The following is a 57671-nucleotide window of genomic DNA, read 5'->3' as shown; positions in this document are numbered from 1 at the left end:
TCTAACGGAAATATCAATGAGATCAGTGATTTTACCGAGAAATATATTGAACCCGTCGTACAATATAGTTTTGATGACGCAGGCACGCTCTATGTAAGAGCTCGTCTCGGTGACAATGAAACCAATAATGCCAGCAACAGCGGTGGTGGGAACGCTAATGTTGACTACTTCAAAGATATTCGTAAAGCCACTTTAGGCTATGAACAAGCTGTAGGTGACAGCTGGTTAGTTAAAGGAGAATACGAATTTGCTAATGAAGTAGAAGAAAAAAGTAAACTGGCGGGTTGGGAAGCAAAAAATGAAAGCGAGCTAACACAGCACACTATTTATCTTCAAGCTCTATATCGTTTCTAATCCATTCAAAGAGGCTAAAATGATCCATGTTTCAGAAATTGCGCAGTTGATCTCCGGTAAAATTGAAGGTGATGCGTCTATATCGATTGATACAATTCGACCAGTAAATGCGCCACAGATAGCTGGCGGATTAGCGATTGTTTTTTCTAAAAAAGACATACATTCAATTTCTGAAACTACAGCAGATGTTTTAATTGGTCCGGCCGCGATTTGTAGCAGCACTGTCAAAACCAAAATTATTATTGAACATTTAGATGCAAATACTCTCAACAAACTGCTGCGTTATTATAAAGTACAGATGTATCAATTATTTGATCAAGGGAACACCGCAACCATCGACGATGTCTATATTGGAAAACATTGTCAAATTGGTGAAAACTGCCATTTCATGCCTGGTGTGAAGATTATGAATGGTGTGACTATCGGTAATAACGTCGCTATTCATGCTAATACAGTGATCAAAGAAGGCACAATTATTGGAAATAATGTCACTATCGATTCTAATAACTCTATTGGCAATTTCAGTTTTGAATATATGGCAGTGAAAGATGGAGCCTACCAACGCGTTGAAAGCATCGGCAGAGTAGTTATTCACGACGACGTAGAAATTGGTTGCAATAATACCATTGATAGAGGAACACTCGGCGATACCGTTATTGGCCAAGGAACCAAGATCGATAACCAAATCCAAATTGGGCATGACTGCCAAATAGGTAAACATTGTCTGCTCATCTCACAATCTGGATTTGCAGGGCATACCACTCTTGGTGATCACGTCGTGGTTCACGGCCAAGCGGGTACTGCTGGGCACGTCACCATTGGCAGCTACTCAGTAATTAAAGCAAAATCTGGCGTAAGTCATTCTTTTCCAGAGAAAAGTGACTTATTTGGTTATCCCGCGAAGGAGGCAAAAGCCTATTACAAGAACCTTGCGGTTCTCAATAAAATAACCCAGCACTTTGAAATTCATAAATCTAAATCAACACACCGAGGTTGGCTTTCTAAATTACTGCAAAAAAAAATCTTATGATCATCTGTCACTCAAATATTTTACATTACCAATGAAGGAATTTACGATGAAAAGCTCTCTACTTATCGCAGCAACACTGGCTGTATTGCTCGCTGGTTGTGCCAGCACCACTACCCAACAAAACGACTCAGTACAAAATGTAGACCCTAGATTCTCTCAATGTGACTTACCTACATTAGAAGAACGAGGCCCTATCCGCCCATCCATATTTGTTGTTGGAACCTTTGCTGATGGGCAATGGCTTCATATGGATAACCGCCAGATGGGTTACAAAGGTGACGGCATTTATCAAGTAGTAAGTAACGAAAAGGCAGGAAACGTGAGCTTGCAATTCGCCACAATGAGCTGGAACCCTCAATATACAGCCGCAGGATTAACGCTAACGGTAGGGCAAGTCAAAGAACTCAAGCGTGCTGGCTTTGCCAAAAATACAGTCGTCATGCTACCGAAAGATGGACAATACGTATGGACGGTACAAATAGCCGACGATAAAACACCACGTTTAGTCATGATTTCTGAATGTAAATAACTGCTTGCACAACACAATACACGGAGAAATTCATGGCTACTGTTAGCTTACGAAAAATAGAAAAAGAGTATGAGAACGGTTTTAAAGCCGTTCACGGAATTGATCTAGATATCCATGATGGCGAATTCATGGTGTTTGTTGGACCATCAGGCTGCGCAAAGTCAACTACACTCAGAATGATTGCTGGGTTAGAAGGGATTAGCGGTGGGGAAATTCGTATCGGCAACCAAATTGTTAACGACTTACCTCCTAAAGAACGTGGTATCGCTATGGTGTTTCAAAATTACGCCCTATACCCTCATAAAACAGTTTTTGACAATATGGCCTTTGGATTAAAAATGCAAAAAAGGCCTAAAGATGAAATTAAACAAAGAGTAGAAGAAGCGGCAGAAAAATTAGAAATTACCGAATTGCTCTATCGTAAACCCAAAGAAATGTCGGGTGGACAACGCCAACGAGTAGCAGTAGGGAGGGCAATCGTTCGCAAGCCTGATGTTTTTCTTTTTGACGAACCACTATCCAATTTGGACGCAAAGCTTCGGGTTTCAATGCGTGTGAAAATTGCGCAATTACATCAAGCACTCAAAGAAGAAGGCACACCAGCGACCATGATCTATGTCACTCACGATCAAACTGAAGCCTTGACGTTAGGTGATAGAATTTGCGTATTGAACCAGGGCCGGATTATGCAAGTTGATACGCCAGCCAATCTTTATAATTATCCAGCCAACAAGTTTGTGGCCAGTTTCATTGGATCACCTGCCATGAATTTAGTCGACACTGTCATTCGCTCAGAAAACGAACAGCTTTATATAGACATTGCCGCCAATGTTCGCATGTTTATTCCACATGAGAAGCAAATCGCCTTACAACAATATATCAATAAACCTGTCTGTTTTGGCATTCGCCCTGAGCATATTCATTTAGCAGCAGAACACGACACTATCAATACCGTTGAAGGCACATTGACGGTTGTTGAAAATATGGGGAACGAAAAATATCTCTATTTTACTGTGGCAGGTAAGGAGTTGATAGCAAGAGTCAACGATCAAACCATTACAACTGCTCATATTGGCAAAACCATGCGTTTTAACCTCAACACCACCTTTTGCCATATTTTCGATTTCTACAATGAACAGAATTTGACCAATATTTAAAACCCCTAATTTTAAAACATCATGGTACTTAACAATCTTTTCTCCATAGCTAACACCAGCTATTTGGCTCCTTTTAAAACAGGAGCCTTTTTTCTTAGATATGCCTAATCACAATCAAGCCACATTCCACCACTTTAACCAAACATCAACACATCACCATGTTGAAGCACTTCTAATTTAGGACCGAGTAAATGGATGGTACCCGGCAATTCTGGGATTCGCTGACCGTCAAATTTAAGTGTTACATGCCCAAGCTCCGCAAGATTTTGGTTCGCCACACTGCCGACTGCCGTCACAACAAAACCGAGATCCCCAATTAATAAAGTGGTGTTGTGGTCAATCAATCCATACAACGAAGATCCAGAGTGTATGAAGCAATATTCCTTCACCGCATCAGGGGCGCTCGGGCCGAATAAAATCACCATATCATCATGCAGTGAGTCTTTAGCATAATCGCCAGCGGACAAAATCGTCGTTTGATACTGAAGCATATGCCCTCACTGATAAATGAAGAATGAGATAAGCCAAGCAATCAGCACCGTTGGCGCACCTGTAAGAAAACGAGAGTAAAGTACCGAAGGCACACCGACCTGTACCGTTTCGGGCTTAGCGTCTGCAAGGCCAAGCCCTACAGGGATGAAATCACAAGCAGCTTGAGCATTTATGGCAAACAAAGCGGGTAATGCTAAGTGCGGTGGGATATTTCCCATACCGATCTGAGTCCCGATAAGTACACCGATCACTTGCGCAATCACCGCACCTGGTCCAAGAAAGGGTGACAGAAACGGAAATGAACAGATCAAGGCAATCGTCAGTAAACCGATCGGGTTCCCTGCTAATGGCTCCAAAGTATGAGCAATTAAATCACCTAACCCAGACGCGAGAATAACCCCAATCAACATTGAAACAAACGCCATAAAAGGCAGAATGGTTTTAAGTACGGTATCAATGGTTTCACGCCCAGCCTGATTAAAGGTCGCCATCACCGAGCCCATACCGATCCCCACTTTAGCCAGTAAGCTATCTGTTTGTTGGCTAAGCTTCTTGGTCGTGTCAATGGATTGGGGCTGAGATAGGCTTGGTTCACAAAACGTGGTTTTGTGATCGTCTACCAAGGAAAAACAACCACTGTGTATGCCAGATGCATAAATATCTTCCTGAATATATTGTGCCAAAGGGCCACTTTGACCTGTAGCATGGATATTTAATGTCGGAATACCTTTTTTGGGATAAAGCCCACAACGCAATGTGCCACCACAGTCAATCACTACACAAGCGACTCGTTCATCGGGAACGAAATGTTCAAAGCCGTTAACCGCTTGCATGCCCGTCAACGCCACCATCTCATCAATAAAATGGGGACGAGTCCCTGCTGTGATATAGATGATCTTCTTGTCAACCTCAACCGGAATGAATAGCGGGCCACCCCATCCACCCTGCCCTCGGTTTACTTTCAATACCGTCATCATTTTTCCTCAACCACGTTAAGATCGACTTTATCGCTGAATACTACACCTTGTTGTCTAGCCACAAACATAGTCGTCATATCGGTTACCCAACCGCGTAAAAAGTTGGTCACTAAGCCAACCAGCAAATAGGAAATAGCGAGAGGACCGAGCGATAAGCCCTGTTGAGTGATCCCAGCGGCAATGCCTAGATAAATAAACAATTCACTAGGATTTACATGAGGGAACATACCATTCATGGTGTGGCAACTGTAGGAGGCAGAGGCATAATAAGAAGGTTTGTACTTTTCAGGTAAGAAACGCCCTAGGCTGAGCACCATGGGATTACAAAAAACAAAGGTTCCTACTGTCGGCAAGAGCAAATAGCGAGATATAGGATTAGACGCACTTTTCTGAGCTAACACTTCTATGCGCTGTTGGCCAATAAAACGGATCAGCGCATTCATGGCAACTAATAAACAGATCAGCACTGGGAGTACTTGTGCCACCATTTCGCTAAACACTTCACCGCCTTTCTCAAAAAGACCAATAAACCATTCCGCTCCCTCGATTATCCAATCCATACCTTCGGCTCTTAAATTATGTGGGGATAGTTGGAGTGTTTCCGTTATTGATATATTGAAAAAGAGGCAAAAGAGAAAAGCGTGAATTCAATCACCGATAACTTTTATTTTAAAAGTAAAAAATTGAAATCGACGACAAAATAAAAAAGAAAGCCAACTGGCCTCCTTTCATAAATGGGGTTTATGGAGTGACTTAGGAGCCAACGGTGATCACTTGGATACCTTTCTCTTCCAAATACGTCCGATCCTCTGCTGCGATAAGGTTATCTGTGACAACTATATCGATTTTATCTAGCGGAACCACCACGTTAGGGCTACGACGGCCAAACTTACTTGAATCGGTCACGACAATGATCTGATTGGCTGCTTGGCACATCGCCTGGCTGACTTGATACGCTTCGTTGTAGGTTGTTGTTCCCTTCGCAAGGTCAAAACCATCAGCACCAATAAAGAGTTTATCGAAAGAAAACTGTTTAAATGCTTGCTCTGCCAGCGTGCCATGGAAAGACGCTGATTTTCGACGATACGTTCCGCCCGGAACCAATACAGTATGTTCCGCATCCAAATTCGCTACCGCGTTGACGATGTGAATACTGTTCGTCATCAATGTCAGTGACATCACCTGTTCAAAATGCGGCACCATCTGCAGTGTGGTACTGCCACAGTCCAGAATGATCGAATCCCCGTCCTTGACCAGTTGTGAAGCGGCTTTAGCGATTAAGCATTTACGTTCAAGGTTCACCGTCTGCTTTTCATCCATCGAACGGTCTTCCAAAATGACGCTATTAGCGATACAAGCTTCAGCTGCTCCGTAACGGCGAATAACAAGCCCTTCTTCCTCTAACGAACGTAAATCACTGCGTATTGTCGCTCCTGATGTTTCAAAGGTATCCGCCAGATCGTTCACTGACGTTTTCCCATTAACACGCAGATAATCCAGCAACTGCGCTCTTCTGTTATCTAAATTCATAGCATCAACTTCATTATTAAACTGATAGCAGTTTATAACAGTTCCCTTTCAACTTAAAAGGAAAAGGGGGAACATTCTTTCATTACTGCCTAGAAATTGCGACGTTTAACGCTTCTTGAACATTAGAATCCAGTTGAAATATGAGTGATTCAGGGATAGGTAGTGATTGACCAATGAGTTGATCTAGTGTCTTTGGTCTAGCAAATACAGAAATACCCTTCATCACTTGGGCATCTACAACATGCTGATCTTCATCTTCAACCAACACCAGTACGGTACGCGGTTTCCATCGGCTTTGGGTGCGGCCTATCTTGACTTTCCCTTTATGAGTCATAGATTGAAGCATCCGATTAAAAGATCGAATCTGCAAATAACCTAAGACGATCTGTATCATCCAAGCTCCTGCAGCAAAATAAATAAGTACCGTTGTTGAGTCCATCTCATACCTCTTGTCAAAAAGGGGCAAGCATAACGCCTGCCCAATATAAGCTGCCCTTATTCTAGGAGCATAGGGCTTAATCCATGGGGGATGGATTAGAACATTACCTGACCACCCGTGATATTGATCGATTGACCAGTACAATAGGCGGCTTCATCGCTGGCGTAAAACTTCAGTACATTAAGAACATCCTGATATTCACATCCTGCCTTAAGTGGTACTTTATCGATATAAATCTGTTCAACCTCTGATTCCGGTACACCCAATTTTTTCGCATACTGAGGTAGCAGTGATTGGAACATAGGGCTTTTCAACAAGTTACCCAACATCAAAGAATGCACCGTGATTTTGTGTTCCGCTAAATCTAACGCAAGTGACTGAGTCAGGCCAACCCCACCAAATTTGGCCGCTGAGTAACCACTGTTATGCTTTGAACCCACTTTACCCGACTTTGAGTTGATCTGAATAATGCGCCCACCACGTTGTTCACGAATCATTACTTTTGATACTTCTCGTGCACAGAGGAAATACCCCGTTAGGTTTACGTCAATCGATAGCTGCCAAGCAGTCAGTGGAAAAACGTCAATCTTGCCAGCCTGAGCTACGCCAGCGCTGTAAACCAGCAGATCAATCCGTCCAAAAAATTCATCTATTTGCCTAACCATATTCACTACACTTTGCTCTTTGGTGGCATCTACCTCCACACCCTGTGCTGTAGCCTGGCCGTATTCTTGATTAATTCTATTAGCCACCTTTTCAGCACTGCAACCATTTAAATCGGCGACCGCAACTCGGTAACCTTCATTAGCCAAACCTAAGCACAGAAATTCACCTAGAGTCTGACCACCACCAACCACTAACGCAACTTTACTCATAACTTACACCTTACTTAGAGGGTGCCCCATCGTAGGCATAGAGCACCCATACTGACTATTAATTTAAAAAGACAATTTCATCACCGCAGCGCACTTGCTGAGGTCGTTCACCATTGACATGAAGACAACCCGGATATTCAGCTTCAACTAAGGCATCAAACCGTATGGTAATGTGCCCAAGTTCTGCAAGGTTTTGATTGACCACCTCACCAACCGCTGTAATCGGATACTGATACCTTCCCAATTGCATCACACCACCGGGTTTGATATTCCCCTTGAGTGCGTCATGCGAGTGGATGAAGCAATACTCTGCCGCATCTTTTGGGGCAATATTACTGAAGATGATCATCATATCGTCTTCCAACGCACTATTGGCAAACTCACCAATGCTCTCGATCTTGACTTGATATAGTGGCGACATTGCTAACCCCCTATTGATAGATAAATAGAGACACAAACCAAGCCAGTAGAACGGTAGGTGCGCCAGTAAGGAAGCGTGAATACAGTACCGAAGGAACACCTATTTCAACGGTTCTCGGCTTAGCTTCTGCCATACCCAACCCAACCGGGATGAAATCACAAGCCGCTTGAGCATTGATGGCAAATAAAGCGGGCAACGCGAGATGTGGTGGTATATTGCCAAGACCAATTTGGGTGCCGACTAATACACCAATAACTTGAGCGATAACCGCACCGGGGCCAAGGAATGGAGAAAGCAACGGGAACGAGCAGATCAACGCGAGCGTTACTAACCCTAGTGGGTTTTGCGCCAAAGGCGTCAATACATGCGCGATCACATCGCCCAAACCAGAGGCAATGATCACCCCAATCAGCATGGAGACGAATGCCATAAACGGCAAAATCGTTTTCAAAATGGTGTCAATGGCTTCACGCCCAGCTTGGTAGAAAATCGCCATCACCGAACCCATCCCAATGCCGATCCGAGCCAACAAGCTGTCACTTTGCTGAGTTAGTTTTTTACTCGTATCGTATTTGTTTGTCGCCAGATTCTCGTTCGAGAGTTCATCTCTTAGTGGTGGTGGTTGCATTGCTCCCCCCTCGCTGCCTACTAGTTGAATGTCACGCTCACGCACACCCGATACATAAATATCTTCAGTGATGAATTCAGCCAATGGTCCGCTTTTACCCGTAGCGTGAATATTAACTGTCGGTATCCGTTTTTTTGGATACAAACCGCAGCGCAATGTTCCACCACAGTCGATGACCGCAACACCAATTTCTTCATCGGGCACACTAGTTTTGAAACCATCAACCGCTTCATAACCGGTAAGCTCAACAATACGGTCGACAATCGCAGGGCGAGTACCACCCGTAATGTAAAACACCTTTTTATCGGCTTCGATCGGCAACTCCAATGGGCCACCCCAACCGCCACTACCTTTCTGTATACGTAATACTTTCGTCATTTTTATTGCCCCATTAACCTACGTGAACCTGACGCTCTAACTGAACACCCTGTTGACGTTCAACCATAGTTGTAGTGAAGTCAGTGACCCACCCACGGAAGAAATTCGTCACCATACCAACCAACAAATAGCTAACCGCAAGAGGTCCAAGCGGCAGACCGAGCGTTGTCAGGCCACTAGCAATACCTAGATAGACAAACAACTCACCAGGGTTAATGTGCGGAAACAAACCATTCATCGAGTGACAGCTATATGAAGCCGCCGCGTAATAGGAAGGTTTATAACGTTCAGGTAAAAAACGACCGAGACTCAATGTCATCGGGTTACAGAAAATGAAGGTGCCGATAACTGGCAATATCAAATAGCGAGAGATCGGATTGCCAGCACTACTCTGTGCCAGTTTCTCCACTCGTTCTTGACCCACCAATCGGATAAGCGCATTCATCGCCACCAGCAGTGCAATTAGTAAAGGTAAAATACCGGTTACCATCCCCGTAAACACCTCTCCTCCTTTTTGAAATAGTCCGATAAACCATTCCGCTCCGTGAATTATCCATTCCATAATCAAACCTCATTGTTGTTATTGGCTTAGTGTCAAAGTACGTATTTATACTTCCACTTTACATTTCAAATTAAAAGAATTGTCTTTCATTTTAATGACGATGATCACGAAATAACTTTCATAACGAAAACAATAACAACGAAATAACAAGGGATGAAAACGAATTAACAACCAAGAGGCATCACCCATTCCTGAGCTACTTTAAACACTACAAATCAATAACCTCAAAACCCAAGCCAAACATAACTGCATGTATTTAATGTATATTAAATAAAATAAGCTTTTATTAGGCCGCATTCGACAGGTATTGTCTGACCGCAAAAAAGCCACGTTCCATCAGTATCATGATTAAAATAACTACAGACAATCCTTAAAGCAGTTTAATCAAAGCCACACACTAATTTTCAAACCAAAAGAAAACAACGAGAATGTCACAAAAATAATTTCAGTATGAAAACCCATAAAGCAGGCTGTAAGCGCTACAGAATCACGCTTTCCATTTTTTGAGACGCTGGCTCGATATCAAACAGGAAGAACCGGAGGGCAGGACAGAGTTTTGGTAGGGGAATTGATTAAAAATTTAAACTGGCCTTAACCTCTCATTGACACTACCTCAACTCGTTTTTGTCACTCTGCACACCACCAATAAAGGTGATAACAAAAAGAGGATGGACTATGGTGTTTAGCGAAGAGGATCGCCAAGCCTTATACAATGTATGGATGTCACAAAAGGCTAAAATGCATTTGACTCAGATGGAGATGGCTAAGCGACTTAACCTTACTCAACTTGAGTTCTCACATCTTTTACGAGGGGATAGCTCTTTATCGATGACGTTTATCAGTCAATTCTGTCGTCATCTACATATTGAGCCTCACAGGGTACTACCGAGTTTGAAACAGACCGCCACCAGCGAGGTAAAAGCGATCTGTTTAAAAAACCGAATAAGTGTTGATGGTGATATCCAGCATGTTTCTATAGAAGGTAATCAAGTGATCATTGAATACATTCATTATGCCTAATTATTGCTCTACAGCGACTTGTTCTTGCACTAACGGCTCAGAGCGGTAATTCTCACCGGCTAAAATATCGTAATGAATCACGGTGTCATTATTGAATTTCGAGAAATCATAATAAGCGCTGTAGGCGTTGAATTCTTGATCTTGACTTTTTCTCTTACCATCAATGTAGTAATAACAACCAAAACCATTTGTCCATTGATTGAACTTTTCAGAGTAATATGCGCCACAATCCTTTGCGACAATTGATAAATCAGGCTCAATTGCTCGATTATAATATTCTTTTCCTGCCTGTGAAACGCGCAACTGAGCAAAGCCAGCACTGCCAAATGAGTTATAAGCCTGAATAGAAAAATCTCTTAATTCCACTATACAATTTTGTGAATTTTTATACGTTTTAAAAGGGATCCTAAATTCATAGTTTGAATCATCTTTAGCAAAATCATGCGTAATTTTCTGGCTTATCTTTCCTCCTTTATGGGCTTTTTGACCAAATAAATCGTAGGAATAAGCCTCACACTCATCTCCTGTCACCCAAAAATGAGTCCAAACTTCTAAATAAGCATCTATAGGCTTTTTGCCTGATATAGTAATATAGGACTCATCAGATTCATCACCCCAAATATTCGGTTGAGAAGTCTGGTAATAATCATACCCAAGAAAAAACAATGCGATAAATAGTACAACAATTGATATTCGCTTTTTCCTATTGGTATTAGCGATAAATTTCACTATTTCGGCCCTTGCTCTTTATCTAACGGTTCAGAGCGGTAATTCTCGCCGGCTAAAACATTAAATTTTATTATCGTATCATCAGAAAACTGAGAAAAATCGTAATAGAACTCATAAGGTCTAACATCTTTTAGTCTGGATTTATTACCAACAAAATACTCACAGTTAAACCATCCATCCCACATATCGTTTTTCCCTTGGTGGAATTCAGCATTACAATCTCGTGCTTCTATTATCATCGATGTAGAAATAGCCTTTTCATAAGGCAGCTCGCCCTGAGGATAAGCTCTAAATCCTGCGATTCCATCAAAGTTATTTAAGACATTTACCTGAAAATCTCTCAATTCAATATTGCAATTATTATTATCTGCTACAGATTTAAAAGGTAAACGTAATTCATAACGGTTTGGATCGTCTGAAAAATTATAGGTATATTTTTTGTCAATTTTCCCTCCCTGATGAGCTTTACGGCCAAACATATCATAGGAATAGGTTTTACATTCATCGCCCGTTACCCAAAATGCAGCCCATGCAACTATGTGAGCATCGGTTGGTTTTTTACCTGTGATCGTAATATAGGGTTCATCTTGTTTATCGCCCCAAATATTCGGTTGAATGCTTTGGTAATAATCGTATCCAAGAAAAACCAATACAATGAATAATACAAAAATTGATATTCGTTTTTTCCTGTTGGCATTAGCGATAAATATCACTATTGCGGCCCTTTCTCTTTATCTAACGGCTCAGAGCGGTAATTCTCACCCGCTAAAATATTAAATTTTATTATCGTATCATCGGAAAACTGAGAAAAATCGTAATAAAAGTCATAAGGCCTAACATCTTGTGCCCTCGATTTTTCACCTCTAAAATATTCACAGCGAATATCCCCATACCAAAGATTATTTAATGCCTTATAAATTTTAGCGTCACATCCTCGAGCTTCTATCAGAGTCGATGTAGGAATAGCCTTTTCATAGTATAAGTCTCCTTGGGGATGAGACTTTAATGATGCTATAAATGCAAAATCATTAAACGCATTCACTTGGAAATCTCTTAAAACAATAGTGCAATTATTACTATCTACTACTGATTTATAAGGTAAACGCAATTCATAGCGGCTCGGATCGTCTGAAAAATCATAGGTATATTTTTTATCAATTTTCCCTCCCTGATGCGCTTTACGGCCAAACATATCATAAGAATAGGTTTTACATTCATCACCGGTGACCCAATATGCAGCCCAAGCAACTACGTGAGCATCGGTTGGTTTCTTCCCTGTAATAGTGATATAAGGTTCATCTGGTTCATTGCCCCAGATTTCATCATCATTCACGAAGAAAGTTTTAAATAATGGATAAAGGGTAAAGGATAAAGTCATTACCCCCACAACGATCATTATCAATATTAACTTTCTCTTTTTCATATTTGTTCCTTGATAAAGTCAGGTAAAGATTTATTTGCTACCAGTAACTTCTCGGTAGGCATTAATTGAGGATCGTTCATTATTTTCAATAGTTCAAACTTAATCTGACGATATGTTGTAAGCATATTTTCCGTTAGAGTTTGCTTCCTTTTTAAGTAAAGGTTCTTAGCTTTATTTACATCAGAATACTGCCATGTTCCGGACATTTCTGCTTGCTGATTTTTTACATCCATCAGTTCATTTGATAAGGTTTTTTGTTGTTCATCTAGAAAGTTGATCGCTTGTAAGTAATGTTCTTTTAATGGCACATGAAGTAATAAATGTAAAAGTTTAGCTAAATTTGGAATGTACTCAACCATACCATGGTCATTCACCTGCTCTGACAGAGACACATTATTATTAATTTTATCTAGTAGTGGAAAGGAATCATTATCTACTGCACTAATAGCATCCAATATGGGCATATGTGTTTGACGTGGGCTTAGTAGTACTTGCTCAGAAGGTTTTTCATAAGTTAATAGCTGCGTAAGTTCGCCGTGGTGGTGGTAATTATCATCATCGCCATCTGTCGTCTCAAAGATTTTTTCAACCGTTTTTGCACCTCGTACATGAAACATTTTTAATATAGCAACATAAAGGTTGTCTTCTGTATCCGCAGTATTGACCCACTTCCAAGGAACTTGAGGTACCAAATCATGATTATTCACATGTCGATAGTGCGTAATACTTTTATAACGTTCAGAAAAACTTCTAGTACCACTTCTAGGTGCTCCATAAGTAAATAATCGCAACACTGATGGGGAAAACATCTCTTTTAGAATTGCGGAGATCATCAACGCACCCGCACCGCCTAAACTATGTCCACAAATATAAAAATTTTTATTATGATGAATACTTCGCACATCTCTAGATAATGATGAATCCTCATTTCCCATCCATAATGTCATCGCATATCGATAGAATCCTTGGTGAACATAGGCACCCCCAAACTCTTTTATAGAAACTTGCGCTGCATCGATATTAGTTCCAACCATATCTTTGATTAAAGAAGAGTCTGTAATCTTCTGCACCGCAGGGATAGCATTGACAACCGCCCCAAAGCCATCAATATTTTTCACAATTTCCCATGTACTACCAGAATTTGAAGGTTCACCATTAGAAATATAAGGCTCTGTCCCCCTAACTCCAACAATGGCAGTATTGTGATTAAATAAAATATATCCCTCAGCCCCAACCTCCTTTTGTGCATAGTAGGTAAAATCAAGGGCTTGGCTATAGGGAATCTCCTCAACTAACCAGTTAACTGAAGCATCAGCAGCATGTGTTGGCTTAATTTTCTGTTTCAATGCCCAAATGACCGCTTTAATTGATCCTTCATTAGCCGACGTGACTTTATCATCTAAATTAGCCTCATCCGTCGCATAAGCCAATTTCGACAACAACGCAAAGGTATAACTATTCACCAAACTAAATTCATCGGTATCAATAATCACTGGCATATAACTGCGCAGTGCTTTGATTTCAAAAACGTAACTTTGGTTGTGACTAAGGCTGAACCCTGCTTTTTCCGCAGAGGCATTGGTATCTATCCCTTTATGATGCTCTTGCAAAAACTCATCTTGAGGGGCTTCATCCCAAAAATCACCTATGGTAGTGCTGTGATACCGTTTCGGGCTTTGCTCAGCAGCATCACGCTCTGCCGATGCGCGGGTTTTCACTGGCGACTCTTGCCCTTCTTTACGGCTGGCGTACTTTTCGACTTCGCTTAACAAAGAGGCTTGGCTGACGGAAGCGCGCCATTCACCTGCGGCAATATTTGCAAATAATACTTTACCAGCGCTGGTGGTTTGCGTGTGTGTGTTGGAGGTAATTTTGTTCGTAATGGTGACGGCAAGGCCATCAATCGGTTCATCGTTTTCACTCATGAACTCCAGTTCCAACCAGTTTTTCTCGGGGTTGCACTGCACGCAATGGTTAAATGAATCCATGATTATCCCTCATGTTGTAATTGGCGACTTAAGGCATGCAGAGCGTATTTAATCTCTTCATTTTGATTGTCTTTGATCAGTTCTATCATGCTAGGCTGAGCCAAGTATTCGTTGCCCATAATCGCCGCGATGGCCGCGCTCATCACACGATACGTTAAGGTTTGCTCAGCAGCAGAGAGAAACGGTGTGAGCATGGAAGCGATATCACGCCCTTGGGTTAAGTGCTGGTCCATTGCCTTGGGGAAATGCTGCCATAACCAAGATTCAAGGTTAGCTTTTAACAAAGGTAAGTTCTCTTGTTTATCAAGATGATGCGCTTTTATCACCCACCAAGAGCCTTGTTGAGCATTAAATGGCGCGTGCGAGGTGTTGTCAAACGTGACTAAGTGGCCTTGATCTCGATCGTGGCCTTGGTCTCCATTATCTAATGCAGCCAATTGATTGATATTGCCTAAAAACTGGTTCACTTCTGATTGGTCCATTCGCGCTAACATAGCAATAATGACCGACCTATCGTAAAAGCGAAACATCACTTCCTCGCCTTCTAATCCGGCAATTAATAAACTGCGAAGATGCTGCAAAACTTCATCACCCACGGCATGGCTTGACAGCCCAATACCCTGTTCAAGTAACGCTTCAGGGAGCGACAATATCGATTCAGAAACAGGGATTAACCATGGAGAGAGTGGCATCACCTCAGTAAACATTGCACCATAAAACAGAGGCACGGCTTCTTCAAATCCAAAGCCCCCATTTTGCTGTAAGGCCTGCTTGTGAAGCTTGCGATCAACTAACCAATAGCGATGATTTTGCTGCTGTTGAAACCAAGAGAGGATCATGACGGTTTCCCCTGCGTAGAGCATAATCTTACGGCTGGCATATGGGCTTGCTCTGCGTTTAATAACGCTTGGTAAGAAATGGTTCGAAGAGCGGCTGGCATGGTTTGGTCCTTTTTCGTGAATCGCATCGCATAATGTAATGCCTCACTAAGCAAAAGCAATGCCAGTGTTAAATTATTATATTTCAATAGGTTAACTTTGGCTTTTTGACTGATTGAGCAATAAATTGCTCCACTGGGCAAAAACTTGCTTAACCAAGCACGATCTGACCGAATTTTTGCTCGGCTCAGTACTCTCTCACCGACAAGAGATGTAACTGCACGAGCGTCGTCAATCCTAAGCCATCTCATCATTGACAGAACACGTAAAGTTCACCGCACAGCTTAGATTCCAGCCTCGCCAATTAAATGTTAACATCATCACATCTAAAACTGCGGTGGTTATCAGTAAACCTTGTTGATGATTCTCATAAACATCAATAAAAACTCTCTACCTCCACCAGCAGAATTTTTACATTAAAAGGCAGTTTTCAAATGGTTAACAACACAATTCAATGGTTTCCGGGACACATGCATAAAGCACGTAAGGAGATCGAAGAGGTCATTCCGCAAGTTGATGTGATTATCGAAGTGTTGGACGCTCGTATCCCGTTTAGCAGCGAGAATCCACTTATCTCCCATTTGCGTGGTAATAAACCGTGTGTGAAGGTACTCAATAAACGTGACCTAGCAGACCCTGAAATGACGCAATTGTGGATCGACCATTTTGAGAAAGAACAAGGGGTGAAAGCAATGGCGGTAACCACGTCTAACCCTCAAGAAGTGCATAAAATCATGGAGCTTTGCCGTAAGTTGGCACCACATCGTGAAGAAGTGGGAAAAAATATTCGCACCATGATCATGGGCATCCCGAACGTAGGCAAATCAACCATCATCAATACGTTAGCTGGTCGCGCTGTGGCTCAAACAGGTAACCAACCCGCCGTTACTCGCCGCCAACAACGTATCAATTTGCAAAATGGCATTGTGCTGTCCGATACTCCGGGAATTTTATGGCCTAAAGTGGAAAACCCACACAGTGGTTTTCGCCTAGCTGCTACTGGCGCGGTAAAAGATACTGCAATGGAATATGAGGATGTAGCCTTTTATACTGTTGAGTATTTAGCGCAAGCTTATCCTGAGCGTTTGCAAGAGCGTTATCAAATCGATGAGCTACCTCAATCTGACGTGGAATGGATGGAAGAAATTGGCCGCAAACGTGGTGCTCTGCGCCCCGGTGGCCGTATTGATCTGCACAAAGCTTCGGAGATCCTACTGCATGAATTGCGCCAAGGTATTCTCGGCCAAATTACTCTTGAACGCCCTGAAATGATCACCAAAGAGTTAGTGGAAGTGGAAGAACGAGCGGCCAGAGAAGCCGAGGAAAAAGCAGCCAAAAAAGTAGAGCGTCGTAAACGTTATTTGCGTAATAAGCGCTAAATTCCTCTCGGATCCTTTCTACGCTACACCTCATTTCTACTATTACCATCAGGGCGGTCAATGATCGCCCTTTTCATCAGAACAGACAACTGCATGCTGTTTGCTATTTCTAGCTGACATTATCATGACAAATCAATACAGGTTTTTATGCGCTACTTCTATAGCATGAAGGAACCTTCTGATGACACTCAAGTCATACCACCATTGTTTATTTTCTCCTTGATATGGAATTGTTCATGAAAAAGCGTTGGGCCATCGCGGTAATTAGCGCCGCCTTAATCAGCGGGGGCTATTACCTAACTACCAATAGCAATGAATCTCTCTCGGCTTTCCCCACTCTGACGGTCGAACAGGGAAATATTGCCAAACAGGCAATCGCTGTTGGCCAAATCGTGCCAGCTCACTCGGTATCTATAAAATCGCAAATTGAGGGGATTGTCGGTGAAATTTATCATCGGGTCGGTGAGCAAGTCACCTTGGGCACGCCTTTGATCAAAGTGCGTCCAAATCCAACACCGCAAGCGTTAACCGACGCAACCACTGCCTTAATGCAAAGTGAGGCGAGCTTAGATTCCGCCAAACAGACACTGGCAAACTTACAGCAGTTAGTTGAACAAAAGATTGTGCCGGAAAACTACGGTGAGCTAATCCAAGCAAAATCAGAGCTGAAATCAAAACAAGCTGAAGTGCAACAAAAAAGGCAGAACCTTGAGCTGATCCGCAGCGGTGAAGCATCGGTTGGCGATTCGAAACTCACGTCCACACTCGTCGCCCCCATTGATGGCACCATTTTAAACCTAAAAGTGGAAGTGGGAGAGCCGATCATCTCCACTGCTTCAAGCCAAGCGGCGACGGAAATGATGTCGATTGCCGATATGAATGACATGATTTTCAAAGGTAGTGTCAGTGAACATGATGCGGCGCAACTCGCCGCAGGGATGGCCGTCAACTTAACGTTAGCACCGTATCCAGAAGCAGAAATCAGCGGCGTATTAAGCAAAGTTGCGGTTCAATCTGATAAGTTGAATAACCCTAGTGATACTAAAACGACTAGCTTTGATAATGGATTTGAAGTGGAGATTAACCAGATTCGCTTTCCTGACAATATGGTGATTCGCTCGGGCTTTTCTGCTACCGCACAGATCACATTAAAGAGCGTGGAAAACGTCATCACCATTCCAGAGCGCGCATTGCGATTTAGCGGTGAAAAACCTGAAGTCTTAATTCCAGATCAGTCAGAACAAGGTTACCAAGTGCGCGCCGTAACCTTAGGTTTGTCCGATGGCATTAATGTGGAAGTGATTGCGGGTTTATCAGCGGACGATGTGATCATCGACAACAGTTTATTCGGAGGCAAAGATGACCACTAAGCGCCCTTTTCAACGTAATGCGCTAGCAGCCGCGCTAATGACGTTCTGTGGCGCGGTGACTTTTTCAGCTCACGCCATCACTATTGAACAAGCTTGGCAAGCCGCAAAAGCTTTTGACCCTACTTATTCACAAGCACAGATCCAATCTCAAATCAGTGAAACAGAGGTCCGAAGTACCAAAAGTGCCTTGCTGCCTTCTTTTAGCCTCAGCGCGGATACCTCATGGGATGACGATGGCAATAACACTAAAGGCTATGGTGCCACATTAAATCAAACCATTTGGGATAGCGCTAATTGGGCACAGCTCGACCAATCTCAAGCAAGCTATGTGGCATCACAATTAAAAGTGAAGACTGCACATAATGAGCTGGCTGCAACATTACTGTATGCCTATCTCGATCTCGCCAGCGCGCAAGGCGATCTACAACTTGCTGAGCAGAAATTCGAGGAAGGTGTAAAGCTGCTGAAGATTACCGAGCAGCGCTATAAAGCAGGAAAAATTCGATCAACGGCATTGGAAGACATGCGTGCTAACCACGTCGATGAGCAAGCGGATATACTCAGTGCGCAAGCCGCTCTAGAAGAGAAAAAGTCAGCCCTTATCGCGCTCATCAATCAAGACCCACAGCACATTGACCAAATTAAAACGACCGACCTCATTGAACCGCCAATGCAAGTCAGCAGCGAAACTGAATGGTTAAAGCTTGCGCAGAATAACAGCCCTGAGTTATTGGCTGCCCAGCAGGAAGTCGCCGCTTCTGAATTTGGCCGAGATGCAGCCAAAGCCAAATATTATCCCACCTTATCTGGCAGTGTTTCTTACCAAGACAATGATCAGGGTCGAGATGGGGATCTCAGTGCAGGTTTAAGCTTAAAAATTCCGTTGGATTTGAATGGTTCCACGCGCGCCACGGTCGATCAGGCTGCGCTGCAAGTCTTAAGCGCCAAGCAAGTACTGCGCAAGGTAGATATCGAGATTAAACGCAAAATTCAAAGTGGCTTTAGCCAAATCCATCTGGATTGGCGACAAGTGGAGATGGCTCAGTTACAAGTCAGCTCAAGGGAGCAAGCTTTAAAAAGTAAACAAACCGTTTATGAGTCAGGAATGACTGAAGCTTCTGATTTGATTGACGCCCATAACGCTCTGTTTAATAGTAAAAACAGTCTACAACGGCGATTGTACCAATATTGGAAGCAGCGGATTGGCCTGCTGCAAGCTGCTGGGCAGTTAGATGATGACGTGATCGCTTCGCTCTCTCAGGCTCTGCACTCATGATCTCAAGCCTACAGCAAGTCGTGCAAACGCTGCTTGCCCATCGGCTACGCAGCGCCCTCGCGGTCATTGCTATCGTTTGGGGTATTGTTTCTGTTTTAGTGCTCGTTGCCTTAGGTGAAGGATTTTATCGCGTCAATACACAATCTTTCGCGCTGTTAATGAGCGATACACAAATGGCTTTCCCCAGTCAAACCACCAAACCTTGGCAAGGGCTTGCAGCAAGACGAGCGATTACCCTTTCAGAGCCGGAAATGCGCGCTTTGGCACAGCACCCAAACATCAGCGCATTATCAGTTATCTACGGAAAATGGGATGCTAAAGTGACGAATGTAAAAGGCCGAATGCTTCCCGGTTACGTCAGCGGGATCGACTCTCAATTTTTAGTATTGCGCAACTTGCAACTGACCGCGGGGTCACGCGGCATTCACGCCAGCGATCAGCAAAACCATTACCGAATTGCGGTGGTTGGTTGGCAGTTGGCACAAGTTGGTCAGCTATCCATTGGTGATACGATCAAAGTCAATACCATTCCCTTCTCGGTTGTCGGCATTACTCAGCAGCAAGAAGGGGGCATTTCTATAAACAATGAAAACAGCCAAGTGATGATCCCAAGCAGCGCTTTTACTGATCTTTGGCAAAGTGAGCCTGAATTTTTCCTTGTGCAGCCCGCCGCAGGGATACCAGCAGCGGTATTGCGCATGAACATCCTCTCTTTCTTCGCCAAACAGAAACATTTTGATCCGAGCGATACTGAGGCCATAAACCTACCTGACTTCAGCAGCGGCGCTCAATTTTTCAATGCCTTGTTTCGAGGTATACAACTATTTTTAGGGGCAAGTGGAGCGATGACGCTTGCGGTCGGCGCTTTGGGCGTCGCCAATATCATGTTCCTTTCTGTCACGGAAAGAACGCGGGAAATTGGTGTGCGCTTAGCCATTGGCGCAACACCGAAGATCATTTTGCGCCAGTTTATTTTAGAAGGTGGGTTGCTAGTGGCATTAGGTGCAGTGATTGGAATGCTCCTCTCCTATCTGGTGGTGCTATTACTGAATTACATCGGCTTACCTGATTGGCTCGGCGAACCAGTCATCACTGTGCCGGCTCTAGGCTGGTCACTGCTCGTCACTACGTTGTTTGCACTGCTGGCCGCTTATTTCCCAGCAAAGCGTGCCGCCAATCTCACCCCCGTCATCGCCTTAAGTGCGAGGGCTTAATCATGATGTTACCTATCAGGCAAATTTATCAAGAGATGGCGGCCGAAAAACTGCGCTTACTACTCACTATTTTAGCGGTGGCTTGGGGCACACTTTGCATCGCCACCATGCTCGCAACAGGCGAAGGATTACGCCAAGGGCTGACACGCTCATCACAAAGTGGCAATGGCAATTTACTGTATGTGACTGGGGGTTATGCCAGCCAGACCGCCGGGCGCTTTTTTGAAGGGAAAGCCCTCTCTTTGCAAGCGGATGATGTCGATCTTGTTCGCGTACTGCCCTTTATCCAACGCGCTGAAGTCAGCGCACAGTGGGATAAACGCGTCAGCAATCAAGACAATGGCACCTGGCAGCGTCCACTAGCGGTTAACCCAGAATATCAGTCCTTAACTGGTATTGAGATAGCCAAAGGAGGGCGATGGATCAACCCGCTCGATAATCAACAGCAGCGTAAAGTGGTTGTACTCGGTTATAACGCCGCAGTGCAATTGTTCAATTCTGAGGATGGTTGGAGTTGGCTGGAACCCCAGACGCTGAGCATAAACCCTGTAGGTCAATTGATAAAAATAGGTGATGAAAACTTTACCGTTATCGGCGTGATAACGCAGACAAGTGCAGAGGTAGAACAAGGAACCCCTATTGACTACGCGGTATTTGTGCCTTTTCGCACTTGGCAACGTTTTAACCCCAACGCAGCGATTGCAGCGATCAATGTGCAGCTCAATGCCACGGTTGATCGCGAAAAAGCCGCGCAAGTGATTAAACAAGTGATCGCCAGAAAGTACGGTGCCAGTGCTTCAGACGCGCAGATCTTGCAAGTCGAAGACATGCTACTGAGGCAAAAAAGCATGCGCCGTTTCTTATTCGGTCTACAAGGCTTTTTGGGCATTATTGGGCTCATTACCCTCGGCGTAGCAGGCATTGGTATTGCCAATGTCATGTACGCCACGGTAAAACGATCCACGCGAGACATCGGTGTACGAATGGCCGTCGGAGCTACGCCAACCACCATCAAACTCCATTATTTAGTGCAAGCCTTGCTCACGATGTCGCTTGGCGGTTTAGCTGGCTTAGGATCCACTTACGGGCTGATCACCTTATTAAGATACGCTCCCTTAGAAGGCAACATGCTGTTTGAGCAATTAGGGAAACCCTTACCTGAACTGTCGTTTTCGATTGTCTTTCTTGTGATCGCGGCGCTGGCGATTGTCGGTGTGATTGCCGCGTGGTTTCCCGCCAATCGCGCGGCTAGCATTACGCCATTAGAGGCATTACAAAGTGAATAAACAAAACTTACCGAACCTTGTTCAATTGACCAATATCAGCAAGCACTATCGCAGTGGTGAAGAGTTGGTCAAAGCGTTAGACGGTATTTCGCTATCGATTCAAAAAGGCGAATTTCTCTCTATTCTAGGGCCATCAGGCTCGGGTAAATCAACCTTAATGAATATCCTCGGTTGCCTAGATGTTCCTACATCGGGTGAATATCAGTTGGACGATAAGGCGGTCGCCTCGCTCAGCAGCCATCAATTGGCTCATATTCGTAATCAAAAAATTGGCTTTGTTTTTCAAAGTTTCAACCTGCTCGAATACGCTAATGCTCTCGATAACGTCGCCCTACCCTTGGTCTATCGCGGAGTAAAATTAAAAGAGCGCCGAGCACGTGCAGCAACACTATTAGAAAAAGTGGGGCTTGGCGATCGCATGCAGCATAAACCCAACCAGCTCTCGGGGGGGCAAAAACAGCGGGTGGCGATTGCACGCGCGTTGGTCAATGATCCGCAAATTATCTTAGCCGACGAACCGACAGGTGCGTTAGATTCAAAATCAGGCGCTGAAATTGAAGCCCTGTTCAATGAGCTTCATCAAGAAGGACGAACGCTTATTGTCGTCACTCACGACCTAGCGTTAGCGAAGCGAACTCACAGAATAGTGAATATCAAAGATGGGCAGATTTTATCTGATGAACGCGTTGATCACGCAACAAGGCAGCCATAGATAGCTCAACGCATTGTAAGAAGTTATAAAGTGAACGAGAAAGACGAAGCCGTTCCAGTTCGCCTTTCTTAGTTCATTTTTTCTTTGTTCTTTCTTTGTTGGTTTTTCTTTGGATCCTATTGAGAGATACCCGCCAATTTCAGCAATACCGCTTCGAGTTGATCCCATGGCATGAGCTGTGAGTCAATCACTTCTAAGCGTGATTCAAACCCTTCTAAGCTCATCTCATTCACTGAAACGACTCCTTGGTTGATGTTGAAGGCGTAGCATCCTTTATCGGTATTGACGACCGCCTTAACACGCTCAGCGGTCAGGGCACTCAGCATAGAAAAGAGCTCATCAAAATCAAAATGGTATTCAGCGCCGATTAACCAACCACAACTGAAATAACCTTGGCCCCGATTTTCTTTGCGCACAAACGCTTTACCCGGCTGTAAGGCAAACTGTGGTTCTAACGAAGCATGATGATGGTGATGCGCTTCAATATGAGTAGAAGCTGCGCCGTGAAGACGTTCAATATCTAATAATTCTAAAGGCAACTCACCTTGCTTAACTAACTTGCTAAAAATCTTCGCGGGTGATTGATCAGTCACCCAGTCATTAAATGCATCCACATCAGCACTAGTGCATTGATCCACTTTGTTGCCAATCACTACATCACCACTGGCCAATTGGTCATTAAAATTTTGGTTGGATGTGTATTTTTCATTACGCAAGTTGCGCGGATCCACTAAAGTGATCGTGGCTTTTAAATCGACATACGGTGCATATTGATCAGAGGTTAAAGTCGCCACCACTTGCTTAGGGTGTCCAAGCCCTGTTGGCTCAATTAATAGACGATCGGGCTTTTGCCTAAGTAAGGCGTTAATTCCAACAGACATAGGAACACCCGCAGTGCAGCACATACAGCCGCCCGGTACTTCTTTGATCAGCGCGCCTTGGTCAGACATCATCGCCCCATCAATACCAATTTCTCCAAACTCATTGACCAACACCGCCCACTTTTCATCAGCAGGTTTATTCTTCAATAAATTCAAAATGGCCGTCGTTTTTCCTACACCAAGAAAACCGGTAATAATGTTAGTTGGTACTTTTTTTGTCATGTCAGCACTCCTTTTGCGGCAGTATATACCGAAATAAGAAGCCAGTGCATGGTTTGCCAGTTAGACAGGCAACAATGAGCCGAGGTACATAAACGACAAAAGGCGCACTACGGTGAGCGCGCCTTTCCCCTCGTAACTCAATCGTGAGTTCGCGAATCGGGAGGACTATAGATGCAACCCGATCATAAACGAGGACATAGAATTGAAATATTGCTGATTCCATCCAAATTGTAGGTAAGGCTTGAATTCCTCCCTGTACGATATCTGAATCTGCCTTACGCTTTAACTATGGTTCATTTGGCTGGCTTAGCAAGGTTCAATCTCTGTTTTTTTAACTCATTTTAAACTCAGATCTCGTTTTTAGTAGAGAATCTCTCCATCTTCCAGATATGGAAATCAACATTGCAGCTTTGACGCTATAGTTAATCACTTTGGCGCGTATAATTCTGTAACAAAATATGTTCACATTTTACCAATCGAGGCCCTTTTTTACATGACCAAAAGAGAGAGATTGAAACAGTCACTGCTTGCAAAAGTTCCAAAAGATACGATTAACCAATTTCTCTCTAAGGACAAAACACCACTCTCAATACTTTTTCTTTCACTCATTGTCGGTATTCTTGCTGGGATTGTTGGTACTTACTTTGAGGCCGCTGTGCACCTGGTTTCGGAAACACGCACCGAGTGGTTAAAAAGTGAGATTGGTAATATCTTACCCTTGTGGTTGGCCGCTTTTCTTATCAGTGCAGCGTTGGCGTTTATCGGTTATTTCCTTGTGCACCGGTTTGCGCCCGAAGCCGCCGGTTCTGGCATTCCTGAAATTGAAGGCGCGATGGATGGTATGCGTCCCGTTCGTTGGTGGCGAGTACTGCCAGTGAAGTTTTTTGGCGGTATGGGTGCCTTAGGTTCTGGTATGGTTTTGGGACGTGAAGGGCCCACGGTTCAAATGGGGGGAGCCATTGGCCGAATGGTGTCGGATATTTTCCGCATCAAAAATGACGATACCCGCCACTCACTCTTAGCGTCTGGCGCAGCTGGAGGCCTAGCTGCCGCATTTAATGCGCCGCTGGCGGGCATCATGTTTGTGATAGAGGAGATGCGCCCGCAGTTTCGCTATACCCTCATATCAGTACGTGCCGTCATTGTCTCGGCGGTGGCGGCAAATATCGTCTTTCGCGTGATTAATGGCCAACATGCTGTGATCCAAATGCCGCAATATCAAGCACCAGAGCTGGCTTCACTGTGGCTGTTTCTGCTGCTTGGGGGACTGTTTGGTATTTTCGGTGTGCTATTCAACCGTTTAATCACACTATCACAAGATATTTTTGCCAAAATTCATCGCAATGATCGTAAGCGATATTTACTCACGGGTTCATTATTGGGAGGCTGTTTTGGCTTAACTTTATTGTATATTCCTGAATTGACTGGGGGTGGCATCTCACTAATCCCTAATATCACCAATGGTGACTACGGTGCCGCTATCTTGCTGCTTTTGTTCATTGGTCGTATTTTTACCACCTTGATCTGCTTTGGTTCTGGTGCTCCGGGCGGGATTTTTGCACCAATGCTGGCATTAGGCACGCTGTTTGGCTACGCCTTTGGCCTGATTGCGCAAGAACTGTTACCACAATTAGCGATTGACCCAGGAATGTTCGCCATTGCAGGCATGGGTGCACTGTTTTCCGCAACGGTTCGCGCACCCATTACAGGTATTTTATTAGTTATTGAAATGACCAATAATTATTATTTAATTTTACCGCTGATTATTACTAGCCTTGGCGCGGTTATTTTCGCTCAATTACTTGGCGGCCAACCCATTTATAGCCAGTTGCTTCATCGCACCTTGAAAAATGCCAAGCTGCAACAACAAGATCTTCCACCAAAAGAGTAATTGTGAGACTCATGAATATTGACTCCGCTGCGAATTGTTATGTCTAAGTAACAAATTAGAAGGTGAGATGTTGCACCACAACTCGATAAACTTGATAATGCGCTCGTTTGCTGGCTGCTAGAAATACATTATTCATTTTCTAGAGCAAATGATGACATGGAGTTTATCGTTGAACTGGAAAAGGTTAATTCAAGTACAAAGCACACCGCCCTCTCAAGCGGCGCTAGCATTAGGTGTGATCAGCCTCGGGCATGCGTGGGCGCTTTATATTCCCTCGGTCGGTCTCATTATTCGCCCCTATTTGGCACTGCTCGGTGCATTATTACTGCTGCCTGTCTTGCTAAAATACCTCACCAGCTTCAAGACATTCATGGAGGACATTCGCCACCCTCTTTCCGGTAGCTTGATGGCTCCAATGAGCATGACTTTACTGATCTTAAGTGATTATCTCGCTTTAATTTCACCGCTCATTGCTTATCCTATTTGGTTTACCGCGCTCTTGCTGCACTTCACCATGATGCTGCTTTTCTTCAGTTTTCAGGCCATGAACTTTAAAATCAGCCATATTGTACCAAGCTGGTTTCTTTATCCGGTTGGGTTAATCAGTAGCTCGCTCGCTGGCACGCAATTTGGCCACACTGTCTTTTCAGAAACACTCGTCTCTGTCTGTATCGCTATCTATTTTTTTATGCTGCCGTTAGTGTTATATCGTTTGGTGTTTGCTGGAATGTTACCTAAACGCGCACGCCCAACACTCGCGATTATGGCTGCACCTATTAACCTCACCCTCGCGACGTATTTGGTCAACTTCCCTCATCCTGATCCAATATTAACAGGCGCACTGGCTGGCATTGCCATCACCATGACACTGCTTATTTACCTTTGCTATATCCGTCTGCTCAGGCTCAAGTTTCAACCGTCTATTGCTGCTGTGACCTTCCCTTCTGTCATCAGTGCTATCGCCATGCATCGTTTAACCACCTTCTTTGAAGGACAGTACCCGCAATGGCACTGGTTACATCAATTTGGGTTATTTGAATTGACTATTGCTACTTTCTTAGTCGTTTGGGTTTCTATTGGTTATATAAAAATGTATTGGCCTGAATTATTTGCTAATAAATAAAAACCTAATATTTATCTTTAATTAAAAATTAATTAGGGCTGGATAAGCCTAGGCAATGACGAACAATATAAAAGACACTATACCTTAATTTGCAATAGCAGCCAAAATAATAAAAACTCACTCGTGACAATTTTAAATTAATATTCAATATATCCTTTGTCAGCTGGCATTTAATTAAAAACACATAAAGGATATAACCATGAATTCACGTAAGTGGAAACACGAACTACCGGCTTCTATACAATCTAGAATTGACTATTTTATCAATGATTTGATTAATGCAAATGCTAACGGAAAACACCTAGTCCTGGGGAAAAGGCCAACAAAAAACGATATAGTGTTACAAAGTAATGATTATTTAAGCTTGGCTGATCATCCATTAATTAAAGCACGGTTGAAAAACGCCATCGATAAAACACATGATAGTGTTTTTATGTCCGCTATTTTTCTACAAGATGAAGAGTCTAAACCTTCATTAGAAACGAAATTTGCAGAATTTGTAGGCTTTGATAGTTGCCTTCTTTCTCAATCAGGATGGAATGCTAATACTGCCTTGTTGCAAGCCGTGTGCGGGCCACAAAGTAACGTCTACATTGATTTTTTTGCTCACATGTCAATGTGGGAAGGTGCTCGTTACGCTAATGCCAATATTCACCCATTCATGCACAATAATTGTGATCATTTGCAAAAACTAATCGCTCGACACGGCCCAGGGCTCATTGTGGTTGATTCGATTTACAGCACTATAGGTACGATTGCACCACTCACCGATTTGGTCACTATCGCCAAAGAGTATGGATGCGCCATTTTAGTTGATGAGTCGCATTCACTTGGCACACATGGCGAAAAAGGTGCAGGACTTGTCAGTGAATTAGGGTTAACAGCAGAGGTTGACTTTATTACAGCTAGCCTTGCGAAAACGTTCGCGTATCGCGCTGGCGCTATTTGGGCGAATAATAATGTGAATCACTGTATCCCTTTTGTGGGTTATCCCGCTATTTTTAGTTCAACTATTTTGCCTTATGAAGTCGAAGCGTTAGAAGCGACATTGGACATTATCAAATCAGCCGATTCTAAAAGAACTCAGTTGCACCGCAATGCACACACACTGCGTCGTGGACTAAATAGTATAGGGCTAAGCGTACGAAGTGAGTCCCAAATCATAGCGCTAGAAACCGGAGATGAACGAAATACAGAAAAAGTTCGCGATTATTTAGAAGAGAATCAAATATTTGGTGCTGTTTTTTGCAGGCCTGCCACTTCAAAGAATAAAAACATTATTCGGCTTTCGTTAAATAGTAATGTCACTGACTCACAAATTGACACCATATTAACCGTGTGTGAAAGGGCCCAAAATGATAGCAGTCTCTACTTCAAGTAAGTCACGCATCGACATACTAAACCAATGGTGCAATCTCAAATAAGAAGGATAAGGTAAGGAATAACCCTAGGGTTTACCTAGGGTTATTAAATCCAGTGACTTAATTTTTTTAACAATAGCGTTTTATCCGCTGGTTTTAAAACGTAATCATTCATTCCTGATGTACGGATTTTTTCTATCGTTGAAGGGCTATTGTCACCCGTGTGCCCAATAATAGGCACTTTACTGTAAGAAGCGGTGGATGAACGGATAGATAAAGTGGCCGAAATACCATCCATAATCGGCATTTCAATATCCATTAACACCAAGTCAATTGAATTATTGGCCAACATTTGTAATGCTAATTCCCCATCGCTCGCTTGCAGTACTTCATACCCTTGCTTTTCTAGCAACAGAGCGGTGAAGCTACGTAAGGAGTGGTTATCATCGACCAACAAAATTCGTTTTTCATAATCATATTGTTTTAACGGGATAACATTTTTATCGGCAATAAGCTCTTCCGTTTCAAAGAGTAGTTCATCAATAATCGCTGATCCATCCAATAACAATTTGTGCTTTTCAATTGGGTAAATGGTTAAATGACGCTCCATCGTCAGCGCGTAACGCTGATTTTGGTCATATAAATAGCAAACTTTTGCTTGTGTAAAATGCAGTTTAGGTTCCAGTTTGGTTAAGTAATCCGGCGTTTCATCCAACGTTTGCAGATCCACAAAGATCAGATCAAACTCAAATTCAAACTCTTCTCGACGCAAAGTACTCTCAGGCTCTAAGACATTAAGCTGGAAACCAAGATAGAACGATTTCTCACTGAGATAACGATTCACTATGCTCGTTTTGCCAATATAAAGCAGAGATTTCGCCTTCATTAGATCAAGTTTAATATTAGCAACGGCTTGCGAATCATACTCGGGAAACGTTAAGGTAAACTCCGTCCACTCTCCAAGTTCAGAACGGCAGATAATATCCCCTCCAAAAGCATGCATTACTTTACGGCAAAAGGGTAACCCCAGACCATAGCTGCCATTTTTACCGAAGGTATAAAAGTCTTTAAAAATATCGTCTAGCAAATGAGGTTCAATACCAACACCATTGTCTTTCACTGTAATTTGGTGGCAATTCTCACTTGATTTCAAGGTGATTTGGATATTAAACATATCGTTATTTTGATAGTAGAACGCATTCTTGAGTAGATTGTAGAGCACGTATTTTAACAGTGTACTGCTGCCTAAAAAATCAAAGTCATCCACCACCTTAAGAGTCACTGCCTGCCTGTCTTCTGGTCTTTTATAAGAAAAACTGCGCAGTGCCTCTTCTATAACAGGCTTTACAGCATGCTTTTTAAAGGTCGATGTTGAGACCCTATTTTGATCAATCGAGGTTAACAGCAAATCAATGGTCTCATTACCGGAGCGAATGACTTCATCAGCATCTCTTAATAGCCCAGCAATCAGCTCTAAATCTTTAGACGGTAGCATATAAGATTTTGATTTGGATGCCGTAGGATTGGGCAATACTGAACCCATTACTTCAATTGACGCTTTTAACGCACTTAATGGATTTCTCATTTCATGCGCAATCCCTGCGCCAAAAGACTTGGCAATCGACACCTTCGCTTCATGTTCAATTTGGTTACGAAAATAGAACAGGTTACCAAAAATGTAAGTAAATAGAAAAATCGGTACGTACGGCCATTCCACCATCACTCGCAGTTCCGCGTCCATTACGCCATAAGTCACAAAGTAAGCACATGCTAATGCAATGGCGGCTTGAATCAGCATAACTTTTGTTTCGTGGACTAAGAGGATATGGAGGAAAATAGACGCCATGAACGACATCGCCCAGATCGTTGACCAATCGTTCATCAGCATCATGTAGCCAAAAAAGAATGGCAAACAAAATCCTATTGAAAACAAGTAATAGTAAGGTAAGTAGTGCTGTAAATGTTTCGGCGTTGAATTGCGAAAAATAATCCCCGCAAATAAAATGGCGCAAATCGCCCGTAACTCCATACTTTCATAAGGTTGTGGAAAGAGATAAGTCCACACGTAATAATAGAGGGGAAAACCAATGAACCCCATCCATCCCACAAGGGTGAGGTTCGGCTCAGCGTACTGGTATATTTTTTTTACTACGTCCATGCAACCTTACCAAACTGATATATTCATTTTTATAATCATCATTATGCATAACCTGGTCTTTTTAAACGTCGAAGTGAGTCACACTCGCCACGCTATGCTTATTAATAACTAGCACAAGATAACCTACATTCCCATTCATTATGCAACAAGTCTTATTGAACTGCCGTTGTTTCTCGCCACATCGACATCAATGCGTAAGGCTATTTGCTCTTTCAGCTCGCTCACGTGAGAAATGATGCCGATCGTTCGGCCTCCTTGTTGTAAGTCGACAAGGGTTTGAATCGCCAAGTCCAATGACTCAGGATCTAAACTGCCAAAACCTTCATCGATGAACAGTGTATCCAGTTTAATACCGCCGCTGTATGATTGCACCACATCCGATAACCCCAGCGCTAATGACAACGCCGCCATAAAAGATTCACCACCTGACAAGGTCGCCACATCTCGCCATTTTCCGGTGTAGCCATCTTCGACCATCAGATCAAGCCCTGAACCCACATTACCTTTGGCGCGATCTTCTTTACGCTTGAGCAGGTAACGCCCCTTACTCATGATCTGCAGCCTCATTGAGGCTTGGATCAGCACATCATCTAACAGCACGCCAAGAACAAAGCGGTGTAAACTCACTTTAGCGCCTGTTTTGCCGTTGGCGATATCGCTCAAAGTCCCAAATACTTGGTACTCTTGCTCTAAGGCTTCATTTTTTATATGTAAAATAGCGATTTTTTCTTTCACACTGGTTAAGGCATCCATTTTAGACCGTAACGTGCTCCATTGATCCAATGCGCTTTGCTGTAACATGGCTACAGCCTCGACCGCGCTTGCATACTCAGCAAGATTGGGCTCACTTTTTTCACTCAGCTCACTGGCTAATGTTTGAAGCTGAGCGTTTAACGTCGTACTTCTTTCGTCAAATTGTTTGATCTGCTTTTCAAGCTGCTCGATCTGCTGTGAAGATAAACGTGCCTGTAAATAGTGCTCAGTATCGTCGAACTGGCTCTCAATCAGCGCACTGTGCCACTGCTGCTGTGACTGCGTAAACGCATTTTGCCAATGAATCTGGTGTTCGACCGCCGCCGCCAACGCCGCTTTCGCACCAGAAAAATCAGCGTTCGCTTGATTGAAGCGCGCTTTAGTTTCCGCATCTAAATGGTTGAGATTGGCCAATTGCAGCTCTAACTGGGTTAAAGATTGGTGCAAATGCAAACTGTCTTGATACAACTCCGGGATCCCTTGGCTTAAGGCAGAAACTTCAGTCTGCTCTTTGGCAACCGTCAGGGTGGCTTGTTCGACTTTATGCTGCTGCGTTTCAGCATTTTGCTTAGCTTGTGCTAACTGCAATTCTAATTTTGCCAATTGTTGAGCTAATTGCTCTGGATTGAGCGATTCAAGATGAGCAATGGAATGTTCAAGATCGCTTTGAGCTTGCTGCAGTTGCACTACACTTTGCGTATTTCCAGATAATGACTCCCTCAAACTTGCCATCTCTTGCTCAAGCCGTGCGTATTGGGTCTCTCGCAGTTGTTGCTGCTTCAGCGCTTCTTGCTCAGTGGTTAGTTTATTTTGCTGTATCGCTCTCGCCTGCTGCACTTGCGCCTTAGTCACCGTTTCTCCGGCATAACGCGCTAATTTAGGATGATCGCAACTGCCACACACCGGGCACTCGTCGCCTTGCTCCAAGGTTCGAGCCAGCTCGGCGGCTTGGTTGGTGTGCCAAATCAGCTCTAATTTATCGGCTTGCTGTTTCGCGTCCAATGTTGCGCGCTGCGCCAACTCAAACTGCTGCCGACTATGGCGCAGTGCAGCTTGTTCTGTGGCTAAACGCTGTTCAAGCTGCTGCAGCTTTGATAAGCGATCAATCTGCTGTTTGATGGTTTCAAGCTCTAAGCGCTGTCCTTTTAACTCAGCCAACTGTTGGTTGACTCTTTCGCACTCTTGACGCTTAAGCATAATTTGCTGCTCAAACTGCTCAACAGCGGCGTGCAAGTTGTGGCGATTTTGCGTCGCGAGCTCCACTTCACGTAAGGCTTGTTGCAGCGCTTTTTGATGATGTTCTCGCTCAACAAGCTTAGTTTTGATTAGGTTTAAGTCATAAATTTGTTGCATCAGATTCGGCACTATTTTGACTTTTTCTGCCGCGTCTTCTTGAGCCGCTTTAGCTTGTTGCCACTGCTGTTGTGACTGTGTAAGCGCTTGTTCTTTTTCGACTTTTGCTTGGTTGGCCGCTTCTAACTGACGTTGTGACGATTGTAATTCGTAATAGGGTGAATCTAAGCGCGTAGCTTGCAAGGCTTGATGCCTTTGAGCTTTTACCGCATCGATGACTGACGATTGTGCATCGTGATCGGCTTTAAGTTGCACGAGTTGACGCTGCTCTTGAAATTGTTTAGCAAGGGTTTGCGCCGCCTTTTGCTCGCTGCTCGCTGCATCAAACCTTTGCTGGGCATCTAGGTACGCTGCGTGAGCGGCCGTCAATTGCGGTGACAGCTCAGCAATGCACGCTTCAAGGTGTGACTCGCTAGTTGCGTTCACGACGTCCAATGCGCCTTTAATTTGGTGATCAAATTCTTCTTTCGCTTTGCGGATCCCCGCCGCTTTCTCAAACAGCGCTCGTTCAATTTGGCTATAAATGTGAGTTTGAAACAACTGACCAAAGATTTGCTCCCGCTCTTTGGAGTTGGCAGTCAGTAATTCACGAAATTTCCCTTGGGGGATGACCATCACTTGGCGAAACTGTTTTACATCTAAACCGACCAATTCCACCACTGCTTTACCGACGGGATTGGGTTTGTTAGCAAGCAATTTCATTTCGCCATCGACCCATTCAAACAAGCTCGCGGCATGGGATTTTTTTGTTGAGCCTTCACCGCGTTTTTTCGGCACTTCTTGGTCGGGCGAGCGATCAACTTGGTAGATTCGCCCGCCAAGCTCAAACTGGTAGCTGATTTCGGTGAGCGTGTGCGGGTCCGCGTAGTCGCAGCGCATTTGATCACCAGTACGCTCACTGCCTGTCGTTTCACCATACAAAGCGTAGCAAATGGCATCGAGCAGTGAACTTTTGCCCGCTCCGGTTGGACCATTAATCAAAAATAGCGGCGAGGCACCCAAGGCGGTAAAATCCACCACTTCTTTATGAGCAAAGGGGCCAAATGCTTGCAGAGTCAATTGTATTGGACGCATTAGACTTGGGCTCCCGGTTTTAGGGCTTGAATGACGTCGATCACCGCTTGCTCTTGCGCTGCGGTTAACGCTTCTTGCTTAGCTTCTAAGAAAAAATCGCGGAACATATCCACCTCACCGCGTGCCAAACGTGCACGCCCCATTGCTTGATCCACTCCCACCAACATGCCCGGTTTTTCTAAATGCAGTACGTTGGGGTAGGATTGACGCAGTTTTTCCATCGGGTCCAGTATCGCGTGTTTGTCGGTAAGACGAACTAACAGATAATCGTGGTTGTGTGGGTCTGTTTTGCCTTGCTCGATGATCTCCAGCAACTCACCTTCAATAATACGCATGCTATGAGGAGCAGTCAGTGGCACATGTGTGGCGCTGGCAAAACCTTGTTCATCAAATTCAACCAAGGTCGCTCCTTTCTTGTGGTGCTGCTCTGAAAAGCTGTATTTCATTAGAGAGCCAGAGTAACGGATATACTCTTCCCCTTTTTTCTGCGGTTGGTGCAGATGGCCGAGTGCAACATAATCAAAAGCTACAAAGTGTTGATGACTGACACGATCAGAGCCGCCAATGGACAAAGGACGTTCAGAGTCAGATTCGATAGCGCCATCAACAAAGCAGTGGCTAATCATAACGTGACGTTGTGACGAATCCCGCTGCGATGTAATCTGCTTAATGAGGTATTGATGGGCTTCATCATGGCTGGTTACGGCCTCTCCAAAGTGGTGGCGAACGACTTCAGGGTCGTTATAAGGCATACCATAAAATGCCACTTCACCAGCAATGGCTGATTTTAGTACCACAGGCTGCATCATCTGTTCAAAATTGCTAATAATGTGCAAGCCCGAGTGTTGCATCTGCTTGGCCGCAAAGCCTAAACGCTTCGCCCCGTCGTGGTTACCAGGGATCATAATTAAGGGGATGGAAAGCTCGTTGCACACGCGGTTGACTATATCATCCATCAATTCAATGGCTGCAGTCGGTGGAACTGAACGATCGTAGATATCTCCGGCGATGATTAAAGCATCCACCCGATTGCACTGCAGATACTCAATCAATTGATTGAGTACTGCGCGCTGATCATCCAATAAAGAAACGTTATGAAATTGTCGACCGAGATGCCAGTCAGAGGTGTGCAGAAACTTCATTCCAACCCTAAAGATAGCGAAAATCAAAGTGCTTCATAATACGCGATTAACCAAGAAAAGCGACGTAAGATCGAGCAAAACAGAGCTTAGGTTACGTGAATTTTCTTGATGACTTTATAAAAATCAAGCTAAAAAGTGACCATCAATGAATCCGAACTTTCAGTTTACGAGGCACCAATTCGATCCCAGCTTGATAACGTTTTGCCGAAGCGTTGAGTGCCAACGCGAGTGCGCTGTCGGCAATCAATTCAAACTGCTGCGGCAACGAGTTGATTTTAATCGGCAAGAAATCAAGTAAACGATTATCACCAAATGTCGATAACTTCACACGATTCATCAAGCTTGGGTTTTCAAACAATACATCTAAAATCCCTTCAAGCAGGGTGTAGGAAGTCGCGACGATCGCATCTGGCATACTGTTATTGGCGATCCATTCATTCACCACTCGTTTGCCCTCTTCTCGATTAAAGTGCGCGCCATAACCGATAACACTGTGCACAGTTTTCGCTCTTAACGCGGCTTCAAAACCCAACTGGCGCTCTTGCGAAATATTAAGCTCTGGTAATGCACCGACCAAACCAACGGTTTTAATCTCCGGCGTTAATAGAGAGTGAGTCAATTCAAACGCGGCGTTGAAATCTTCACTGATCACACAGGCGAAAAATTCATCATCTAACGGGCGGTCAATCGCAATAACCGGAGTGCCTGAATGTTGCAACTTGAGATAAAACTCACTGGCGTGAGGAATCGCGCTGGCGACAAATAGCGCATCGATGCGGCGTGAGACTAAGGCATCCACCACCGACATCTCGGTATGCGGGTCATCGTCCGAACAGGCGATGAGAATTTGGTAACCCGCTTGGCGAGAGTTCTGTTCTAACAATTTAGCAAGACGCGCGTAACTGGTGTTCTCAAGATCAGGGATGATCAGCCCAAAAGAGCGGCTATTTCCTGCTCGCAAAGCAGAAGCGGCGTGATCGGGACGGTAATTATGAGCATCCACCACGGCCATCACTTTCTGCTGGGTTTTTTCACTAATGCGGTACTTCTGCGCTTTGCCATTGATTACATAACTGGCGGTGGTTTTAGAGACTCCCGCTAACTTCGCTATCTCATCTAGTGTCATATCAACCACTCTTGTTCTGTGCGTCGGATCATAGAACTCATTTTTTGATCCTTGATGAAGTTGAATTATACGCTGAATCGATTCAGTATAAAAGCTGAAAGGATTCAGCAAAATTACAAAATGATAACTAAGGCTACATTTGACCATCACTTCATCGATGTAAAGATCACCAAATGTGAGTGTTATAAAAAATGAGCAGTGCGAGTAATAAGTTGAACAGCGCTATTTTTCGTCAAAAATAGGTTTGCTGAATTTTTTTGGGAAAGAAGCTGAAACGATTCAGCTTGAATAAGTCATATTAATAAACTATCACTTAGGTGAAATCTATACTTCAAAGTGATAACGAATTAAGCCGTAAGGCAAAGAGGCCAAAATGCTGCAACTCAATTCCAACAATATTACTTTGGGCCAATCACCCACGAACAAGCAAGAGGCGATTCGAGCTATCGCAGCGGATCTAACCAACAAAGGGTTCGTCGAAGCAGGTTATGTCGATGGCATGCTTAACCGTGAAGCTCAGAATTCGACCTTTCTTGGTAATGGTATCGCGATCCCACACGGTACAACCGATACACGTAAACTGGTTAAGCAAACGGGTGTTGCTGTTCACCACTTCCCCAACGGCGTTGACTGGGGTAACGACGCAACCGTTTATGTCGCGATTGGTATTGCAGCGAAATCCGATGAACATTTGGGCATTCTGAAGCAACTGACGCAAGTGTTGTCCGCCGATGGCGTTGAAGAGAAACTGAAACAAGCGTCCAGTGCCAATGATGTCATTGCACTCCTCAATGGTGAAGTGCAATTTGAGCCTGATTTTGATGCTTCGTTGATCCAACTGCTTTTCCCTGCCAGTGATATGGTACAGATGAGCGCCGTCGCTGGCGGTTTGCTACGCAATACCGGCTGTGCCGACAATGAATTTGTTGCCGAACTGGTCACGAAAGAGCCAACCCACCTAGGCAAGGGATTGTGGTTAATCAGCAGTGACAAAGCGGTCAAACGCACGGGCATTTCGTTTGTGTCAACCGCCAATGCGTGTGAATACAATCAACTCAACGTCAAAGCCTTGATCGCGATTGCCGCTTGTAATAATGCCCACCAAAACATTCTGGATAAGCTCACGCAGCTTGTGCTTCAGCAGCAGCAAGAAACCTTACTCAATGCGAATGCTGCCCAATTATTGGCTTTCTTCAGCAATGACAATGAACAAGCTCCGGCAAAAGATGAGAGCGCAGCAAGCAAGGTTGCGGTATTTAAAATCAAAAACGCACATGGTCTGCACGCTCGTCCAGGAGCGATGTTGGTGGCCGAAGCGAAGAAATTTGAAGCCAATATCAAAGTGTCTAACTTAGATGGCGACGGAAAAACAGCCAACGCGAAAAGCCTGATGAAAGTCATTGCGCTGGGCGTAAAACATGGTCACCAGCTTCAGTTTTCAGCTGAGGGGCCAGACGCCGAGCAAGCATTAGAATCGATCGGTAAAGCGATTGCTTCTGGTCTAGGTGAAGGGTGAGGATTAAGTCATGACAAATAAAGTCGTCACTATCACGCTAAACCCAGCGCTTGATTTAACAGGTAGCTTGGATGTGCTGAATGTTGGCTCAGTGAGCCTAGTCAAACAAGGTTCACTTCACGCCGCAGGTAAAGGGGTTAATGTTGCGAAAGTACTGAGCGATCTCGGTGCAAAGGTGACTGTGACCGGATTTCTTGGCCGTGATAACCAAGAGTTGTTCTGTCAGCTATTTGATCAAATGGCCGCAATTGATGAGTTTGTTCGTGTTGATGGTGCAACCCGTATTAACGTGAAATTGGTGGAGAAATCGGGCGAAGTGAGCGACATCAATTTCCCCGGAGTTGAAGTGACGCCGCTTGCCATTGAGCAGTTCGAACGCACTCTCGAGAGATTAGCCGCTGATCACGACTATTTTGTGCTCGCTGGTAGCTTGCCACAGGGCATCTCCCCAGCATTATGTGCTTCGTGGATCGAAAAACTGCACTTCATGGGTAAAAAAGTGCTGTTTGATAGTAGTCGTGATGCCCTCAAAGCGGGTCTTGACGCAAAGCCTTGGTTGATTAAACCAAACGATGAAGAGCTTTCTCAGTTTGTGGGGCGTGAACTACACACTCCTGAGCAATGCCAAGCTGCCGCCGCGCAACTGGCCGAAAAAGGCATTGAAAATATCGTGGTGTCGATGGGAGCAAATGGCGTGATGTGGTTGAACCAACATCAATGGCTGCATGCAAAACCACCACGTATGCAGGTCGTTAGCACTGTTGGCGCAGGCGATACTTTAGTCGCGGGCCTTTGCTGGGGACACATGCAGCAGATGGAAAAAACAGAACTGCTTACTTTTGCCACCGCCCTCTCTGCGTTAGCTGTTACGCAAGTCGGCGTGGGTATGTCAAACCGAAAACAACTCGAAACCCTACAACAACAAATCCAATTACAACCCGTTAGCTTAAGCGCTAACTCATAAGGACAGAAGGTCGTAACTATGAAGATTGCTATTATTACCGCATGCCCCAGTGGTGTTGCAAACAGCATCATTGCTGCCGGGCTGCTTGAACAAGCGGCAAAATCGCTCAATTGGACCGCTGTGATTGAATGCCATTCCAGCATCATTCAAGGCCATACGCTCTCTAGCAGTGAAATCGACAACGCAGATGTGGTGGTTATTGCTCGTAATACACCAATAGATACCACCCGCTTTATCGGCAAAAAAGTGTACCAAAGTGACATTTCAGCCTGCACGTCTGATCCCGTTGCTTTTTTAAACAGCGCGATAAATGCAGCGACTATCCTAACTGAGCAAGAGGCAAAAACGGTATCTGCGCCAGTCGTAACGCAAGCCGCTAAAAAAATCGTGGCGATTACCGCTTGTCCAACGGGTGTTGCACACACCTTTATGGCGGCAGAAGCGCTAGAAAACCATGCAAAACGCCTTGGCCATCAAATCAAAGTAGAGACACGTGGTTCTGTGGGCGCGAAAAACCAACTCACGGCGCAAGAGATTGCTGATGCGGATTTGGTGATCATTGCGGCCGATATCGAAGTGCCACTTGATCGTTTCAACGGTAAAAAACTGTACAAAACCAGTACAGGTCTTGCACTGAAAAAAACCGAGCAAGAGATCACCAACGCGTTTAACCAAGCGTCTATTTATACGCAATCGTCAGCGTCTAATAACAATCAAACCGAAGAGAAAAAAGGGGTGTACAAGCACCTGATGACTGGGGTATCTCACATGCTTCCTGTCGTAGTCGCGGGTGGTTTGATCATCGCACTCTCTTTTGTGTTTGGTATTGAAGCGTTTAAAGAGCAAGGCACATTGGCGGCAGCGCTGATGACCATTGGTGGCGGTTCAGCCTTTGCATTAATGATCCCTGTCATGGCGGGTTTTATTGCGTTCTCGATTGCTGACCGTCCGGGGCTTGCTCCTGGTTTGATTGGCGGGATGTTGGCAAGCTCTACCGGAGCCGGTTTTCTTGGTGGTATTGTGGCCGGTTTCATTGCAGGTTACGCCGCTAAATTCATTGCAGATAAAGTCTCCTTACCTCAATCGATGGAAGCGCTAAAACCAATCCTCATCATTCCATTTGTGGCGAGTCTCTTTACTGGCTTGGTGATGATCTACATCGTCGGTGGCCCTGTATCGAGCATCATGGCTGCAATGACTGAGTTCTTAAACAACATGGGCTCAGCCAACGCCGTACTTCTGGGTGTAATCCTAGGCGCGATGATGTGCTTTGACTTAGGTGGGCCGATTAATAAAGCAGCGTATACCTTTGGTGTTGGTCTACTTGCTTCGCAAACTTACGCACCAATGGCCGCCATTATGGCGGCGGGTATGGTGCCAGCGTTAGGTATGGGCCTTGCGACTTTCCTTGCCAGAGACAAATTCGAAGCCGGTGAACGTGAAGCGGGTAAAGCCTCATTTGTACTAGGTTTATGCTTTATCTCTGAAGGGGCAATTCCATTTGCAGCGAAAGATCCAATGCGCGTTATCCCAGCTTGTATGGCAGGCGGCGCGTTAACGGGTGCACTGTCTATGCTGTTTGGCGCGAAATTAATGGCTCCGCACGGCGGCTTATTTGTCCTACTGATCCCAAATGCGATTACACCTGTACTGATGTACCTAATCGCAATTGCGGCTGGTACGGCGGTGACTGGCTTTGGTTACGCCTTCCTTAAAAACCGCGCAAAAGCGAGCGAGAGCTCAACCGCGGCAGCAATATAATTTGCATCATTAATATTTAACTATCATGAGTGAGCAGCAACGCTGCTCACTTTTTCACGCTTTTCCAGGGCTAAAATTCCTTTACACGCACCGCTGACACGCCGCATACTCACCCTCAGTTTTAGTAGCCTCGCGATAGTTATGATCCAGTCATTGATGTTTGCCTTCTTGTTTAGCTTATTGAGCCTGTTCTCCTCGCTCAACCTCAATGCTACACAAAGCTTTTCGGCGAGTGAGTCTACGACAATCCAGCATGTTCATTTTTCCAGTCATCCATTTTTTGTTGATCGTGATGCAGCGATATTAACCACAAGGCATGAGTCGCCACGAGTCAGTGGGCTTCGGTTAATCTCAGATGACGACGAAGAGACGAGCGCAGAAACTACCCTACTTTTTTACACTCTCAGTACCACTGCGTTTGTCGTCATTTGTTCTCTGTATATAGGTCAATCAACTCACGTTTTTGTGCGTAAAGCACTGCAATTTTCCAACCTGTATTCACGCTTCGCCCACGCTTAACACCTTTTTCAATCGGACCAATTATTACTATTTACTGATTGAGGAAGCTTGTTATGAATACTTTTTTGTCTATTTTTTCTGCCTTATGGCATCAAGATCTGTTTGCGCTACAACAGGTCGATCTGTCGTTACTTTACCTCTGCATTGGATTACTTATCTTCGTTGAAAGTGCATTTATTCCAGCAGCGCCGCTGCCTTGCGATAGTGTGATTGTACTGTGCGGTAGCCTTGCGGCCGTTGGGGTACTCAACCTTTATGCCATTATTGGCGTGCTGGTTTTTGCTGGTTGGCTGGGCAGTGCGATCGCCTTTTATCAAGGCCACCAACTTAAAGAGTGGCGATTAGTCTCAACTTGGCTCAACAAAGTCTCAGAAAAACAGTGGCGCACTGCCGATAACTTGATCCAAAGGTATGGGCTACTGGCCATGTTCATGGGGCGCTTTCTGCCGGTAGTTCGTTCTTTGCTGCCTATGGTAATGGGGCTGCGTAATGCAGTAACACCAACACGCTTCCTGCTCGTCTCACCACTGAGCGCGCTGGCGTGGATTCTGTTTTTGGTCGGCTCAGGCTTAGGTATTTCTCTTTTGCCCGATAAGCTTGCCAAAATAGCCAATCATGCGTTGATATTAGCACCACTGATGACACTGTTGATCGCTATCTCAACGGTACTGGTGGGTTGGTTAATGCGTAAACGTTCACTGCAAAAAGCCCCTCGTATCAGTGAAGAAAGCCAGTAGATCACCGAACTAATCTCTCAGCAGTGTGAAGCTAATGCTTCCACTGTTGAAGAAATTAGCCAGCCTCTCTGTTTTATGGTGTTAGCTGACGTGTGAGAGATATCCAATACAAAGGTGGGTAAACTATTCAAAACCTAACACTACCGTTACACAATGTAATTAATAACATTCATTGTTACGAAAAAATTGAAACTTCTTTCTCAAAACCTGAGTTGACAGTCACATTCCCCAAAATAATTCAAACCTCATGACGTATATTGCCACCAAATACATGTCGAGGTTGTTATGAAAATATATCGTCTACTATTCGTTAGTTGCTTATTTCTGTTGGGATGTGCTTCAAATCAAGCATTCACTCCGATCAAAGAAGATCCCTATTGGGCGAGCGCCGAGCTGGCCAATGGCATGAAATACCACATTTATCCCAATCAAAAAGAACCCGTTTCCATCCGCTTGATTGTTCACGCAGCGGCATTTCAAGAAAACAATCAGCAACAGGGCTACGCTCATTTTCTTGAGCATATGGCTTTTAATGGCAGCGCTCATTATGCCGGAAATGATGCGATCAAAACCTTTGAGCAATCAGGTGTCAGTTTTGGCCCTGACATCAATGCTTATACTGCTTATCAAGAAACGGTTTACAAACTGGATTTACCCGATAACCAAGCGGTAGAGCCAGCTCTGGTCTGGTTTAGAGATATTGCCGATGGTATAGAGCTTACTCCCACATCGGTTGAAAATGAAAAACGCGTGATCATGGGCGAGTTTCGTTTCTCACGCAAAGAGGAGAAGAGCTACGCTCAAAACGTTTATGAGCACATGATTGCTAATACTTTATATGCGCAACATGATCCCTTGGGCACCAAAGAAAGCGTGAACCAAGCGACAGCCGAAGGGATTGCCGATTTTTACCGCACTTGGTATCAGCCACAGCTCACCGAAATCGTTATCGCTGGCAATATCACATTAGAGCAAGCCACGGCATTGATAGAAAAACATTTCGCGAGCTGGGAAAAAGGCAGCACGCCAATGCCGACTAGAAATCACAGCATTACGGCCAATAATACAGATTTTGTGGGTTACATTGGTACCAATGACTCACCGAACATTAGCCTATTCATCGACCGTGGCGAGCAAAAAATAGCCAGCCGTGAACAACAAGCCCAGTGGTGGCTCGATGATATCGCCCAGCAACTGATACAACAGCGGTTATCCAGCAATTTTAGTGATGCCAACCTTCCGGCACTTTGGATTTATTCCCAAACTATCCCGTTTGAAACCCAGCGCTATTCGTTTGCAGAGGTCGGGTTTCCAGTGGACTCAAGAGAAGCATCGCAAAATCTCTTCTTCTCCACACTTGCTGCACTGCGTGATCATGGTGTGAGTGAGCAAGAGTTTCAGGCGATTTTCCGTCAGTATCAAGAGATGCTAGCGAACTTCGATAACAATTGGCAAAAAGCTACCGCGATAGATTTAGTCGAAGAAAAAACTCTGGCGCGCACGTTGGATCAACCGATCCAGTCACATTTAGACCGACGTTCGACGTTAACCGAATTTATCTCGACCACCAACAATGCCATACTCGATGAACACCTTCGCAAATTATTGTCTAGCGACTACCAGATCAATATTGGGTTGGATAAAAGTGAAGACAAAGAATTCGTCGTCGCGACACTGCCAACACTCAAAACTCGGTTTGCCCAAAAAGGGCAGCCACCGCTACTACAAGAGGTCAATCAAGCTTTTATAACACCTACGCAGATAGGTGCCATTTTGTCAGAATCTCAACCTCAAGAGTCGATGGATATCACCACTTGGACGCTAAGTAACGGTGTTGAAGTGTGGTATCGCAGAGACATTAACGCAGGGGAAAAAGTGTATGCCACTTTGGCTAGCCTTGGTGGTAAAGCAAGCTTAGAGCCTGATTTGCGTAAAGCTTCTGAAGTGCTTATTCCGAGTGCCATACGCGGTGGAATTGGTAACTTTAGCGGCTCTCAGTTGGATAATCACCTGAGAAGACACGGCATCATATTGAATCCCTACATCGACTTTACGTCGCATGGTATCAACCTCGAATCATCCAAAAAAGAGTTAGCCGAAGCCTTTGCGGCCCTTTATACGGCGATGACAACCATCAACATCGACGACAGCCATCTGCAGTTAACAAAACAAGAATTTAAAGAAAATCGTGATACTTTTCTTCGCTCACCCGCCGGCCAGATGGCGCTCGCCATTAATCGCAATAGTTATCTGCCAGACACCACTCATTGGTTATACGAAGGATCGGACATCAATACGGTGAGTGTTGAACAACTGATGCAAACCCATGATGATCTCTTTAAGAAAAATAGAGGCTTTAAACTCTTTATTACCGCAGACATTAAACCAGCCGAACTGAAACCGCTGTTGCGTACCTATGTGGCGTCATTAACCTTCAGCTCTGCACCTGAGGTCGATTATCGCATTGATTATCGCGCAGACTTTCAGCCTCGAATCGACATGGCGATCAATGACGAAAAAAGCAGTGCCTATCTTGCCAGAGTGATCAGTAACGACCCGGAACACAAATCGGCTACTACTATCTTTATGGATGATATGTTGTGGCGTGTGGCAAACCGCCGCATGGTGAGTCAGGTGCGTGAACAGCTAGGGCTGGATTATGCTCCTAATGCCTTTGCGGTTTCAGCCGATAGTGAACCACACAACGATTGGCTATTTAGCGTTGAGATTTCATCCAATGATGTCGACACCGCAGAGCAAGCCATTGATAAGCTGATTGACGGTTTATCCGTCGAAATAACGGAAGAGGAAACGCTCACCGCAGCGAAACAATTGATTGCCGATCTCAAACCACTCACAGACGACCCCAAGCAGATGAATTGGTTTATTCAACGTTATTCACTGCACGGGTACGGCATCGATGCGTTGTTTAACATAGAGCAAACGGCAAACCGAATCACCGCACAAGAGATGACGTTGAGAGCCAAGCAAATTTTTAATCACCACAACAGACGAACCAAAATTATTATGCGCCCGAAAGCGAAATAACAGCAGTAGAGTCAACCCTAGGATACTCAAACTGCCGCCGCTCTCCTCTTGAGGGGTAACCGTTTGAGTATCAATCAGAACACGTACCCCATTTTGAGTGGCAACATAATATTTAGGCGCCTCTGCCCCTGTAAGAACGCGCTGAATCCAGCTCTGATAATCATAAAGCTCCGTAAATACCGAGGTGATCGGTTGGTTAATATCACCACATAGTGAAGGCCCAAAGCTGGTTAAACCAATTTGAATGTATTGCGAGCCATTAAACCAATAGACAGGCCCACCGGAATCGCCAGAACAGGTGGAGTTTTTATAAGCGCCGCTTACCGCACCATCAAAACAGATCTGCTTTGAGGTCAATGTCGGGCCATAGAAAGCGCTACAGACGGCATTACTAACAAAAGTGAGGGTCGTTTCTTGTAACTGAGTATTTGAACTCGCGACATTACCCGCCACGTAGCCATGACCAATCGCTTTGTAATTATTGCCGGCAGGGTAATCATTATTTAACTGAGTATTGAGTAGCGCAGAATAGTCCGCCACATTGAGCGGTGTTTCGAGCTTGATAATCGCAATGTCATCACGCCAGAGAGCACTGGACGAATTGATGTAAGTACTGGGGTAATAAAAAGCCGCCGCGCGCGATATCTGGATATTCCCGTAGGGGAAATCGGCCACATTATCCAACTGAGGCACTACCACTGTGTAAAGCATGGTATCTTTTTTACCGTAGATACAATGAGCTGCCGTCAAAATAAACTGTGAATTGATGATACTCGCCCCACAAAAACTGTTGGTACTATACTGAGCGCTGCTTTGATATAAAAGGCTAGCAAAAGAAGGGTAAGTGGCACTGCTGGTATCCGAACCATTCACAATGTAAGGCTGGAAATCAACCGCATAAGTATTTGCTGATAGCATCGCACTGAACAGTATCCATTTGTACATCCATCACCTCGTCACTCATCTAGAAAGATACGCGTGTATCACTTTCAAGTTTAGCGCCCTAAGTGGAACCTGCTCAAAAAAGGCAATAAAAAAGCGACCTAAACAGGTCGCTCGAAATCAATAAGGGTTCAACGTCTACGGATGAAGGGAATAAACATCAGCAGTAAAGACCACCAGCCGAATGAACCACCACTGTCAGAAGGTGGGTTTAAATAAGCTTGGCGTTTCGCTTCTGTTGCGACAAATTTTGGTGGTTCAATTCCTGCAACTACGCTATCAATCCACGTCCTATATTTGACAACCTCGGTAAAGATGGAAGTTGGAGCAAAACTAGGATCACCGCAAGTTGTTGGCCCAAAACTTGTTATACCAACTTGGATATTTCGATTGCCATCATACCAAAATAAAGGTCCGCCAGAGTCTCCTTGACAGGTAGCATTCGCTAAGCCAGTAATATTATTTATTGGTGGCACCCCTTTCATGCATAAGTTGTTGGCTGTCGAGACGTTATAAGCATTACAATATTCATTAGGGACATAGGTGAGTGTGGTTTTTAAAAGAGAGGTCGAATTATCAACATTAGAAGCGGTATTACCATGTCCCACAGCAATAAAATTGTTGCTAATATCTCGGTAATCAGAACTCACTGGTAAGTTTAAGTAATCAGCAGATGACACCGTTGTTAGTGGAATTTCTAACTTAAGGATCGCAATATCATCAAATAAGGTGGTGCTGTTATAGGTTGATGGATAATAGATTTCTGCCACTCGTACTTTTTCTAATATATTGTACGGAAAATCTGTTTCAACTTGCAGCTTAGGGACAACCGAGGTAAAAAGCTGCGTTGAGCTACTACCATAAATACAGTGTGCAGCGGTCAATACATATTGGTTATTGAGTAGTGACCCTCCACAATAATTACCATACTTCCCTGTATAACCAATTTGATCAAAAAACAGGCTCGCCATAGATGGAAAATTCGTCACGCTTGCGTACGAGCCGTTTACTATGTAGGGCTGAGCATCAACGGCGAACACATTGCCAGAGACGACGAGCGAAGATAAAAGTACTACCCATTTGTTCATCATGTCATTCCTTATCACTTTGAACCCAGATAGTACTTAATCCGTTATCGATATGAAACATCTTTAAATGCACTTTTATTACATTTTATGATGCTTTAGCCGCGATAATAACGCTGAGCCACAAACGGCATTTTCTCAACCACCATTGGCAGCATTTTTCCGCGCACATCAGCAAAAATTTCTGTTCCTATCGCTGATAAATCAGCTCGGATATAGGCCATAGACACGGGCTTTCCGGCCGTCGGTCCTGCTGTACCACTGGTCACTACGCCTATATGCTGGCCATCGGCATCAAATAGCTCCGTTCCTTCACGTACTGGCGCTTTAGTTAACCCCACTAAACCTACACGTTTACGTGCAACATCTTTGCTTTCGATCTGCCCAAGAATGATGTCTGCACCCGGGAAACCACCCGCACGCTCACCTTCAGCACGACGCACTTTGCTTATCGCCCATAACAAGCTCGCTTCAACTGGTGTTGTGGTGGTATCGAGATCATGTCCGTAAAGACATAAACCGCACTCTAAACGCAGTGAATCGCGCGCGCCTAGACCAATCCATTCCACTTCTTCATAAGCGGTCAGTTTACGCGCCAATGCTTCGGCCTGTTCTGCTGGTACAGAAATTTCATAACCATCTTCACCGGTATAACCACTTCGGCTGACAATGCACTGGGCTCCATCGATGTCCATTAGCTGAATATCCATAAAGTGCATCGTCATCACTTGTGGTTGCAGGCGAGCTAACACTTCAGCGGCTTTTGGCCCTTGCAGCGCTAACAGCTCGCGATCATCAATGACTTCGAGCTCAACACCTTGTGGCAAATGTGCTTGTAGATGAGCAATATCTTGTGCTTTACAAGCCGCGTTAACCACAACAAACAGATGATCACCCAGATTAGCGACCATTAAATCATCCATAATGCCGCCTTCTTTATTTGTGAAAAAGGCGTAACGCTGCTTACCTGCTGGTAAATCAATAATATCGACCGGAACCAATGACTCCAATGCTTGCGCGGCATTGGCTCCATGCAAACGAAGTTGGCCCATATGCGAAACATCAAACAAACCAGCCGCCTCGCGAGTATGCAAATGCTCTTTCTTTACCCCTAATGGGTACTGAACGGGCATGTCATAGCCAGCAAATGGCACCATTTTCGCTCCAACTTCGATGTGCAGCGCATGTAAAGGAGTAGTGAGTAATGTTTGATTTGCATGTTCTTGAGTCATTTTTATCTCCATTTCAGCCGACCCAGCAGGGAATTCACCACCAAATGTTGGCTATTATGTCCAAAGAAGAGGAAACCATGTTTCCAATAGTGAACAAGAATGCGCCCGTTCGGGCGGATTAACAAGTTCAAAACAAGATGAATTGTCAAAATTAACAACCAAATCACAATTAAAAGTCGCGAGATGCTTACCATCGCCTGAGCTAAAAGTGATTAAAAGCACACTACAGAGGGCAAAGCCAACAAATAGAAAACGATTGCTGTCACTATAAGAAACTTCGCGTTTTCACACTCATTTTGCCGTAACCCACAAAATCAATGCATCCTCTTCGCTGACAGAGACCAGCATGTGCCCCATGTTAGCGTCGTAATAAACGCTATCACCTTCCGCCAATCGAACCGGTTCATAAAATTCGCTATAGAACAAAACTTCACCCGTGAGGATCAACAAAAACTCCTCACCATCGTGACGAACCCAGTCACTGTACTCTTCAAATGCACGAGCTCGCACTCGGCTTTTAAACGGCATCATTTTCTTATTAGAGAGCTGCGTGGCGAGCAATTCATGCTCGTAAGTTGGGGTGGGATGCGGCTTGCCCTGACCAATACGAGAAATATCCCTACGACCTGTTGCCACAATTTTCTTTGGTGGCTCAAATAGTTGAGGCATATCTATCTGCAATCCATGAGCGAGTTTTTGCATCGCTTGGTAGGTTGGAGAAATCTGTTCGTTTTCGATTTTACTCAATGTAGATCGAGCTAATCCTGTCCGCTGGCTCGCCTCTTCTAGCGTAATCCCAAGCTTAGAGCGGATCTCTTTAATACGTTGCCCAAGCTTAAGCGGTTCGATCGTTTGTTCACCAGTTTCCTTGGCCAAGGTCAACGATGGGTACTCATCATAAATGTCTTCAGACATGCTTTCCCTCGATTGTTATCTTCCTGATTTCGGCCATCATTGTGGCATAAAGCCAACGCAAGGTTAAAGAGGCTGCACGTAAATAAAGCGTGCTCTTGCTTACAAAAAAAGAAACCATGTTTCCTATAGGAAATTTTTGATTGATTGTTTATAAGTCAAAGAGTATGTTACTGACTTGTTAGATAAAGAGATGCAGTTTACCACTTATTGCGGTTAGGGATTTAACAAGGTTTAAGTGGCTTTTCACCCCGTATTGTTGGGGTTGCAATCCAGTTTAAGGATAACTGACACTCTGCTTTGTTGTCGCCTAACGGCTTAACGATAAGGCAGCCACTAAAAAGGAATGACGGAATGTTTAGCCAATCCGTCCGATTATTGGAAGGTCATCTACCATGAATGCCAACGTGAACAAAAGTTACCCCAACCACTGCCTTGAGAGCTTTTTCTCTACCAACCTTGCTGCCACTGATGATGCTGTCTTTGCGGGTATTCAAGCCGAATACGTGCGCCAAAATGAACAAATTGAGCTGATCGCCTCAGAAAACATCGTTTCAAAAGCCGTTATGCAAGCGCAAGGTACTTGTCTCACCAATAAATATGCAGAAGGCTACCCCGGCCGTCGCTATTACGGTGGTTGCGAACACGTTGATACCGTCGAAACCATTGCGATTGAACGTGCAAAATCCCTATTCCATTGTCAATACGCCAACGTGCAGCCGCATTCAGGCGCACAAGCTAATGGCGCGGTGATGCTGGCTTTACTGCAACCGGGTGACACGATTTTAGGTATGTCTCTGGATGCCGGAGGCCACCTCACTCATGGCGCTCGGCCTGCCCTCTCTGGTAAGTGGTTTAATGCTATCCAATATGGTGTCGATAGCACGACCTTAGAAATCAATTATGATGATGTACGCAGCCTCGCGTTAGAGCATCAACCAAAAATGATCATTGCGGGCGGCTCTGCCATTCCTCGCGTGATTGATTTTGCCAAATTCCGAGCCATTGCTGATGAAGTGGGCGCGCTCTTAATGGTCGATATGGCGCATATTGCCGGATTAGTCGCCACTGGTGCTCACCCAAGCCCATTGCCGCATGCCCACGTTGTCACGACCACCACACATAAAACCTTGCGCGGCCCACGAGGCGGTATGGTTTTGACCAACAGCGAAGAGATCAGCAAAAAAATTAACTCGGCAGTTTTTCCCGGCCTACAAGGTGGCCCGTTAATGCACGTAATTGCAGCCAAAGCGGTAGCACTAGGCGAAGCGCTGGGCCCTGAGTTTCATCGTTATATTGATTCGGTGATCGATAACGCAAAAGTTCTCGCCGAAGTATTGCAAACTCGCGGTTGTGACATTGTGACTGGCGGGACTGACACTCATCTCATGCTTGTTGATCTTCGCCCTAAAGGGCTGAAGGGGAATATCGCCGAACAAGCATTAGAGCGTGCAGGAATCACATGTAACAAAAATGGCATCCCATTTGATACCGAGAAGCCTATGATTACTTCGGGTATTCGTTTAGGTACGCCAGCTGGAACCAGCCGTGGTTTTGGTCGTGAAGAATTCAAACTCATCGGTGAGTGGATTGGCGATGTTCTCGATGGCCTTGTTGTGAGCCCAGAAGGAAACAGTGATGTTGAGCAACGTGTGCGCAAACAAGTTAAAGCGCTGTGCCAACGCTTCCCACTCTACCAATAGCCTTTTTAAATTAAACACAAGTTCAAATCAATACGATACTTTTTTGGAGATAAAGCAATGGACAATACACTGAAGTTTGCAGATAGCCACGAGTGGGTGCGCGACAACGGTGACGGCACAGTGACCATCGGTATTTCTGAGCATGCGCAAGAGATGCTTGGTGACGTCGTGTTTGTTGACCTACCTGAAGTAGATACAGAAATTGATGCTGGAGACAGTTTTTCTCTAGTTGAATCTGTCAAAGCCGCTTCAGATATTTACGCACCGATTACAGGTGTCATCGTTGAAATCAACGAAGAGTTAGAAGATAGCCCAGAACTCATCAACGAAGAACCGTATGAAGGTGGCTGGATTGTGAAAGTGAAGATGTCTGATGCTTCTGAACTCGACAATCTAAAAAATGCAGAAGAGTACCAAAACTCTATCGAAGAAGATTAATTAGCCCATCACGGATCAAAGCTGCCCAGCATGGGCGGCTTTTTTTTAAGGTCGCACACGATCTTTGAAAAGGTAAAGGAAATGACTGAATTACTTCACAGCCCACTGCTTAGCCAGTTAAGTACCGAAAATGAGTTTGTTGCACGCCACAACGGACCCAACCCAGCCGATCAACAAAAAATGCTCAACGCGATTAACGCCGAAAGCTTAGCCGCGTTAATCGAACAAACCGTTCCTGCGCAAATTCGTTTAGAAAGCCCAATGTCCCTTGCTGCGCCTAAAAGCGAAGCCGATATGCTCAGCTCGATGAAAGTATTTGCCAATCAAAACCAGATTAAACGCACGTTCATTGGTCAAGGTTACTACAACACCTTCACGCCGAACGTCATTTTGCGTAACGTACTGGAAAATCCGGGCTGGTATACGGCTTACACGCCCTACCAGCCAGAAATCTCTCAAGGTCGTTTAGAGTCGCTGCTTAACTACCAACAAATGGTGATGGATTTAACAGCAATGGATATTGCCAACGCGTCGCTGCTCGATGAAGCAACGGCCGCTGGCGAAGCAATGACACTGTGTAAACGCGCAGGAAAAAGCAAAAGTAACGTCTTTTTTGTGGCGGACGATGTTCATCCACAAACCATTGAAGTAGTAAAAACTCGCGCTGAATTTATCGGTTTTGAGGTACAAATCGGCGCACTCGACTCATTGCCTGAACAAGATGTGTTTGGCGCGCTGCTGCAATACCCAAGCACCACAGGTGAAGTGCGTGATTTAAGCGACCTGATTGCTAAAGCGCAAGCCAATAAAATCTTGGTTACTGTTGCCACGGATTTACTGGCCAGCACCTTGCTGAAACCAGCAGGTGAAATGGGCGCGGATGTCGTGATTGGCTCCGCTCAACGTTTCGGTGTCCCTATGGGTTATGGCGGCCCACACGCCGCCTTTATGGCCACGCGTGAAGCGCACAAACGCACCATGCCCGGCCGCGTGATCGGAGTGTCGATTGACGCGAAAGGTAACCCAGCACTGCGCATGGCAATGCAAACTCGCGAGCAGCACATTCGCCGCGAAAAAGCGACCTCGAACATCTGTACCGCGCAAGCTCTGCTGGCTAATATGGCCTCGTTTTATGCGGTATATCATGGCGCAGAAGGGTTGCGCACCATTGCGCGCCGTACTCATCATATGACAGCAATTCTAGCGGCAGGCTTAACTCAAGCGGGCTACGAATTGGTGCATAACAGCTTCTTTGACACGATTACCTTAAAGAGTGCCACTCAAACTCAAGCGCTCTACGCAAAAGCGCAGCAAGCCGGCATCAACTTACGCCGATTTGATGACCAATTGGGCATCAGTTTAGATGAAACCACCACCACAGCTGATCTTGAAACCCTGTTTGCGGTTTTCGATATTAAGCAATCGGTAAGCGCGCTGTCGGCAGAAATTGCCGCCAACGAATTTGCAGCGATTCCAGAACACTGCCGTCGTCAATCTCGCTTCCTAACGCATCCTGTGTTCAACACCTATCACAGCGAAACACAAATGATGCGTTATTTGAAAAAACTTGAGAATAAAGACTTTTCATTAACTCACGGCATGATCCCGCTTGGCAGTTGCACCATGAAACTGAACGCCGCAGCCGAGATGATCCCTGTCACTTGGCCTGAATTTGGTTCAATCCACCCATTTGCACCGAAAGAGCAAGCCGCAGGTTACGCCGCTCTCGCTAAGGATTTAAAAGAAAAGCTCTGTGAAATCACAGGCTATGATGCCTTCTCGCTACAACCAAATTCCGGTGCTTCTGGCGAATATGCAGGGCTTGTGGCGATTCAGCGCTACCACAAAAGCCGTGGTGAAGGGCACCGTAACGTCTGCTTAATTCCGAGCTCAGCACACGGCACCAACCCTGCAACCGCTTCAATGGTTTCGATGAAAGTAGTGGTCGTGAAATGTGATAATAACGGTAACGTTGATATCGCAGACCTCGCAGACAAAATTGAGAAGCATAAAGAGAACCTCTCTAGCATCATGATCACTTATCCTTCAACGCACGGCGTTTACGAAGAACAAGTTAAAGAAGTGTGTAACATGGTTCACGCCGCGGGCGGCCAAGTTTACCTTGATGGTGCCAACATGAACGCGCAAGTTGGTTTAACCAATCCGGGCTTTATTGGCTCTGATGTTTCTCACCTCAACCTGCACAAAACATTCTGTATTCCACATGGCGGCGGCGGCCCAGGTATGGGGCCGATTGGTGTAAAATCTCACCTAGCGCCTTTCCTACCGGGACATATTGAAGGGGGAGTTGAAGGCAGCGATCACGCCGTATCTGCGGCCGATTTAGGCAGCGCTTCTATTTTACCTATCTCATGGGCTTATATTGCCATGATGGGTGCAGAAGGCTTAACCACGGCGACTCAAGTCGCTATTTTAAATGCTAACTATGTGATGGAAAGACTGCGCCCACACTACCCTATTCTTTACCGTGGTAGTAACGGCCGCGTAGCGCACGAATGCATTATTGACATTCGTCCGCTTAAAGAAGCGACAGGTATCAGCGAAGAAGACATTGCTAAACGTTTGATGGATTATGGCTTCCACGCACCGACGATGTCATTCCCTGTTGCTGGCACCTTGATGATTGAACCAACCGAATCGGAAAATTTAGCCGAATTGGATCGCTTCTGCGAGGCGATGATTGCGATTCGCGCCGAAATGGAGAAAGTTCAATCAGGCGAATGGCCATTAGCCGACAACCCGTTAGTGAATGCGCCGCATACACAATCGGATCTCGCAAGTGAAGTATGGGCTCACCCATATTCTCGTGAAACGGCTTGCTTCCCATCCGCTCATACTCAGGCATCAAAATACTGGCCAACCGTGAGCCGCGTCGATAACGTTTACGGTGACCGTAACCTTGTCTGCTCATGCCCAAGTATCGATAACTACCAAGAGTAGGTGCTGATGTTGATGGCTCGTCGTCACAGTTTATGATCATCATTTTAGGTTGTGACTGACTTTGTAATCAATATTCAATAATAAAGGCGAACTGAGAAGTTCGCCTTTTTGTTAGGCTGTAAAACGATTTTTGGACAAAGGTGAGTTACGAAGTGCCCACAGTGAAGGTTCTGGACAAAACTGTTTTAGCAAACTTCATCCATTATCATAAATGGCATACACCCAACGCTCACGAAACTAATTCCCTCTTATCGTGGAGAGCCACACTTAATACGACTTCAGGTCGTACGGACAGAAATGGGGTTACCGACACGAACTATTTCCACTAAATTCGCATAATTTAAACTATAAAGAATATAGGAAATAGCTTCAACCTCGAGAGTTTCACCTAATGATCTTCTTGAAGTTGGCTATTGAAAACAAATTATTCAGAAAATATTTAGTCCAAAGATATCTTTAACATCAAAAAGTACTTCCGTTGTTTTATCTCTAGAGATTTTGCTTCCCTTCACTAAAATATCAACCAGTTGAGCCTTATCACTTAAAAACTCAGCTCTTCTTTCCCTTATTGGTCTGAGCATATCTTGTAAGCATTCCTCTAATACTTTTTTTGTTGTTCCATCTCCAAGTCCGCCACGTTGATAATGTTCTTTTAGTTGGTTGATATGATTTTGATCAGGGTGAAATGCATCGAGGTAAGTAAATACGATATTGCCTTGAATAGCACCAGGATCTTCGATTCTTAGGTGGTTAGGATCGGTATACATAGACTTTACTGCAGCAGAGATCTCTTTTTCAGTAGCGCCAAGATTAATGGTATTTCCCATCGTCTTAGACATCTTATTTTTACCATCTGTGCTAGGTAAACGTGATGCGTTGCTTAACAAGGGTCTACACTCGTTCAAAACGATTCGTCCTGCTAATAAATTAATCTTTCTAACTATCTCATTAGTTTGTTCAAGCATTGGCAACTGGTCATCCCCAACTGGAACCAATGTTGCGTTAAAGCCAGTAATATCAGCTGCTTGAGATACAGGATAGATTAAAAAACCAGCCGGAATTGATCGTTCAAAGCCTTTGCTTTGTATTTCACTTTTGACCGTTGGGTTTCGCTCTAATCGACTGATTGTCACAAGATTGCTGTAGTACATAGTCAATTCAGCAAGAGCAGGGAGTTGTGATTGAAGACAAATTGTAGTTTTACAGGGATCGATACCAACAGCGAGATAATCCGCGACGACATTAAGAATATTAGATGATACTCTCTTCGGATTGTGAGCATTATCAGTAAGACCTTGCATATCAGCAACAAGAACTGTTTGCTCGTGAATATCTTGTAAAGCGACCCGTTGTTTTAAAGAGCCGACATAATGCCCCAGGTGCAATGGGCCAGTAGCTCTATCGCCAGTTAAAATTACTTCCGATTTTTCAGTGTATTGACTTGTATTCATTCATATATCTCCTAGTAAAAATAGATCGCTACTGGAGATACAAAAGAAATTACAGTCTCAGCTACCTTCCAGCAGCTTAAGAATGTAAAAATTCCGCGCCGCTCTAAATAGAGCGCCACCAGAAAAATAATGACGAAGGCGTTGAAATGTTTTTCATTTTTGCAACTTATCAACAATTCTTTTGAAAATCAACTTTATAGAAAAGCGGTTTCTTATCGATAAACTTAGGTAAACACAGTTATCAGAGAAGGAAATTGAAACGCTTTAATAAAAGTAGTGGGTTGCCTAATGTATAATCAAATGATTCTCTGCGCCCCTTGCCCTTGCTGATTAAGATTGTCTTCTGGATTAATTAGGTGACATTTCTTCATACTCAGGCAGCCACATCCGATACATCCTGAAAGATTGTCTTTTAATAATTGGATTTTTGCTATTTTATGGTCGAGGTCTTGCTGCCATTTATTTGCAACTCTCTCCCAATCTCGCTTTGTGGCCGCTTGATTCATTGGTAAGGTGCTTAACTCTTTTGCTATTTCTTCTAATGTAAACCCTACAGATTGAGCTACTTGAACGAGTGCAATTCTACGTAGCATCGAAGGTAAATAACGGCGTTGATTACCATTGGTTCGAAAGGAAGCAATTAAACCTTTAGCTTCATAAAAGCGTAAAGCCGATGCTGCTACACCACTACGTTCGGCTAGCTGTCCAATAGTTAGATAATCATTTCTGCTCACAGTTATTTCAACTTTTGTCAAATTATCGCTTTACTTCAAGTTAACTTGAACTTTTATACTCCTGCTTACTTTTGAATTCAACGTATAAAAGGTCATTATTATGCTAAAACTAAAGCCAGTCTTCCATAATCCACCAGAGATTTTTAATCCAACACCATTTGGTTTTTGTCATACAGTGAAGGCACCAAGCAAAGGAGAGCTAGTTTACATTTCGGGCCAAAGTGGTGGTGAAGGTATTGAACATAAGCTTAGTAGCGATTTTCTTCATCAGACTTGCATTTTATTATCAAACCTAGAGATTGCACTTAATGCCCATGAGCTTAGTTTTGAGGATGTTCTAAAGATCACTGTCCTTATTGTTGATCATGATAGTGAAAAGCTGAATATTTGGAGTAAAGAAATACAAGAACGTTGGCCGTTAGATACGTTGCCCGCAAGCACCTTAATTCCAGTACCTAAGTTAGCTCTTGACGGCATGCTAATTGAGGTTGATGTTATTGCATTTAAGTCAGCTTGACTATAGCACTATATTTAAGAGCTCTTTTTTGACACCGAAAGCTTATTGATTGTATTGGGATTTTACTATGCTTAAAAACTACTTAACTCTGCTCGCCATTGGGCTGATTTGGGGATCACAATTTATTTTTCAAGAGAATGCACTAGAGGCATTCAATCCAGTATGGATAGGTACATTGCGTGCAATATTCGGTGCAATCACTTTGTTTATTATCTGTCGGGTCATGCGAATTAGTGGTGATAGTAAACAGTGGCTACTTTATGCTGTCATTGGTTTACTTGAAGCAACGATTCCTTTCATTCTTATACCTTTTGCTCAAAAAGAGTTGAGCAGTTCAGTAACAGCGATATTAATGGGTACACTACCTTTTTATGCACTGCTTCTTGCTCCTGTGTTTATAAAGAATGCTAGGATTAGTAAAGGTAATCTGCTAAGTGTCATCGTGGGTTTTAGTGGTTTAGTTGTCCTTTTTTACCCAGATTTAATGTCAACATCTTCGAGAGTTAGTCTCATTAGCATCCTAGCAGTATTATTTGCTGCGATATGCTTTGCTGTTGCTTTGCTCCTGCTCAACCGAGTTAAAGAAGAACATCCCCTGATAGTGGCAAGAAATGTTCTTTTTATGGCGAGTATTCAATTAATTATAATTTCTCTCACCACAACGATGACACTGACACAAAAATCGCCACCTTTGAGCGCCTTTACTGCTGTGATCTATCTTGGTGTGATGTGTGCGGGAGTGGTTTATTATCTCTATATGATGAGTATCAAGAATGCAGGCGCTGTTTTTACTTCGATGACTAATTATCTTGTGCCTGCGATAGGCGTATTAATCTCCGCGCTGGTTACTAATGATAGTATTCAGACTACATCATGGCTGGCTCTTGGGATCATTTTATCTGCTCTTCTAATGAATCAAATGGCTGCAAAGCATGACCAGAAAATGTAGTCAGAGCCTTTGGAATAGATATAGAGCCGTGAATAAAAAATGGACCATAATAATTCACAGTCAATAGAGGGGCAGACTGAGCGCTAGTAATGATCCATTACAATGTGGTTCTTATATAATTGAAAACGTACTTATTATTAATCTAGTGCTACCGTCGTCTTGGTCATCTTTGCAATTAAGCTGCCGACTATTGCCAACAATAATAATTACTTATTTACTATTACATACCATAGCGAAATGCCTTTCCCATTGATACCATCTCACGATGTACTGGATTCAATGCTTGAGCATAACTGGCAAGTAATTTCATTGTATACTGATTACGTTGATGCATGGTTTGGTCAGTACATCTGTGGTCAATAGTGAGCAATTTTTCTACATTGCGAAAGATTAGGTGATCCGGTAAAAAGC

Annotated in this window: 51 protein-coding genes and 1 pseudogene (2 of these 52 running past the window's edge); 25 read left to right on the top strand and 27 right to left on the bottom strand. The window is 44.3% G+C overall.

Annotated elements, in window-relative coordinates; genetic code table 11:
* The 4 genes in view from AACT42_RS18415 to AACT42_RS18400 are tightly spaced (at most 46 nt apart) and all read left to right on the top strand, a layout consistent with a single transcriptional unit that may run on beyond the window.
* Nucleotides 1-354, top strand: partial view of a porin gene (locus tag AACT42_RS18415; protein ID WP_047691245.1) — the 3' portion only. It extends 681 nt beyond the left edge of the window; 354 of the gene's 1035 nt are visible here — the last part of the coding sequence; the start codon falls outside the window, past its left edge; it ends in the stop codon at nucleotides 352-354.
* A gap of 19 nt (nucleotides 355-373) precedes the next feature.
* The gene (locus AACT42_RS18410; RefSeq protein ID WP_013868516.1) at nucleotides 374-1384 is read left to right on the top strand and encodes a UDP-3-O-(3-hydroxymyristoyl)glucosamine N-acyltransferase; all 1011 of its coding nucleotides are present in this window, start codon (nucleotides 374-376) and stop codon (nucleotides 1382-1384) included.
* Nucleotides 1385-1430: 46 nt separating this feature from the next.
* On the top strand, nucleotides 1431-1913 hold the full coding sequence (locus tag AACT42_RS18405) for a glycosidase (RefSeq protein ID WP_047691240.1): 483 nt from the start codon (nucleotides 1431-1433) through the stop codon (nucleotides 1911-1913).
* A 32-nt stretch (nucleotides 1914-1945) separates the two neighbouring features.
* Nucleotides 1946-3070, top strand: a complete 1125-nt coding sequence (locus AACT42_RS18400) for an ABC transporter ATP-binding protein (protein ID WP_019280992.1) — start codon at nucleotides 1946-1948, stop codon at nucleotides 3068-3070.
* 134 nt (nucleotides 3071-3204) lie between these two features.
* Here AACT42_RS18400 and AACT42_RS18395 read toward each other — a convergent pair whose 3' ends face one another.
* The 9 genes from AACT42_RS18395 to srlA (AACT42_RS18355) all read right to left on the bottom strand — a co-directional run bounded on the left by AACT42_RS18395 (nucleotide 3205) and on the right by srlA (AACT42_RS18355) (nucleotide 9372).
* Entirely contained in the window at nucleotides 3205-3561 is a 357-nt protein-coding gene (locus AACT42_RS18395) for a PTS glucitol/sorbitol transporter subunit IIA (RefSeq protein WP_013868513.1), read from the bottom strand.
* A 6-nt stretch (nucleotides 3562-3567) separates the two neighbouring features.
* Nucleotides 3568-4539 carry a PTS glucitol/sorbitol transporter subunit IIB gene (gene srlE, locus AACT42_RS18390; RefSeq protein ID WP_094131810.1) on the bottom strand — a complete coding sequence of 324 codons (972 nt, stop codon included), beginning with the start codon at nucleotides 4537-4539 and terminating at the stop codon, nucleotides 3568-3570.
* Complete coding sequence (srlA, locus tag AACT42_RS18385) at nucleotides 4536-5099, bottom strand: PTS glucitol/sorbitol transporter subunit IIC (RefSeq protein WP_017045367.1); 564 nt, start codon at nucleotides 5097-5099, stop codon at nucleotides 4536-4538. The genes srlE (AACT42_RS18390) and srlA (AACT42_RS18385) overlap by 4 nt, the downstream gene beginning before the upstream one ends.
* A gap of 193 nt (nucleotides 5100-5292) precedes the next feature.
* The gene (srlR, locus tag AACT42_RS18380) at nucleotides 5293-6069 is read right to left on the bottom strand and encodes a glucitol operon DNA-binding transcriptional repressor SrlR (RefSeq protein ID WP_094131811.1); all 777 of its coding nucleotides are present in this window, start codon (nucleotides 6067-6069) and stop codon (nucleotides 5293-5295) included.
* 82 nt (nucleotides 6070-6151) lie between these two features.
* The gene (locus AACT42_RS18375; protein WP_013868509.1) at nucleotides 6152-6508 is read right to left on the bottom strand and encodes a transcriptional regulator GutM; all 357 of its coding nucleotides are present in this window, start codon (nucleotides 6506-6508) and stop codon (nucleotides 6152-6154) included.
* 95 nt (nucleotides 6509-6603) lie between these two features.
* Nucleotides 6604-7383: a sorbitol-6-phosphate dehydrogenase gene (gene srlD, locus AACT42_RS18370; protein WP_094131812.1), complete on the bottom strand. Its 780-nt coding sequence runs from the start codon at nucleotides 7381-7383 to the stop codon at nucleotides 6604-6606.
* Nucleotides 7384-7441: 58 nt separating this feature from the next.
* On the bottom strand, nucleotides 7442-7804 hold the full coding sequence (locus AACT42_RS18365) for a PTS glucitol/sorbitol transporter subunit IIA (protein ID WP_013868507.1): 363 nt from the start codon (nucleotides 7802-7804) through the stop codon (nucleotides 7442-7444).
* A gap of 10 nt (nucleotides 7805-7814) precedes the next feature.
* Nucleotides 7815-8810, bottom strand: coding sequence for a PTS glucitol/sorbitol transporter subunit IIB (srlE, locus tag AACT42_RS18360; protein WP_094131813.1), 996 nt, complete (start codon nucleotides 8808-8810; stop codon nucleotides 7815-7817).
* A gap of 13 nt (nucleotides 8811-8823) precedes the next feature.
* Entirely contained in the window at nucleotides 8824-9372 is a 549-nt protein-coding gene (gene srlA / locus AACT42_RS18355; protein WP_038148604.1) for a PTS glucitol/sorbitol transporter subunit IIC, read from the bottom strand.
* A 675-nt stretch (nucleotides 9373-10047) separates the two neighbouring features.
* On the opposite strand from srlA (AACT42_RS18355), the gene AACT42_RS18350 reads away from it, so the two are divergent.
* A complete protein-coding gene (locus AACT42_RS18350; protein ID WP_026027796.1) occupies nucleotides 10048-10392 on the top strand; it encodes a helix-turn-helix domain-containing protein in 345 nt (114 codons plus the stop codon).
* Here AACT42_RS18350 and AACT42_RS18345 read toward each other — a convergent pair whose 3' ends face one another.
* The 6 genes from AACT42_RS18345 to AACT42_RS18320 are packed head-to-tail and all read right to left on the bottom strand — an operon-like array spanning nucleotide 10393 to nucleotide 15724.
* Nucleotides 10393-11121, bottom strand: a complete 729-nt coding sequence (locus AACT42_RS18345) for a hypothetical protein (RefSeq protein WP_094183029.1) — start codon at nucleotides 11119-11121, stop codon at nucleotides 10393-10395.
* Nucleotides 11121-11834, bottom strand: coding sequence for a hypothetical protein (locus tag AACT42_RS18340; RefSeq protein ID WP_094183028.1), 714 nt, complete (start codon nucleotides 11832-11834; stop codon nucleotides 11121-11123). The genes AACT42_RS18345 and AACT42_RS18340 overlap by 1 nt, the downstream gene beginning before the upstream one ends.
* On the bottom strand, nucleotides 11834-12544 hold the full coding sequence (locus AACT42_RS18335; RefSeq protein WP_094183027.1) for a hypothetical protein: 711 nt from the start codon (nucleotides 12542-12544) through the stop codon (nucleotides 11834-11836). The genes AACT42_RS18340 and AACT42_RS18335 overlap by 1 nt, the downstream gene beginning before the upstream one ends.
* A complete protein-coding gene (locus AACT42_RS18330) occupies nucleotides 12541-14532 on the bottom strand; it encodes a lipase family protein (protein WP_094132103.1) in 1992 nt (663 codons plus the stop codon). The genes AACT42_RS18335 and AACT42_RS18330 overlap by 4 nt, the downstream gene beginning before the upstream one ends.
* Nucleotides 14533-14534: 2 nt before the next feature.
* Nucleotides 14535-15395, bottom strand: coding sequence for a DUF4123 domain-containing protein (locus tag AACT42_RS18325; RefSeq protein ID WP_017046958.1), 861 nt, complete (start codon nucleotides 15393-15395; stop codon nucleotides 14535-14537).
* The gene (locus AACT42_RS18320) at nucleotides 15368-15724 is read right to left on the bottom strand and encodes a hypothetical protein (protein WP_339373641.1); all 357 of its coding nucleotides are present in this window, start codon (nucleotides 15722-15724) and stop codon (nucleotides 15368-15370) included. Before AACT42_RS18320 ends, AACT42_RS18325 begins: the two co-directional genes overlap by 28 nt.
* A gap of 180 nt (nucleotides 15725-15904) precedes the next feature.
* On the opposite strand from AACT42_RS18320, the gene ylqF reads away from it, so the two are divergent.
* From ylqF to AACT42_RS18290, 6 genes are all read left to right on the top strand, one after another.
* On the top strand, nucleotides 15905-16849 hold the full coding sequence (gene ylqF / locus AACT42_RS18315; protein WP_013868498.1) for a ribosome biogenesis GTPase YlqF: 945 nt from the start codon (nucleotides 15905-15907) through the stop codon (nucleotides 16847-16849).
* 224 nt (nucleotides 16850-17073) lie between these two features.
* The gene (locus AACT42_RS18310; RefSeq protein WP_013868497.1) at nucleotides 17074-18219 is read left to right on the top strand and encodes an efflux RND transporter periplasmic adaptor subunit; all 1146 of its coding nucleotides are present in this window, start codon (nucleotides 17074-17076) and stop codon (nucleotides 18217-18219) included.
* On the top strand, nucleotides 18209-19495 hold the full coding sequence (locus AACT42_RS18305) for a TolC family protein (RefSeq protein ID WP_094132102.1): 1287 nt from the start codon (nucleotides 18209-18211) through the stop codon (nucleotides 19493-19495). Before AACT42_RS18310 ends, AACT42_RS18305 begins: the two co-directional genes overlap by 11 nt.
* Nucleotides 19492-20709: an ABC transporter permease gene (locus AACT42_RS18300; RefSeq protein WP_094132101.1), complete on the top strand. Its 1218-nt coding sequence runs from the start codon at nucleotides 19492-19494 to the stop codon at nucleotides 20707-20709. The genes AACT42_RS18305 and AACT42_RS18300 overlap by 4 nt, the downstream gene beginning before the upstream one ends.
* A 2-nt stretch (nucleotides 20710-20711) precedes the next feature.
* Complete coding sequence (locus AACT42_RS18295; RefSeq protein ID WP_094132100.1) at nucleotides 20712-21995, top strand: ABC transporter permease; 1284 nt, start codon at nucleotides 20712-20714, stop codon at nucleotides 21993-21995.
* A complete protein-coding gene (locus tag AACT42_RS18290; protein ID WP_094132099.1) occupies nucleotides 21988-22707 on the top strand; it encodes an ABC transporter ATP-binding protein in 720 nt (239 codons plus the stop codon). The genes AACT42_RS18295 and AACT42_RS18290 overlap by 8 nt, the downstream gene beginning before the upstream one ends.
* Before the next feature lie 116 nt (nucleotides 22708-22823).
* Here AACT42_RS18290 and AACT42_RS18285 read toward each other — a convergent pair whose 3' ends face one another.
* Nucleotides 22824-23810: a CobW family GTP-binding protein gene (locus AACT42_RS18285; RefSeq protein WP_010320211.1), complete on the bottom strand. Its 987-nt coding sequence runs from the start codon at nucleotides 23808-23810 to the stop codon at nucleotides 22824-22826.
* Nucleotides 23811-24303: 493 nt separating this feature from the next.
* Between AACT42_RS18285 and clcA the strand changes: the two genes are divergently transcribed.
* From clcA to cqsA, 3 genes are all read left to right on the top strand, one after another.
* Complete coding sequence (gene clcA / locus AACT42_RS18280; protein ID WP_094132098.1) at nucleotides 24304-25701, top strand: H(+)/Cl(-) exchange transporter ClcA; 1398 nt, start codon at nucleotides 24304-24306, stop codon at nucleotides 25699-25701.
* A 148-nt stretch (nucleotides 25702-25849) separates the two neighbouring features.
* Nucleotides 25850-26824, top strand: a complete 975-nt coding sequence (locus AACT42_RS18275; protein ID WP_013868491.1) for a TDT family transporter — start codon at nucleotides 25850-25852, stop codon at nucleotides 26822-26824.
* Nucleotides 26825-27023: 199 nt separating this feature from the next.
* Nucleotides 27024-28205: an alpha-hydroxyketone-type quorum-sensing autoinducer synthase gene (gene cqsA / locus AACT42_RS18270; protein ID WP_017050024.1), complete on the top strand. Its 1182-nt coding sequence runs from the start codon at nucleotides 27024-27026 to the stop codon at nucleotides 28203-28205.
* 86 nt (nucleotides 28206-28291) lie between these two features.
* Here cqsA and AACT42_RS18265 read toward each other — a convergent pair whose 3' ends face one another.
* From AACT42_RS18265 to cra, 4 genes are all read right to left on the bottom strand, one after another.
* A complete protein-coding gene (locus AACT42_RS18265; protein ID WP_094168073.1) occupies nucleotides 28292-30343 on the bottom strand; it encodes a hybrid sensor histidine kinase/response regulator in 2052 nt (683 codons plus the stop codon).
* A gap of 138 nt (nucleotides 30344-30481) precedes the next feature.
* On the bottom strand, nucleotides 30482-33523 hold the full coding sequence (locus AACT42_RS18260; protein ID WP_094133850.1) for an AAA family ATPase: 3042 nt from the start codon (nucleotides 33521-33523) through the stop codon (nucleotides 30482-30484).
* Nucleotides 33523-34665 (bottom strand): exonuclease SbcCD subunit D, encoded by a 1143-nt coding sequence (locus AACT42_RS18255; RefSeq protein ID WP_094133849.1) that lies wholly within the window; start codon nucleotides 34663-34665, stop codon nucleotides 33523-33525. Before AACT42_RS18255 ends, AACT42_RS18260 begins: the two co-directional genes overlap by 1 nt.
* A 142-nt stretch (nucleotides 34666-34807) precedes the next feature.
* Entirely contained in the window at nucleotides 34808-35938 is a 1131-nt protein-coding gene (cra, locus tag AACT42_RS18250; RefSeq protein WP_170907762.1) for a catabolite repressor/activator, read from the bottom strand.
* A gap of 226 nt (nucleotides 35939-36164) precedes the next feature.
* Between cra and fruB the strand changes: the two genes are divergently transcribed.
* The 6 genes and pseudogenes from fruB to AACT42_RS18220 all read left to right on the top strand — a co-directional run.
* Nucleotides 36165-37307 (top strand): fused PTS fructose transporter subunit IIA/HPr protein, encoded by a 1143-nt coding sequence (gene fruB / locus AACT42_RS18245; RefSeq protein WP_094133848.1) that lies wholly within the window; start codon nucleotides 36165-36167, stop codon nucleotides 37305-37307.
* A 10-nt stretch (nucleotides 37308-37317) separates the two neighbouring features.
* Complete coding sequence (gene pfkB / locus AACT42_RS18240) at nucleotides 37318-38271, top strand: 1-phosphofructokinase (RefSeq protein WP_017050019.1); 954 nt, start codon at nucleotides 37318-37320, stop codon at nucleotides 38269-38271.
* 18 nt (nucleotides 38272-38289) lie between these two features.
* Nucleotides 38290-40032 carry a PTS fructose transporter subunit IIBC gene (gene fruA, locus AACT42_RS18235; protein WP_094133847.1) on the top strand — a complete coding sequence of 581 codons (1743 nt, stop codon included), beginning with the start codon at nucleotides 38290-38292 and terminating at the stop codon, nucleotides 40030-40032.
* A 141-nt stretch (nucleotides 40033-40173) separates the two neighbouring features.
* Nucleotides 40174-40551 carry a hypothetical protein gene (locus AACT42_RS18230; RefSeq protein WP_234912201.1) on the top strand — a complete coding sequence of 126 codons (378 nt, stop codon included), beginning with the start codon at nucleotides 40174-40176 and terminating at the stop codon, nucleotides 40549-40551.
* A gap of 53 nt (nucleotides 40552-40604) precedes the next feature.
* Nucleotides 40605-41288 (top strand): DedA family protein, encoded by a 684-nt coding sequence (locus AACT42_RS18225; protein ID WP_176429070.1) that lies wholly within the window; start codon nucleotides 40605-40607, stop codon nucleotides 41286-41288.
* 285 nt (nucleotides 41289-41573) lie between these two features.
* Nucleotides 41574-44111: pseudogene (locus AACT42_RS18220) on the top strand (M16 family metallopeptidase); the annotation flags it as partial.
* A 75-nt stretch (nucleotides 44112-44186) separates the two neighbouring features.
* Here the strand turns inward: AACT42_RS18220 and AACT42_RS18215 are convergent.
* The 4 genes from AACT42_RS18215 to AACT42_RS18200 all read right to left on the bottom strand — a co-directional run bounded on the left by AACT42_RS18215 (nucleotide 44187) and on the right by AACT42_RS18200 (nucleotide 48510).
* Nucleotides 44187-45281: a S1 family peptidase gene (locus tag AACT42_RS18215; RefSeq protein ID WP_176432253.1), complete on the bottom strand. Its 1095-nt coding sequence runs from the start codon at nucleotides 45279-45281 to the stop codon at nucleotides 44187-44189.
* 128 nt (nucleotides 45282-45409) lie between these two features.
* A complete protein-coding gene (locus AACT42_RS18210) occupies nucleotides 45410-46384 on the bottom strand; it encodes a trypsin-like serine protease (RefSeq protein ID WP_094133844.1) in 975 nt (324 codons plus the stop codon).
* Nucleotides 46385-46461: 77 nt separating this feature from the next.
* Nucleotides 46462-47595, bottom strand: coding sequence for a glycine cleavage system aminomethyltransferase GcvT (gene gcvT, locus AACT42_RS18205; protein ID WP_176429071.1), 1134 nt, complete (start codon nucleotides 47593-47595; stop codon nucleotides 46462-46464).
* A 291-nt stretch (nucleotides 47596-47886) separates the two neighbouring features.
* On the bottom strand, nucleotides 47887-48510 hold the full coding sequence (locus AACT42_RS18200; protein WP_010320321.1) for a helix-turn-helix domain-containing protein: 624 nt from the start codon (nucleotides 48508-48510) through the stop codon (nucleotides 47887-47889).
* 392 nt (nucleotides 48511-48902) lie between these two features.
* On the opposite strand from AACT42_RS18200, the gene AACT42_RS18195 reads away from it, so the two are divergent.
* The 3 genes from AACT42_RS18195 to gcvP all read left to right on the top strand — a co-directional run bounded on the left by AACT42_RS18195 (nucleotide 48903) and on the right by gcvP (nucleotide 53609).
* Nucleotides 48903-50210 carry a serine hydroxymethyltransferase gene (locus tag AACT42_RS18195; protein ID WP_017043957.1) on the top strand — a complete coding sequence of 436 codons (1308 nt, stop codon included), beginning with the start codon at nucleotides 48903-48905 and terminating at the stop codon, nucleotides 50208-50210.
* 57 nt (nucleotides 50211-50267) lie between these two features.
* On the top strand, nucleotides 50268-50648 hold the full coding sequence (gene gcvH / locus AACT42_RS18190; RefSeq protein ID WP_013868476.1) for a glycine cleavage system protein GcvH: 381 nt from the start codon (nucleotides 50268-50270) through the stop codon (nucleotides 50646-50648).
* A gap of 81 nt (nucleotides 50649-50729) precedes the next feature.
* Nucleotides 50730-53609 carry an aminomethyl-transferring glycine dehydrogenase gene (gene gcvP, locus AACT42_RS18185; protein WP_094133842.1) on the top strand — a complete coding sequence of 960 codons (2880 nt, stop codon included), beginning with the start codon at nucleotides 50730-50732 and terminating at the stop codon, nucleotides 53607-53609.
* 428 nt (nucleotides 53610-54037) lie between these two features.
* Here gcvP and trpS read toward each other — a convergent pair whose 3' ends face one another.
* Nucleotides 54038-55060 (bottom strand): tryptophan--tRNA ligase, encoded by a 1023-nt coding sequence (gene trpS, locus AACT42_RS18180; RefSeq protein WP_094133841.1) that lies wholly within the window; start codon nucleotides 55058-55060, stop codon nucleotides 54038-54040.
* A gap of 296 nt (nucleotides 55061-55356) precedes the next feature.
* Nucleotides 55357-55794, bottom strand: a complete 438-nt coding sequence (soxR, locus tag AACT42_RS18175) for a redox-sensitive transcriptional activator SoxR (RefSeq protein ID WP_094133852.1) — start codon at nucleotides 55792-55794, stop codon at nucleotides 55357-55359.
* A 100-nt stretch (nucleotides 55795-55894) separates the two neighbouring features.
* On the opposite strand from soxR, the gene AACT42_RS18170 reads away from it, so the two are divergent.
* Together AACT42_RS18170 and AACT42_RS18165 are read left to right on the top strand one after the other, a co-directional pair.
* The gene (locus AACT42_RS18170; protein WP_094133840.1) at nucleotides 55895-56311 is read left to right on the top strand and encodes a RidA family protein; all 417 of its coding nucleotides are present in this window, start codon (nucleotides 55895-55897) and stop codon (nucleotides 56309-56311) included.
* Nucleotides 56312-56378: 67 nt separating this feature from the next.
* Nucleotides 56379-57260 (top strand): DMT family transporter, encoded by an 882-nt coding sequence (locus AACT42_RS18165; RefSeq protein WP_094133839.1) that lies wholly within the window; start codon nucleotides 56379-56381, stop codon nucleotides 57258-57260.
* A gap of 220 nt (nucleotides 57261-57480) precedes the next feature.
* On the opposite strand, the gene AACT42_RS18160 is transcribed toward AACT42_RS18165, so the two are convergent.
* A protein-coding gene (locus AACT42_RS18160; protein ID WP_094133838.1) for an NADPH-dependent FMN reductase crosses the window boundary here: on the bottom strand, nucleotides 57481-57671 show its end. It continues 403 nt past the right edge of the window; only the last 191 of its 594 coding nucleotides appear in the window; the start codon falls outside the window, past its right edge; its stop codon occupies nucleotides 57481-57483.

Origin of the sequence: Vibrio sp. V15_P4S5T153, assembly GCF_963874485.1 — a bacterium.
In the GTDB taxonomy this organism is placed as follows: domain Bacteria; phylum Pseudomonadota; class Gammaproteobacteria; order Enterobacterales; family Vibrionaceae; genus Vibrio; species Vibrio anguillarum.
Note: the sequence above shows the minus strand (reverse complement) of the source record. Positions and strands in the feature narration are given on the sequence as shown.

What these genes read in the sequence shown, in the direction of transcription:
- AACT42_RS18410 (WP_013868516.1), top strand. Translation starts at nt 374, where the DNA reads ATGATCCATGTTTCAGAAATTGCGCAGTTGATCTCCGGTAAAATTGAA.
- AACT42_RS18405 (WP_047691240.1), top strand. Translation starts at nt 1,431, where the DNA reads ATGAAAAGCTCTCTACTTATCGCAGCAACACTGGCTGTATTGCTCGCT.
- AACT42_RS18400 (WP_019280992.1), top strand. Translation starts at nt 1,946, where the DNA reads ATGGCTACTGTTAGCTTACGAAAAATAGAAAAAGAGTATGAGAACGGT.
- AACT42_RS18395 (WP_013868513.1), bottom strand. Translation starts at nt 3,561, where the DNA reads ATGCTTCAGTATCAAACGACGATTTTGTCCGCTGGCGATTATGCTAAA.
- srlE (WP_094131810.1), bottom strand. Translation starts at nt 4,539, where the DNA reads ATGATGACGGTATTGAAAGTAAACCGAGGGCAGGGTGGATGGGGTGGC.
- srlA (WP_017045367.1), bottom strand. Translation starts at nt 5,099, where the DNA reads ATGGATTGGATAATCGAGGGAGCGGAATGGTTTATTGGTCTTTTTGAG.
- srlR (WP_094131811.1), bottom strand. Translation starts at nt 6,069, where the DNA reads ATGAATTTAGATAACAGAAGAGCGCAGTTGCTGGATTATCTGCGTGTT.
- AACT42_RS18375 (WP_013868509.1), bottom strand. Translation starts at nt 6,508, where the DNA reads ATGGACTCAACAACGGTACTTATTTATTTTGCTGCAGGAGCTTGGATG.
- srlD (WP_094131812.1), bottom strand. Translation starts at nt 7,383, where the DNA reads ATGAGTAAAGTTGCGTTAGTGGTTGGTGGTGGTCAGACTCTAGGTGAA.
- AACT42_RS18365 (WP_013868507.1), bottom strand. Translation starts at nt 7,804, where the DNA reads ATGTCGCCACTATATCAAGTCAAGATCGAGAGCATTGGTGAGTTTGCC.
- srlE (WP_094131813.1), bottom strand. Translation starts at nt 8,810, where the DNA reads ATGACGAAAGTATTACGTATACAGAAAGGTAGTGGCGGTTGGGGTGGC.
- srlA (WP_038148604.1), bottom strand. Translation starts at nt 9,372, where the DNA reads ATGGAATGGATAATTCACGGAGCGGAATGGTTTATCGGACTATTTCAA.
- AACT42_RS18350 (WP_026027796.1), top strand. Translation starts at nt 10,048, where the DNA reads ATGGTGTTTAGCGAAGAGGATCGCCAAGCCTTATACAATGTATGGATG.
- AACT42_RS18335 (WP_094183027.1), bottom strand. Translation starts at nt 12,544, where the DNA reads ATGAAAAAGAGAAAGTTAATATTGATAATGATCGTTGTGGGGGTAATG.
- AACT42_RS18330 (WP_094132103.1), bottom strand. Translation starts at nt 14,532, where the DNA reads ATGGATTCATTTAACCATTGCGTGCAGTGCAACCCCGAGAAAAACTGG.
- AACT42_RS18325 (WP_017046958.1), bottom strand. Translation starts at nt 15,395, where the DNA reads ATGCTCTACGCAGGGGAAACCGTCATGATCCTCTCTTGGTTTCAACAG.
- AACT42_RS18320 (WP_339373641.1), bottom strand. Translation starts at nt 15,724, where the DNA reads ATGATGAGATGGCTTAGGATTGACGACGCTCGTGCAGTTACATCTCTT.
- ylqF (WP_013868498.1), top strand. Translation starts at nt 15,905, where the DNA reads ATGGTTAACAACACAATTCAATGGTTTCCGGGACACATGCATAAAGCA.
- AACT42_RS18310 (WP_013868497.1), top strand. Translation starts at nt 17,074, where the DNA reads ATGGAATTGTTCATGAAAAAGCGTTGGGCCATCGCGGTAATTAGCGCC.
- AACT42_RS18305 (WP_094132102.1), top strand. Translation starts at nt 18,209, where the DNA reads ATGACCACTAAGCGCCCTTTTCAACGTAATGCGCTAGCAGCCGCGCTA.
- AACT42_RS18300 (WP_094132101.1), top strand. Translation starts at nt 19,492, where the DNA reads ATGATCTCAAGCCTACAGCAAGTCGTGCAAACGCTGCTTGCCCATCGG.
- AACT42_RS18295 (WP_094132100.1), top strand. Translation starts at nt 20,712, where the DNA reads ATGATGTTACCTATCAGGCAAATTTATCAAGAGATGGCGGCCGAAAAA.
- AACT42_RS18285 (WP_010320211.1), bottom strand. Translation starts at nt 23,810, where the DNA reads ATGACAAAAAAAGTACCAACTAACATTATTACCGGTTTTCTTGGTGTA.
- clcA (WP_094132098.1), top strand. Translation starts at nt 24,304, where the DNA reads ATGACCAAAAGAGAGAGATTGAAACAGTCACTGCTTGCAAAAGTTCCA.
- AACT42_RS18275 (WP_013868491.1), top strand. Translation starts at nt 25,850, where the DNA reads ATGATGACATGGAGTTTATCGTTGAACTGGAAAAGGTTAATTCAAGTA.
- cqsA (WP_017050024.1), top strand. Translation starts at nt 27,024, where the DNA reads ATGAATTCACGTAAGTGGAAACACGAACTACCGGCTTCTATACAATCT.
- AACT42_RS18265 (WP_094168073.1), bottom strand. Translation starts at nt 30,343, where the DNA reads ATGGACGTAGTAAAAAAAATATACCAGTACGCTGAGCCGAACCTCACC.
- AACT42_RS18260 (WP_094133850.1), bottom strand. Translation starts at nt 33,523, where the DNA reads ATGCGTCCAATACAATTGACTCTGCAAGCATTTGGCCCCTTTGCTCAT.
- AACT42_RS18255 (WP_094133849.1), bottom strand. Translation starts at nt 34,665, where the DNA reads ATGAAGTTTCTGCACACCTCTGACTGGCATCTCGGTCGACAATTTCAT.
- cra (WP_170907762.1), bottom strand. Translation starts at nt 35,938, where the DNA reads ATGGTCAAATGTAGCCTTAGTTATCATTTTGTAATTTTGCTGAATCCT.
- fruB (WP_094133848.1), top strand. Translation starts at nt 36,165, where the DNA reads ATGCTGCAACTCAATTCCAACAATATTACTTTGGGCCAATCACCCACG.
- pfkB (WP_017050019.1), top strand. Translation starts at nt 37,318, where the DNA reads ATGACAAATAAAGTCGTCACTATCACGCTAAACCCAGCGCTTGATTTA.
- fruA (WP_094133847.1), top strand. Translation starts at nt 38,290, where the DNA reads ATGAAGATTGCTATTATTACCGCATGCCCCAGTGGTGTTGCAAACAGC.
- AACT42_RS18230 (WP_234912201.1), top strand. Translation starts at nt 40,174, where the DNA reads ATGATCCAGTCATTGATGTTTGCCTTCTTGTTTAGCTTATTGAGCCTG.
- AACT42_RS18225 (WP_176429070.1), top strand. Translation starts at nt 40,605, where the DNA reads ATGAATACTTTTTTGTCTATTTTTTCTGCCTTATGGCATCAAGATCTG.
- AACT42_RS18215 (WP_176432253.1), bottom strand. Translation starts at nt 45,281, where the DNA reads ATGTACAAATGGATACTGTTCAGTGCGATGCTATCAGCAAATACTTAT.
- gcvT (WP_176429071.1), bottom strand. Translation starts at nt 47,595, where the DNA reads ATGACTCAAGAACATGCAAATCAAACATTACTCACTACTCCTTTACAT.
- AACT42_RS18200 (WP_010320321.1), bottom strand. Translation starts at nt 48,510, where the DNA reads ATGTCTGAAGACATTTATGATGAGTACCCATCGTTGACCTTGGCCAAG.
- AACT42_RS18195 (WP_017043957.1), top strand. Translation starts at nt 48,903, where the DNA reads ATGAATGCCAACGTGAACAAAAGTTACCCCAACCACTGCCTTGAGAGC.
- gcvH (WP_013868476.1), top strand. Translation starts at nt 50,268, where the DNA reads ATGGACAATACACTGAAGTTTGCAGATAGCCACGAGTGGGTGCGCGAC.
- gcvP (WP_094133842.1), top strand. Translation starts at nt 50,730, where the DNA reads ATGACTGAATTACTTCACAGCCCACTGCTTAGCCAGTTAAGTACCGAA.
- trpS (WP_094133841.1), bottom strand. Translation starts at nt 55,060, where the DNA reads ATGAATACAAGTCAATACACTGAAAAATCGGAAGTAATTTTAACTGGC.
- AACT42_RS18170 (WP_094133840.1), top strand. Translation starts at nt 55,895, where the DNA reads ATGCTAAAACTAAAGCCAGTCTTCCATAATCCACCAGAGATTTTTAAT.
- AACT42_RS18165 (WP_094133839.1), top strand. Translation starts at nt 56,379, where the DNA reads ATGCTTAAAAACTACTTAACTCTGCTCGCCATTGGGCTGATTTGGGGA.